The following is a 56,006-nucleotide window of genomic DNA, read 5'->3' as shown; positions in this document are numbered from 1 at the left end:
GCAGGAGCGGCGTCTGTCCGAGTTGGCAGGCGCTCTGGAGGGTCAGTCGGGGGTGGTACTGGCAGCGCTGGACGATCTGCCGGGCTTGCAAGCCCTCCTGCCCGAATCCACCCTGCCTGAGCTGACCGGGTTTGCCCCCGGCGAATTGAGCCGCGTGCGGGCGCTGGCCGACCGGGCCTGGCAACTGAATGAAGCCGACGACTTGGGCGCATTGCTGGCCGCCCTGGACCGCGAACCCGGCGATCCGGTCACGCCCAAAGCCGAACTGGACGCTGCCGCCGCCAGCATTCACCTCGCCGTGGGCGACCTTGCCACCGCCCGCGCCCTGCTGGAACGCGCTGCACACGGTCTGACCGACTTGCCCCGCAGCCTGCCCGGTCTGACGCTGGCCCGTCTGGGACAAGTGCGCGACGCGCAGGGAGACCGCGACCTTGCGCTGCGAACTTACCGCGCTGTGCTGGCCCTGACCCACGCTCCCGCCATCGCCCGCGAAACAGCGGAAGCGGGCCTCAAGGTGCCGTTTGGACTGGAGAACACGGCCTAGCTTTCAGCGCACCCGCTCGACCCACCGCGCCCGCACATCCAACCGCTTGGCGTGCAGCAGATGGGGCTGGCCCTCCAGCACTACACCCAGGCGGTCAGCCAGCGTATTTTCGGTGATCTGGGCTTCGGCGCGGCGCAGGGGCCAGGGCGTGTGGTGGATGTGCCCCCGGTAGACGCGGCCCTGCTGGTCGGCGCTGTACAGGGCCAACCGATTGGTCAACCAGTCTTCCAGCGTGCCGGGGGCAGCCTGAAACTCTGCTCCTGTGGACCGGTAGGCGGCGGCGAATCGGCCTGCCGGGGCGTCGGCCTGCGTGCGGAGGCTGGCATACCGCGTGATTCCGTGTTCATGCTGCATCCACATCCGGGCCAGGTTGTAGGGCAGATAAAAGAAGGTGCGGGCCAGCACCACAGGCAGAGGTTCAGGAATATCCAGACTGTAGAACCACACGCCCGGTACGCCGTCCACCGTGACATACGTTCTCAGGTTCAGCTCCGGAAAGGCGCTCAGGCGCGGCACGTCGGGCAGGGTGCGGGGCGCGACACCGCTCATGCGGAAAGGCACGACGCCCAGGTAGGCTTGCCCGCCGCGTGTATCTACCTCCACACCTGCTGGCAGGGTGCGGGCAATGGCCTCAGCGTTCACGGGCCAGTGCATGAAACACAGGTCGTGCCACTGCATTCGCAAAACCCAGGGACCGCGTGCGGGAGGCAGGGGAGAGGAAACGGGCGCAGTCATGGACGCAGTCAAGCACAGACCCGGCCATCAACATTGTCTCAGGGCATGCCCAATAGAGGCTCAACGTCGTGTTAATTCCTCCTGTGTGTTTTCACGCCAAGCCGTATGGGTACGCCCCGTACTCTCGGCATATGGCCTGTGGGCCGGGTGTGTTAATGCGCCCCATTGCCTGCATTCGCCCTCACACCTCAGGAGGAACTACCATGACGATGACCAACGAAACCGTGCTGGACAAACTGCAATACCTGCTGGGCACCCTGCGCGACGGTGAAAAAGGCTTTGCCGACGCCGCCGAACATGCCACCGAAGCCAGCCTGAAGACATTGTTTTCGGAGCGCAGCACCCAACGCGCCCAGCTTGCCAACGAAGTGGAAGCCCACATCACCCGCCTGGGCGACAAGCCCCGCGAGGGCGGCAGCGTGGGTGCAGCCCTGCACCGTACCTGGCTGAACGTGCGCGACGCCGTGACCGGACGCGGTGACTATCAGGTGGTGGCAGAGTGCGAGCGCGGCGAAGACGTGGCCGTGGAAAACTATCAGGATGTGCTGAAAGAAGCCGACCTGCCCGCCGACATCCGTTCTTTCGTGGAAACGCAGTTTGCTCAGGTGAAGGCCAGCCATGACCAGATCCGCGATATGAAGCACAGCATGGAAGCCAGCAAGTAAAGTCCAGTCAATCTGGGGCAGGGGCCGCTAGAGGTTCCCTGTCCTTTTTGATGTGGGCTGCTCGGTAAGTCGCGGCCTTCCCCTCAGCAGCTCTTTCTTGCTGCGGTGTCAGGATGTTTCTGTTCTGCATCTTTACAGGTATGCCTCTGTCCCTCACCTGAGACAGAGCGCTGTTGTCGGCACGATTTCAAAAGCGGTGGGCGGCCCTTTGTTGCTCTGGCCGCCCACTGCTGCTGATGTTGAGAAGACTTATCCGCGTTTACGGCGGCGCAGACGGTCCATCGCGGCTTCCAAGCTGAGGCGCATCCGCTCCAGTGCCTGTGCCAGATCACCGATTTCGTCGTTGCGGTCGGCCTGTACAGGACGGGTCAGGTCGCCCATGCTGATGGCATCGGCCACAGAGACGAGGCGCTCGATGGGCTGCACCACGCGGCGGGCGGCACGTACAGCCAGTACACCGGCCAGTGCCAACGCCAGCAGCGACACGCCCAGCACCAGCAGCAGCGTGTTGCGGAGGTTGATGGCGGCCTGTGCGTTGGGCACCCCTACCGCGATTCGGTACAGCAGGCTGTCGTTCTTGGCGGTGGCGGAGGTGGTGGTGCGCTGGCCGTTCTCGCCCTCGATCACGCCCAGGCGGCTGACCACGTAGGGTGTGCGGTCGCTGCGCTGGTTGGCGGGGTCTTCGGCCTGACGGCGAAGCTCCTGCGCCTGGGCAGAGTCACCTGCGCCCACGTCCTCAAGCTGCTGCAACTGGGTGCGGTAGCTGTCGGCGGCGCTGCCCGACGTCTGGAAGGTGCCCGTGATGGGGTTGTCCACCAACCACTTCGCCACGCTGCTTTGCAGGGTTCCGTCCAGGCGGGGGTCACGGCCACGGAAGTAGGTCGTGCCGTCGGGCAACTCCACGCGCACAAAACCTACGGCAGAGCGGGCCAGAAGAGCGTCGAGCTGCGCGTTTACTGTTTCCTGGTCGCGGGTGTCGAGGCTGGTTCCCACGGCCACGGCCACGGCCTGTGCGTTCTGGGCCACCAGTTGGCGCTGCAATCCGGGCAGGGTCAGGCTCAGCAGGGTCAGCGTGACGGCGGTAGACAGGGCCAGCGGAGCCAGCGCCCCGAAGGTCAACTGCTGGGCCAGACTGCGGCGCCGTCCCAGGTTGCTGCGGCTTTCTTCGTTCACGGCGGTCAGGAACATGGCCGAGGGCGTTTCGGCGGGGGCAGCCTCCTCGCGGGGCTTGGCATCCGTGATCGTCAGTGCGCCCGTGAAGTCAGACCACACGTCGGTAGAGGCATTGGCCTGCGCCGCAGGATCAGACAGATTGGCGGCAGAGACTTCGGGCAGGCTGTCCAGCCCGTTCATCGTGGGCGCTGTTCCGAGCGGAGCGCCGCCCTGAGGCGCAAAAGGATCGGGGAAAACGGTGGTGTCGGGGAACGCCGCACCAGCGGGAAAGAGGCTGTCCAGGTCGTTGCTGCCCCGTCCAGACAGGTTGCCGGGCTGCGGCGCGGCGAGGTCGGCCCAGTTGTCGTCTTCGGCCAGGGCGGCGCGGCCCACCACTCCACTGGCAGGCTGACGGCCACCAGCGTCGCTGCGGGCGCTGCTGGCGATCAACTCGGCCAGCGTTTCGCCCTGACGGGTCGGTGCCAGAGGCACGTCGTCAGTTTGGCCGTTGCTCCAGCCCGCCATGGCAGGCGTGGGGGTGGGAACAGCCTGAAAGGGGTCGCTGAACATGCCCGTTTCTTCCCGTACCTCTTCCATTGCCACCTGTGCCCCCACATCCTGAAACACCCGCATCAGCAGGTCGGCGCGGGCGCGGCCAGTGGGTTTCATCAGTCGGCCAGAACGGCGGGCCGAGAGGCGCTGGGCCTGATCACCCGACAGGCCGAAGCGTTCCATGAGTTGTTTTTCCAGATTGGGGCGAACCTCATCTGGTACGGGCTGGCGAATGATGACGGTGTACTTCATGGCATGACCTTCCGGTGGGGGCTGCCCAAGCCTAGACCGCTGGGCAGAAGAGGGGCGCGGACGGAAGAGGGATCAGAGAGGCGGTGGTGTGCGGTGAGGTGCGCCGCGAGCAGTGAAAGTCGTGGGCCGTCTCTGGAACGGCGCAGGCGCGTCATGCGATGCCCCGCGCCCGCAGTTGCCGGACGAAGGCCTGCACGCGGCTTTCGCCCAACTGGGTCGCCAGGTGGCCCAGCAGTTGGCTGAGGGTCACGTTCTGCTCCCCGAGGTCTTCAAAAGCGTCGTCGACCATGAATTCACCCATCGGCCCGACGACGACCATCAGGCACTGCTGAATTTCCTTGAGGGCCTGTTCGGTCACGGGTTGTTCGCGCTGCGCTGCGCGGCCCGACCAGCGCCCGGCCTGACTTACGGCATCCAACACTTCCGGCAGACTCACGCGGGCCAGCCGAGCGACCTCCATCGCGTCGCGCTCGCCGTTGACCTGATGCATCACGCGCCACACGTTAAAAGGCAGCGGCGTGGAATCTTGCAGGTCGCTCGGCCATCTCAGGGGGCCAGTGGAATTGGGTTGTCCAGTGGGGGCGGTCATGCGGTCACCTCCAGTCCAGCAGTGGCCCAGATGGGCTGTTCACGCAGAGAAGCGATGGGCAGATCGTTTAGGCGCACGCCCAACCGGGTCAGGGTGGCGCGGTAGGCCGCCAGCAGCGCGGGCCGCAGCTCACTCACGCCCACCTCCTGATCGGCCTGGAGTACCCCGCCCAGCACGCGTACTTCCTGTGCGAAGGGATCCAGGCAGGGGTGTTCGGCAGCCAGCCCGATGCTGACCTGCCGCCAGACTTCATCGAGGGGGAAGGCGCGGTGGGTCACGGCGATCAGTTCCATCCAGAAGGCCAGCAGGGTCGGGCGGTCGTCGATGACTGGCGGCGAGAGCGTGACGCAGGCCGCGCCCTGTTTGGGAAGGGTGCCGCCCAGCATCCGGCCCGTTTCCCAGTAGCTGCACGCTGTTCCGGAAACCAGCACCCCAAAAAACCGCTCGCGCTCCAGCGTGACCTGAACGTCGGGCCACGCGCCGCGCAGTGGAGCAGGCTTGGCCTGACGGCAGCTCCATACGATCTCGGCCACCACAGGTTCCAGTTCTTGCAGGCTGATGATCGCCTGAGGCAGACCGCGCATCATGGTGGCCCAACTGACCTCACCGCCCGCCGTGAACCCGCCGCGCATCTGGCCGCGAACCCACAGGAACCGTGCCCACCGCTGGCCCTGCATGGCATCGAATACCCCAGTAAATCCCTGTGCCTGACGTGTGGCGAGGTCTACCGTAACTTCTGTCCAGGGGTAATGATCGGTGGATAGATGAGAGTACACCGCAAGGTCTTGCGGTACGGAGAGCAGAGGCAGAGTGGTCAACATGGGCAGTGTACCTACGATTAAGATGAGTGGAAGTTAAATTTTCGCTGTACGCACGGAGCGGGCGTTGCAAAGTACCGGGCCGAGGTTCCTGGCAGTCCCTCTGAGAAAACTAAGTGGGGAGTGTGCAGAAAATGAACACCACCATCTCACCGCGAAACCTCTTACGGCCCGCTTACACACGTCGAAAATCTCACGTCCGGCCCGCCGGGTTCGGCTGGGTTGGACATGAGACTGGAAGAACAGAGATCTTAATTTGTCGGCTGGCTGAGGCGAGAGCGCAGGATTGCCGATGCAGGAGAGGAGAACCATAGATTCGGGCCAGAGCGGGCCGGATGGACTGAGGCGGACTGAGCAATATGAACGCACACCCGCTGGAATTGCCGGGTGTGCGTCTCTTGGGCAGACTCAGTTTCTTGTTCTACCTGGTTCCACTTTGCTCGCGGGGATCAGCCCAGCTCGGTCAGGAGTTCCTGAACACGGGCCTTCAGGTCGCCGCGCTGCTGAGGCTGACCCAGTTGGTGCAGGCCGCCGTGATAGGCGTCGGGGTCGCCAAACAGACGCGACAGCAGCTCGAATTCGCGCTGACTGCGGAGGCTGGCGTCGTCGCGGAACATATTCACGTACTGATCCTGAAAAGCCCAGTCGCTGAGGCGGCCTTCCACGAAGTCGTGCATCAGGCGGCGGTAGGGTTCCACATTGTCGTCGGTGGACACAGCCCCTTCTCCGGCACGCACGGGCACCTGCGCCGTGAACACAGGCTCCAGCGCCTCTGGGGTGATGTCCCAGTTGTTGACTTCAAACTGCGGCTGGCCTTCCTTGAACAAAATCAGTTGGGGACTGTGGTGCTGAATGCCCGTCAGGTCAGTGACGTGGTTGCTGGCCGGACGCCAATCCACGACCCGGATAAAGCCCACAGGCAGTTCGTGGCGCTGCAAAAACTGCTCCAGTACGCCAAAGCCCTGCATGGTCTTGTGGCAGGTGCCCGCCTTGAATACGGCGGCCAGGGGGTGCTCTTTCAGAAATTGATCAACGTCTTCGGGCGTGGTCAGGGGCACCAAAACTTGCTGTTGGGCCTCGGTCTGAGCGTTGGGGGTTGTCATGTGGGTATCTTACCTCTGATGCTTTAGAAAATGAAGTGAGACTGGACACAAGGAGCGGGAAGTGGTCAGGAGTGAGGAGTCAGTGGGAAGGTCAAAAGATTCACACCTGATGCCGTTTTGGAGGCGGTTCTGTTCTTGCCGTTCCCACTCACCACTGACCACCTACCACTGACCGTTTTTCGGCATCCAGCGCCGCAGCACCAGTGGTACTCCTTCTGCTGCCACCCACACCAGCAGCGCGTACCGCAGCGCCCGCACCAGCCCGATGTCTTTGAAGCTCTGGGGCAAGGCTCCCAATCCGAAGAACACAGCAAAGACCAGCAGCAGGCCCAGCACGGCCACGATCAGGCGTCCGGCCAGGTCGCGGGGCGGGGTGAAGGTGGGGCGGGCGAACCAGAATCCGGCCAGCAGCCCCAGCCCCGTCCCGTACTCGCGGGGAGTTCCGGCGGGCAGGAAGGCCGCGACGACCAGCAGCAATGCGGGCACGCCCCAGCGCACCGCGCCGTCGTCGGGCACATGGATTCGGGCGGCCATGAGGGCAAACAGGCCGCCCACCAGCAGACCCACGATCACGTCACTGGGGTAGTGCACGTTCAGGGCGAGGCGGGAATAGGCGATCAGCACGATCAGCAGACCCGCCGCCACCCACATACCGGGCCGCCGGACTTGCAGGGCAATGCCGCCCCAGAGGGTGGCCGCCATCTGCGTGTGACCGCTGGGCAGACCGGGGCCGCCTGCGGTGGCTCTGGCTGCGGCACTGGCCGCCGTGGGGTCGTTGGTAAAGGGGCGCGGCAGATCGAAGCCAAATTTGAGCGCCGAGTTGACCAGATAACTCAGGGCGAACGCCACGCCCAGATTGCGCCCACTGCGCGGGTTGACCAACCACGTATACAACGCCAAAACCACAATAAAAACTTCATCCCGTCCCAGATTCGTGACTGCCAACCAGAATGATTCCATGCCTCACATTCTGACTGAAGGCCGCAAACGGCAAGCGTGAATTACTTTGCGCCTGCCTGAAGAGGGTGCCTGCATCTTCATCCTTCCGGCTGGCCCCGCTACACTGTACCCATGACCGCCCCCACTCCCGACGTGCTGCGCGAGGTTCGGCACAACTCTGAATATGCGCTGGAACTGCGCAACATCACCAAACGCTTTCCGCTGGTGCTTGCCAACGACAACATTTCTCTGGCCGTGAAATGGGGCAGCGTGCATGCCCTGTGCGGCGAAAACGGCGCAGGCAAAAGCACGCTGATGAAGATCGTCTACGGCGCTCAGCCGCCCACCAGCGGCGAAATCGTGGTAGACGGCCAGACGGTGAATCTGAACAGTCCCGCCGACGCCATCGCACGCGGCATCGGCATGGTGTTTCAGCACTTTATGTTGGTGGATACCCTGACCGTGACCGAAAACGTGATTCTGGGCGCAGAACCCACCATCGGCGGGCGCATCGACATTGCGAGTGCAAGGCGCAAGGTGGCCGATCTGGTCAAGCAGTTCAACTTTGACCTTGATCCGGACGCCCTGATCGGGAATCTGCCGGTGGGCAAGCAGCAGAAAGTAGAAATTCTGAAAACACTGTACCGGGGCGCACGCATCCTGATTCTGGACGAACCCACCGCCGTGCTGACCCCCAGCGAAACCGACGAACTGTTCGACTTCCTGAAAAACCAGTATGCGGCCAGCGGTAACGCCGTCATTTTCATCAGCCACAAGCTACATGAGGTGCTGCACATCTCGGACACCATCAGCGTAATCCGCGACGGCAAGATGATCGGCTCTATTCCCAGCGCTGGGGCCACCACCGAAACCCTGGCCCGCATGATGGTGGGCCGCGAGGTGAATCTGCGCGTCGACAAAACCGCCGCTCAGCCCAAGGAAGTCGCGCTGGACGTGAAAAATGTGACTGTGAAGGGCGAGTACAAGAACGCCGTAGACAACGTGTCGTTTCAGGTACGGGCGGGCGAAATCGTGGGCATCGCGGGTGTGGAGGGCAACGGCCAGAGCGAACTGGTGGAAGCCATCACGGGCCTGATTCCTACCCTCAGCGGCACGATCACCTATCTGGGCAAGCAGGCGCGGGGCGTGCGCGAGGTGGAAGCGGCGGGCCTCTCGCACATTCCTGAAGACCGCAACGAGCGCGGGCTGGTGCTGGACATGACCACCGCCGAGAACTTCATTCTGGGTGAGCACGATCAGGCCCCCTTTGCCGGGCGCTTCGGCTTCCTGAATCTGGATGTGATCGAACAGAACGCCCGCGACCTGTCGGAGAAGTACGATGTGCGCCCGCGCAGTGCCAGCCTGCAAGCGGGGCGCTACAGCGGCGGCAACGCCCAGAAAATCATCGTGGCCCGCGAGATGAGGAAAGGCCCGAAAATCCTGATCGCCAGCCAGCCCACACGCGGCGTAGACATCGGCGCAATCGAGTTTATTCACGCCCGAATCGTGGAAGCACGCGATCAGGGCTTGGCCGTACTCCTGATCAGCGCCGATCTGGGCGAAGTGATGAACCTCGCAGACCGGATTCTGGTGATGTACGAGGGCCAGATTGCCGGGGAAGTGAGTGCCGCCGACGCCACCGAAACCCAGTTGGGCCTGATGATGACGGGCAGCGGCGGGCAAACCAGCGGCGGGCAAACCAGCAGTGGCCGCAGCGGAGAAGTCAGCGTAGGCCAGACGACTGGGGAGCGGTAAGGCGGAAAATAGATCTAGCTCCGTCAAGGATCAGAGATGCCAACAGTCATGGCCCTCGATTATTCGGCTGGATGCGTCAATTTCCGCGATGTGGGTGAGTTTCTTCAATTGATTGCCGGAAAATCGATCTTGCCCCCCGGCAAATTGTTGAGGGGGGGCAAGATCGATTATGTCGATTCACTGGATGACATCGGCTCGCCAGAGACCATCATCAACTTGAGGAATGGGCCAGATCAACACAACTGGCCTGTAAAAACGCTGCACTTTCCAACCTCGAATACCCTGGAGAAGTACAACACCTCTGATGGGCAAGTTCGGCGCTGGTTAAATGCAGTTGTTGCCAGTTTTGAGGCTGACTCTCTTCAGTACCCGGTTCTGATTCACTGCACATCGGGTAAAGATAGAACAGGCATTGTCGTTGCTGCCCTGCTCAGTATTCTTGGCGTGTCAGAACAGTCTATCGTTGCTGAATATCTCTTGAGTGATGGGGAAGTCAAAGAAGAATGGATGGTGCAGGCGCTCAAAGGAATGGGTGAACCTGAAACTTACTTCAACCGAGTTGATTTGAATCAAGTCAGGCGAAATCTTGTACACCCGGTGGAATAGATTTAGATGACTTCGCGGTAGGCCACGCTCTGACTTCTGTTTTGCAATTCGCTCCGTAGATATTGCAGACGCGGGTGCTCTAGCTTGGGGTCGTGGGCCAGAATGTGCTTGGCAAGTTCGCGGGCCTGCTCGATGATTTCTACGTCGTTGGCGAGGTCGCCCAGTCGCAGGTCGGGAACGCCGCTTTGGCGGGTGCCGCGAATCTCGCCGGGGCCGCGCAGTTTCAGGTCGGCCTCGGCAATCACAAAGCCGTCGGTGCTGCCCTCGATGATGCCGAGGCGCTGGCGGGTCTTGCGGCTGTTCTCGCCCGAAATCAGCACGCAGTAACTCTGGGCACTGCCCCGGCCCACGCGCCCGCGCAACTGGTGAAGCTGGGCCAGCCCGAACCGCTCGGCGTTTTCGATGACCATCACGGTGGCGTTGGGCACGTCCACACCGACCTCGATCACGGTGGTAGACACCAGAATGTCGAATTCACGGGCGCGAAAGCGGTTCATCACATGGTCCTTCTCGGCGGCGCTCATCTTGCCGTGCAGCAGGTCTATGCGGGCTTCGGGCAAGATCACCTTCAGGTCTTCGGAAAGCTGCGTGGCGGCCAGCAGTTCCAGCGTGTCGCTTTCTTCGATCAGGGCCGTGACCACGAAGGCCTGACGCCCTTCCCGAATCTGGCGCATGGCAAAGCCGTAGGCCTGCTGGCGGTGCGTGTCCTGCAAGAGTTTGGTTTCAATCGGGGTGCGTCCGGGCGGCAGTTCATCGATAATGCTGAGTTCGAGGTCGCCGTAAGCGGTCAGCGCGAGGCTGCGCGGAATGGGCGTGGCGCTCATGACCAGCACGTCGGGGCGGCCTGCCAGCAGTTTGCGCCGCTGCTGCACGCCAAAGCGGTGCTCCTCGTCCACCACGGCCAATCCCAGATTGTCGAAGCGCACGTTTTCCTGAATGAGGGCCTGCGTGCCCACCACCACATCCACATCCCCCTCGGCAATGCGCGTCTGCATTTCCAGCTTCTGCTTGGCCGTCATGGCCCCGATCAGCAGGCCCACCCGCACATCCAACTGGTTCAGGTAGCCCGACAGGTTGGCGTAATGCTGCCGCGCCAGAATTTCGGTGGGGGCCATCAGTGCACCCTGATAGCCGTCTCGCACGGCCAGATACAGCGCACAGGCGGCCACGGCGGTTTTGCCGCTGCCCACGTCGCCCTGCACGAGACGGGCCATCTGGCGCTCGCTGCGCATATCGTCGGTGATTTCCAGCAGCACGCGGCGCTGGGCACCCGTAAACTGGAAAGGGAGTGCGCCCTCGAAGCGGTGGATGTCGTCGCCCGTGGCCTGAAACCGTTTGCCCAGCAACACGGCGTCGTCCCCTTGCAGCAGCACGCGCAATTCTAAAAACAGGTATTCGTCAAAGCGCAGGCGATTCATGCCGCGTGCCAACTGCGCCTCATCGTGCGGAAAATGCATGCCCCACAGCGCGTCCGACAGGTCGGTCAGGCCGTATTTCTGTCGCCAGTGCGCGGGCAGATAATCGTCCAGGGGCACGGCTTCCAGCGCCCGGTGTGCGGCGCGGCGCAAAAACTCCTGACTGATGCCGTCTTTGGAGTCGTATACCCCCACGATCCGGCCTGTGCTGAGGCTGCTTTTGGCGTCTTCCACCGTTTCCAGATGCTCCACGCCAATCTGAACGCTGCGCCCAAATTTCTTCACGCGGCCCGTGAGCACCAGCCGGGCACCCTCGCGCAGTTGCCGTTCCATCCACGGCTGATTGAACCAGGTGGCCTTCACGCGCCCGCCCGCCGGAGTTTCCAGCGTCACGTCCAGAATCAGCATGCCCGGTTTGGGGCTGCGGCGCGACTTGGCCACCACCGTGCCTTCCACCGTCACCTTCTGGCCTTCTTCCACCTCCGATAAATCGGGCAGGGCGCGGCGGTCTTCGTGGCGGTGCGGGTAGGCGTGCAGCACGTCGCGCAGGTTCAGGAGGCCCAACGAATTCAGCTTGCGCGTTCCGCCGGGGCCAGTATCCAGCCGCGCCAGATCCGCGTCGGGCGGCAGGCGTTCGCCGGGGGCGGCAGTGGGCACGGCGACGCGGGCCGGGGCGCGTGGAGTTCTGGGCGCTTTGGCGGCGGCATCCTGTCCGTCCAGCACGTTCAGGGCGGCATTGAGGGCGGCGGCGCGTCCGGCTTCGTCCAACTCGCCGTATCCCTTCAGAGCCTCACGCACACCCGGAAAAGGGTTGCCCAGCGGCGATGCCAGCAGCTTTTCCACGCCGCCCGCCACAATCTTGTTTTGATGCCCACTGGCCCGCTCTGCCAGCAGTGGTCGCCTGAGTTTGTCCCGCAGTTCTGCCACTGTTGCCATACGGGGTGCAGGCTAGCAGGCGGGAAAGGTGGGTATGGGTGCGCGGGCAACAAAGGAGATTCAACCAAGCAAAACCCCCAGCGGTGAGGCCGGGGGTGAGAGGGACAGAGCAATGGGGGTTCACACGCCAACTCCGAATCAGCTCACTTCAGGCTATACACCCGCACACTGTCAAAGCGGTTGGTAAAGCCGCTGCCACTCATCGAGAACAGGCCGATTTTGGCTTGCCCCAGCTTGTGTGCCCAGACGCCGCCCCGTGTCCAGTTCACGCCGTCCCGGCTGGAATAGGCGGTGTAGGTTTCGCCTGCTGTGGCCCCGCTGCTGGCCCGCCGCACGATTCTCAGCCAGGTTTCGCGGCCCGGTGCCGACAGTACAGTGTTGCCGTAGCGCGGGAACTTGTCGGCCACTGGCCCCTGCTCCTTGGCAAATTCAATCTGCCGGGTGTTCCAGATCGACACCACGCCGAGTTTCACAAAGTTGTCGTCGTCGCCGTAGATCAGCAGGCCGCCCTGAGCGTAGTTGAAACAGCAGCCCTCGTCGGGCAGGTTGCTTTGCATCTTGATTTCTACGGCGTAGTCGCCAGCGGGCGCATTTTCGGTCAGCACCGAGGCGTTGTCGCTGTCCTCGAACAGGTCGGCGGCCTGTGTGTCAAAGCGCAGTGCTCCGTTTTCCAGTCCGGCTTCTGCGGGGGCGGGTGGACGAATCCAAGTCCAGCGCGTGTCGAGGGCAGGGCCGCTAAAATCGTCGTTGTAGGCGCTGATGGTGCTGCCCAGTACGTCAGCTCTGGGAGCGGTGGGCACGTAGGCGCTCAGTTGTCCGGCCTGGGCAGCGGGTGCAGGCATCACGCCGTCAGAGGCCCACTGGCCGCCGCGTACCGTGGGCCAGCCCTCCACCCAATCCAGCGGGTCCAGCAGCACGGGCCGCTTGTTGACGCCGCCAGGAGTGAAATAGGGGTCGTTTTCGTTGATCGCGTGGTACACCGTCCAGTCCTGACCACCTGCATCGGTGAATACGGCGTTGTGGCCGGGGCCGACCCAGCGGTTGCCGTTCATGCTGATGACGGGGGTGCCGCCCACACGGGGATCAAGGAGTGAGACGCCTTCTTTATCCACAAACGGCCCAGTTGGAGAAGCCGAGCGGCCCGCGAAGATGCTGTAGCCCGTGAGGGGGCCATTGCAGCAGTTGGCTGCCGAGGCCATCAGGTAATAAAACCCGCCGTGCCGCACGACCTGAGCGCCCTCATAGCGGTTGTCCAGTGCCACTTCTTTCTGGGTGGCGGCGTCGGTTCTGAGGCCATCGGCGCTCAGTTGCCGCACCGAGATTCCCCCGAAGTAGCTGCCGTAGTACAGCCAACCCTGGCCCGCGTCATCGGTGATCACCTCGGAATCAAAGACCCAGCGGCGGTCGTTGGGATTGCCTCCGGGCGGGCCTTGCGGTTCGACCACCGGGGTTCCACTGTCGGTCCAGGGTCCAGCGGGCGAATCGCTGGTCGCCACACCGATGGCGCTGCCGCCTGCTTTGGTGTCGCTGGCGGTGTAATACAAGTGATACTTGCCGTTTACATACTCGATATCGGGTGCCCACAGGCCCGCGTCATCCTTCACCCAGGCGGGTTTGGTGGCAAAAGCGTCTCCGATATACGTCCAGTTCACCAGATCGGCAGACCGGGCCATGCTGATCAGGTGAAAGTTAAGGTTGTTGTTGGCATCCACATCGGTGGTGTTGTGCGGATCGGTGGTGCAGTACAGATACCAGTTGGAATCGCCGGGGGTGCGCGACTGGATGATGGATGGGTCAGCGCAGGATTCCACCCTGGTACCGTCAGTCTTGCTGATCGTCAGCGGATTGCTGTAGGTCAGTTTCAGGGTCTTGTCAGGAGCCTTGACGGTATCGCAGGCCGACAACAGGCCCACAAGCCCCAACATCGGCCACGCCGAACGTGAACGGAAACGAACCTGTCTGAGTTGACCTTGCCTGGGTTGTTGCATCACTAAACCTCCTGAGAATGAGGGGAGAGGCCAGAGGAACCGGGGGAAGGCTCCCGGTTGCATAGAGAACTGACTGGATACAGCGGTTTAAGTGTTTCCGTACCACACCACAGCTCTGGGTTTCCTGCCATCACGCTTTTCCACTCAGCACGGCTAGAACACTGGACCGAACTCAAGGCTGACTGAATGGAGAAGTGTACGCAGGGAACGCGCACCGAGCAGAGCGACGTGTGGTTACCCTGCTGCTCAGGAAAAGTCAATCTGGTGAAGGTTGATCCCGGTTGCAGCGGCACAGCAAAGGCATCTCGCCAGAGAACGGAGGGCGTAGGACTGACCGGACCAATCTGATCCGGCGAAACGTAAGTTAAGGACAAAAAAATCCTAACACGTAACTCGCGACATACCCAGTTTTGTTGTGACTTTATGAATGCAGGCCCTGGCAAGGTCGTCTCAGCCATGTTGCCAGACTGCTGGTAGGTGGTCTGTACCCCCGCCGCCGCCCCCGGCATGTGAGGTTTCGCCTCGCCAAAGGGCAGTTCCGGCATATCATGGCCCGCAGATGCTGAATCACCTCTCGCAACTTGTAGCTGACGTAGACGGCGCGTGGGCAGCGGCTATCGGGGGTCTGGACGGCCTGCTCGTGGAAGGACATACCGCCACGACCGCAGACCTGAACCTGCTGGTCGCCGAACACGCCGGGCTGCTCCGTACCGCCAGCGCTGCCTATAGCCAAACCCTCAACGGAGGCCAGACCCGCGAACTGTACCTGCGCGGCGAACGCCTCAGCGTTTACCTGCATCCCATCAATGCCGATTTCTTTTTGCTGCTGGCCCTCGATGGCCGCAGCAACCTGGGGCAGGCGCGGCTGTATGGCCGGGACACCGCCCGCAAACTGGAGAGCCACCTGTGAAACTTGAACCCCTGCACGCCATTCCCGGCGTCGTGGCGAGCGCCCTGGTCGGCCCGGACGGCCTGCCCATCGAAATGTACGGTGAGGCGGGCGACGCCCTCGCTGCCGAACTCGCCTCGTTGCGTACCAGCCTGGACCGCACAGGCCGCCGCCTCGGAGCCGGAGAAGTGACCCGCCTCGCCTTTACCAGCGAGCGCGTGGAAGTGGTGGCCCTCGCCAGCGGCGAATTCGTACTGGGCGCGGCCATGATCCGTGGCAGCGATACCCGCGCTGCCCAGCAGGCCCTGGCACGTCTGGCCCTTGATCTCACCGATCTGCCCAAGGTGGATGACGCATGATCGAGGCCCTGATGGAAACCCGTGGTATGCGTCACGCCCTTCTTGTCAATGCGCAGGGCGAAATCGTCACGTCTGCCGGGCCGCGCGGCCCCCACTCCGACGCCGACCTGAACCTGGTGGCGGCTGGCCGCGCCGTGATTGCCAGCCTCCAGGCCACACAGGGCAGTGCCGAATGGAACGACCTGCTTCTGGACGTGGACGGCGGCCCCGTGCTGCTGACGCCAATGGGCGACCAGATTTTATTGGCCGCCTTCGACGATGTGGCGAGCCTGGGCCGAATCCGCTTTGCCGTGCGGCGTTTGCTGGGGCAGATTTAAGTATAGGCAGAGGCCGTCAATCCCGTCTCTGAGCTGTGGGTTATGGGCGATGAAAGCCGTAGCCCACAGCTCTTCTGTACTTTGGAAGGTTGTTCGTGATCATACCTGGCTGACTAGAGAGAGGCTCGGTCTCAGCAGGAGATGGTCCGAACCCCGTGACTTTCAAATTCCCTGGTTCGGAGCCTCTCCCTGCTTCCGTTGCTATTCCCCGTCCAGCGCCTCAAAGCCCGCCAGCCCATCGAACAACCCGCGCAGGGGGAAGGCCGGGAGTCCGGTTCGCGTGCCGCCGATGCTGAAGTTTTCGCTGCCCAGCATGCCGACCTCCATTGCTTCCCGCTCTTCGGTGGTCATTCGGCCTACCAGACTTTCTGCGCCCATCTGCGTTCCGTGCGCGGCCAGGGCAGCCTTCTTGTTCTCGGCGTAGGGAGCCACGTTCATAGTCACGGCAACGGTGCCCGTGTCCACGCCGTACACCATTGGGTCAAGGTCTGGGCCCAGCCTGGAGAGCATGCTGGTGGCAGTGGCGGTGGTCAGTGCCGTGAAATACAGGCGCTGTGGCCCGCCGCCCGGAAGGTGCCCGGTGCTGAAAAAAGCCGCGCTGGTGGCCCGGTGAATCTGCAAATGATCCACATGGCCGTAACCGCCGTGCGGGTCAAAAGTTAGGATCACCTGCGGGCGAATGTCGGCAATCAGCGCCCGCAGTTTCACCTCTACGTCCAGTGGATTGACGTTCATCATGGCGATGGGGTCACTGGTGCGCGTGCGCTCGTAGCGGCCCGAGTCGTGGTAATCCAGAAAGATGGGCGGCTCGATCTCCAGCGCTTCGCAGGCGCGGCGTAACTCCTGCTCGCGCTGCACGCCCAGATCATCCACGGTCATTCCCGGCACCGTGATTTTGCCTGCTTCACCGCGTGTGGCACAGGCCAGTACCACGCGAACGCCTTTACGGGCATAGTGGGTCAGGGTGCCGCCCACGCTAAAAGCTTCATCGTCGGGGTGGGCAAACACGGCCAGAAGGGTGGGCCGGAGATTGGGTTCGGCGTTCAGTTCATTGGGAATCGGCTCGGCAGTCATGGCTGGCAGTCTAGCGGGGAAGACTGGCCTGGATCGCCAGCTAAGCTAAACGCATGAGAGCAGCCGTGCAAGCCCTTTGGACAGTGCTGGAGCAGATCATTCTGGCGCTGGTTTCTCAGCCTGTAGCGGGCAGGCAGGTTAAACCCAAGCGTGCACCTGATTTCCGCCCCGCTCCGGCCCGGCGCACTGTACAAACTCTAGTGCGGCAAGTGTGGCTGGCTCTGATCGGTCAGCCGGATGCCGCGCCGCGTCCCACAGACTCAGCTTCTGCCGCCTCCAACAGCAAGCCGCGTTCATAAAAATCCCAGATTTCATCCGGCCAGGTGACGTACAGCAGGCGGCGGTTCCGCAGGTCGGCGGCGTCCAGCGCCTGCCCCAGCGCGGCGTAAAAGCGGCTGCCCTGCTCCTGCATGGCGCGTGCCGTCCAGTAGGGTTCGGCGGCCAGCAGGGTACTGAGGCGCTGCTCTGGTGAGAGGGGTGAATCAGACATCTGCCCATCATGCCTGACGAAAGCCTGCACGCCCTCTGATACGCTGACCGTATGCCAAAGGTGTTTGCCGTCACAAGTGAAAAAGGCGGCGTGGGCAAAAGCACGCTGGCCGTACATCTGGCCGGAGCGCTGGCCGAACGTGGACTGGGCGTGGCCCTGATCGATGAAGACCCCCGCGTAGGCAGCAGCGCACGCTGGGCGGCGCGGGGCGTGAAGTTGGGGGGGCCGGGCCTGCCTTTCGCCGTGTACGAGGCCGACGACGTGAAGCCCAAGAAACTGGCCGCGCTGGATGTGGTCGTTATCGATACGGAAGGCCGTCCCAAACGCAAGGAACTTCGCCAGCTCGCAGACCGCGCCGACCTGATTCTGGTGCCCAGCGGAACCTCTGCTCTGGAGCTGGAAGCCACGCTGGAGCTGATGGATTTCCTTCAGGGCGACGCCGATGCAGCCCGCCAATCGCGTGTCGTGCTGACGCGGGTGCCGCCTGTGGGCCGTGCCGGAGAAGAGGCCCGCGAGGATTTGCGCGAGGCAGGCGTGACCGTGTGCAATACGTTGGTACGCTCCTACGCCGCCTATGTTCGGGCCGCCGAACTGGGTACGCTGGCCCGCGATGTGCGCGACCCCCGTGCCGACACCGCCTGGGAAGACATGCTGGCGTTGTCACGCGAGGTGCTATGAGAGCCGCCGAAGCTGGGACTGTCCAAACTGGAGCCGACTGATGGCCCGGTTCGACTATCTGAAAGAGGCTGGCAAGGGCAAGAAGAAGGCCGGTAAATCGCCCAAGAAGCCCAGCACCACGGTTGCCCCCGAACCCGATGGACGGCGCAAAGGCGAAACTGCCGAGCGGGTAGAGGCCGTATATGTTCGCAAGGAAACTGTGCGGGCCGTGTGGCGCGAGGTCAAACGGGGTGGCGGCGAAAGCGTGAGCGAGCTGGTCGAAGACCTGTTGCTGCGCTGGCTGCGTGAGCGGGCCTGAACATTCCGGCTTGATCCGGTGAAGAATTCACAGGCCCGGTTATTGCGCTGGCTGGGGCTGATGGTCGCGGTTGTCTTCGTCACACCGGGCATCTTCCGGCCTCTTGCCGGACACCCGCTGGAGCTGGTGAATCTCGTTTTTCATGAGACGGGACATGTGCTGCTGGCTCCGGCAGGGGCCACATTGATGCTCCTGGGCGGCAGCCTCTTCCAGGTTCTGGTACCTGCGGTGTGCATCGGCCATTTCTGGCGGCGCTGCGACCACTACGCGGCGGGGCTCCTGTGCCTCTGGCTGGCGCAATCGTGGGCAGGTGTGGCGGCGTATGTCCAGGACGCGCCCACGCGTGCCCTCGACCTGATCACGGGCGACCCCGATACCCACGATTGGTGGCAACTGTTGGGGGCATGCCTGACCCCGGGCTGCGGCCACCTGAACTGGGCCGATCCGCTGGGACGCCTGCTGATGGTCGTTGCCGTTTTGACTGCCCTTTTCGGTGTGTTGCTCGCCATCTGGAACGACCTTCAGGAGCTGTGATACCGAATTTGTGCCGCTCCAACGGCAAGATATTGCTCGCGGCCTCGTTCCCGCCTGATTGTCCAGAGGTGAATTTTGACCTGCTCAGTTGTTTCGCCTGACCAGCAGCCGAAAGCACGGCGTTTTCAATTGGAGTCCGTCCGATCTGCGCTACCCTACTTTCATGACTGTGGGCCGCTACGCACCGAGTCCGACGGGCGGCATGCACCTGGGCAATGCCCGCACCGCCCTGCTGGCCTGGCTGCATTCGCGTGCTTTGGGGGGTCGCCACATCCTGCGCTTCGAGGATCTGGATGTGGGGCGGGTACGCGGCTGGGCCTACGACGCCACCCGCCGCGATCTGGAGTGGCTGGGCCTCGACTGGGATGAAGAATATCTGCAATCTGAGCGGCTGGAGTTGTATGCCGATGCGGTGGCGCGGCTGAAGACCTATCCCTGCACCTGTACCCGCCGTGAAATCGAAGCGGCCATTCAGGACAGCGCGGGCGCTCCACACGGGCCAGAGGCGGTCTACCCCGGAACTTGCCGGGCCGGGCAACCTGACCCTTCCCGGCCCGCTGCCCTGCGCTGGAAGGTACCCGATCAGACCGTGTGCGCCGCCGATTTCTTGACCCGGCAGACGCTCTGCCAGCAGCTTTCCACCGAGGTCGGAGACATCGTGCTGCGGCGCAATGACGGCGTGTTTGCCTACCACTTGGCGGTGGTTGTAGATGATGCGGCGATGGGCGTCACCGACGTGCTGCGGGGCGTGGATCTCTGGACGGCCACACCGCGCCAGATCGCGCTTCAGCAGGCGCTGGGCTACCCTCAGCCTCGTTATCTGCATGTGCCGCTGATGACCGATTACGCCGGGGAGCGCCTCGCCAAGCGCGGGGGTGCGCCGTCGGTGATGGCCCTGCGCGAAAGGGGAGAGGATGCAGCCCAGGTGCGCTCGGTCCTCGCGCAGTCTCTGGGTAACGGCTTCTGGCCTGTGCCTCTGCCGCCCGAGGTCGCACTGGACGATCTATTGCTGCTGTGGCGGCACAAATTGGATCGGCTGCTGCTGTAGTCTACCCCCCCATCAGATACCCCCAATTTAGACCAGTTGTCTAAGTTTCCCGAACGCCCGTTAGGTTTCTGGGATTAGCATTTTGTCATGACACTCAAGCTCTCTGATCTGACGCTGCTGCTGCCGGATTATCCACAGCCTGACCCCCGTGGGCGCTTTGGCCGGTTCGGTGGCCGCTACGTGCCCGAAACGCTGATTCCGGCGCTGGATGAACTGGAAGAGGCTTACCGAAATGCCAAGCAGGACCCCAGCTTTCTGAACGAACTTGACCGCCTGCTGCGCGAATTCGTGGGCCGTCCCAGCCCGTTGTATCTGGCCCAGCGCCTTACCGATTACGCGGGTGGGGCCAAGATCTACCTCAAGCGCGAGGATTTCAATTACACGGGCGCACACAAGATCAACAACTGCCTTGCTCAGGGTCTCTTGGCTGTTCGCATGGGCAAAAAGCGCATTGTGGCCGAAACGGGTGCGGGCCAGCACGGGGTCGCCAGCGCCACCGCCGCCGCCCTGCTGGGCCTTGACTGCGTGGTGTACATGGGCGCAGAGGACATCCGCCGTCAGGAACTGAACGTGTTCCGGATGAAGCTGCTGGGCGCAGAAGTGCGTGAAGTGACCAGCGGCACCAAGACCCTCAAGGACGCCACCAACGAGGCCATCCGCGATTGGGTGACCAACGTCCGCGACACCTTTTACATCCTGGGCAGCGTGGTGGGGCCGCACCCCTACCCCGCGATGGTGCGCGATTTCCAGAGCATCATCGGTGAAGAAACCAAAGTGCAGCTTGAAGCACTGGAAGGCCGTCAGGCTCCTGACGCAATCGTGGCCTGCGTGGGCGGCGGCAGCAACGCCATCGGCATTTTTGCCCCCTACGCGTATCTGCCCGCCGATCAGCGTCCCCGTCTCATCGGCACGGAGGCCGCCGGAGAAGGCGTGCATACCGGCAAGCACGCCGCGTCGGTGGCGGGTGGGCGCGTGGGGGTGCTGCACGGCTCCCTGATGTACCTGTTGAATGACGATGAAGGCCAGATCGTGCCGCCCCATTCCATCAGTGCGGGGCTGGATTACCCCGGCATTGGCCCGGAACACTGCTTTTATTCCGAAACCGGGCTGGCCGAATACGTCCCCGTGACTGACGCGCAGGCGTTGGAAGCTCTGAGCCTGCTGACCCGTCTGGAAGGAATTTTGCCTGCTCTGGAAAGCGCCCATGCCATTTATTACGCTGTAGAACTGGCCCGCGAACTTGGCCCAGACGGAATCATCGTGGTCAACCTCAGCGGACGCGGCGACAAGGACGTTTCCGAGGTGATGCGCCTTCTGGACTTGGAAAAGAAGCTGGATTCCGATAAATCAGTCGCACAGCCACAAGATCAACATGTCGGTGATGCCCGCAAAATCGAGGTGAACGCATGAGCGCTCCAACTGCACCCACGACGCCCAAGGTGCGTGGCCCCGCCCGCATCCACGCGGCTTTTGCCGAAGCTCAGGCGCAGGGACGCGCCGCCTTCATTCCCTTCATGACCGCTGGATATCCCACCGCCGCCGAATTTCCAGCGGTGGCCGACGCTCTCCTGGAGCGGGCCGACCTGCTGGAAGTGGGTATTCCCTATTCCGACCCCCTCGGAGACGGTCCCACCATCCAGCGGGCCAGCGAGCAGGCTCTGGACGGCGGCACCAGCACCCGCCGGACCCTGCAACTGGTGGCCGATCTGCGCGTGCGGCACGACAAACCCATCGTCATCATGACCTACGTGAATCCCATCTATGCTGTCGGCCCGCGTGAATTTATGCGGCTGGCCCAGGAAGCGGGCGTAGATGGCCTGATCCTGCCTGACCTGCCACCCGATCAGGACATAGAAATTGCAGCGCTGGCAGAAGAATATGGCCTTGCCGTCACGTTCCTGATCGCGCCCACCAGCACCCCGGCCCGCGTGCGTCTGGTGGCTGAAGCCTGCACCGGATTCCTGTATGCCGTCAGCGTCACGGGTGTCACCGGAACGCGTGAGGGCGCGGCGTTGGGCGAGGTGCCCGCCATGCTGGCCCTGGCCCGCCAGTTTGCTCATGTGCCGATTGCAGTGGGCTTCGGAGTCAAGGACGCTGCCACAGCGTCACAGGTGGCCCAGCAAGCCGATGGGGTGGTGGTAGGCAGTGCCTTTATCAATGCCGTGCGGGATGGGCAGGATGTGGGGGCGCTCGCGGCGGAGATTGCCGAGGGGTGCAAGAAGCAGTGAGTGGGGCGTGGTGAGACGGATTCCGGGAATCATCTGGAATCCGTCTCTTTTCCTGCTCGCTCCACTCGGGTTAAATACCGAAAAGCACGATGTTTAATCGGAATCTGTATGAGTGGGAAAAGAGGGGAGGCGGCTAGAGCTACAGCTTTGGTTTTGGGTTTTCCACTCCCCACTCACCTTTTACCACTTACCCTGTACCCATGACCTTCCCCAGTTCGGCCCGCTCCACCTGGACTCAACACCGCCGCGTCGGTGATGCTAACGTGTATTCCCTGACCGACGGCCTGTTCCGGCTGGACGGCGGCGCGATGTTCGGGAATGTGCCCAAAGTGCTGTGGGAACGCCGCGCCCCCGCTGACCATCTGAACCGTATTCGCCTGAGAATCAATCCTTTGCTGATTCGCCTGAATGGCCGCAATATCCTGATAGAAACGGGATTCTGGGACGGTGGCGACGAGAAGTTTGAATCCATCTATGCCCTGGACCGGGATGAAACGCTGTTCCGTGGGCTGGAGTCAGTGGGATTGGCTCCCGAAGACATCCACACCGTCATCAACACGCACCTACATTTTGATCATGCGGGGCGAAATACCACGCTGCTGGGCGAGCCGACCTTTCCGAATGCCCGTTATGTGGTGCAGGCCGCCGAGCTGAAGGAAGCCACCTACACCCATGAACGCAACCGCGCCAGCTATGTGCCCGAAACCTTCCAGCCGATTCTGGACGCGGGCCTGTTTGACGTGGTAGACGGCGAGCATGAGCTGTTGCCGGGCCTCAGCGTGCTGCCGGTGCCGGGGCACAACCTGGGGCAGCAGGCGGTGGTGCTGCGGAATGGCGGCCAAACCTTGGTGTACACCGCCGATATGCTGCCCACGCTGGCGCACGCGCCCTATCCGTACATCACGGGCTATGATCTGTACCCCGTGACCACGCTGGAAAACAAGCGCAAGTATCTGCCCCAGTGGTTCGAGGAGGGCGCATTGATCTGCACGCCACACGACCCGGATGTGGCCTTTGCCCGGTTGGTGGAGGGCAAGAAGGGCGGGTTTGAATTGGTGGAGGCGGAATAGGCAAGAAAAAGGAGAACGCCCCGCCAGTACATTTGGCGGGGCGTTCAGTTGCAACCTGTTGGGATTTAATTTTTCAGGCGTAGGTATTCCAGTTCTAGTTGTGAGGATTGAAAGCCGTAGGTATAAGCTGCACCACTGGTGGGGGCAAGGCTTAGGCTGTGAACGTTGTCGCCGTAAGCATCTGAAGGTGTGATGGACTGGGCACCCGTAGTTAGATCTAAGCGGGTTAAAGCAGACGAATCGACAAACCAGGCCGTCTGGTTATTTTCAACAACGACGTTGCTATAACTGATGGTTGGATTGTTGCCAATATTTGCGGTCTGTGCTGCAGCCATAGAATTGAGGTCAAGTCTGACTAGCTTTGGCCCCGGCCCACCGATAGCTGCCCAGATTTGCCCCGGACGGTCAACGGTCAGGAAGCGCAAGCTTTCCATGCCAGTATTTGCAAAGAAGAGCGGGTTAGCGGAGGCGACGCTTTCGCCCGTCACTGTGTTGACGCGAACGAATGTACCGTCTGTGGCAACAAACACCACGAATTGACCGCTGCCGTCATTGATCACGGGAACAGAGGTATTGGCCGTTTTTACCGTGGCTACCGTCGTTGTTTGTCCGGTTGCAGGATCAAGGCGGCGCAACTCGGGGGCATTGAAGCCGTCAAACCACATGTACCATGCGCGGCCACTAGCATCAAGACCAAAGCTAGGTGTGTTGCCGGACATGTATCCGCCAGTGGCGAAGCTCTGAATGCTTGATCCGTTGAGGCGGTATAAGCCACCCGTTCCCCGCGCCCAGATGCTCCCATCAGGCCCAATTCTGACCTGATCGGCGCTGTACCCACTGCCCAGCGGGAACTGGTTGATCACTTGTTCGGCGCGAATCTGAATCAAGCTGGAGCCTGTGCTGCCCGACTGCACGCCCCAAAGGTCGCCGTTGGAAGCGAGGGCGAGCGAGGACACCATACCCAAGCCAAGGGGAGTGCGACGGGGGTTCACCTTGATGTCTACCGTCGTCCTGATGACCAGTTTGCCGGAGGTGCCGACAATGGTCACAGGGTAGATACCGGGTGTGACGTTGGCTCCGACAGTGAGGGGCAAGTTGGTCTTGCCGGACGTGCCAGTAGCTCCAGCAGAGGTAACGCCTGCGGGCGCATTTTCCAGAGTCAAGGTTACGGGAGAACTGAACCCGTTGGAAGGTGAGACCACGACAGCAAGAGAGTTTGCCTCGTTGACGTAGGCTGGGGCAGGCTGAGCCTGAGAAGAATCCAGTCCTAGGCCGAAGGTTGGCCCGATAATTGTTACCCGAAGAGGCTCCGTGCCTACCACGACGCCACCACGTTTGATGATCACATTCATCGTGCCGTCAAAACTCTGTGCATCGGCACTCACATTGAACGTCAAGTTGGTCTGCAACCGCTGAGGCTGAAGCGCAGCCGCCGCAAGACCAGTTTTACCCGCACTGCTGGCACTCAATGGAGCCAGATTCAGTGTACCAGGCGTGATTGTGATGCCGGGAACGTCGGTTTCGAGGGTGATCGCGCCGCTGATGGCTCCCGTTTGCAGCAATACCACAGGCAAGCTGGCGCTCTGGCCGGGGCGCAGGGTGGGCAACGTAGGATTGGGGAAAATGACGGTGACTTCTTCGTCGGCCTTGGCAAGGGACAACTGAACCCGTGAATCGCTGGCAACGTTGCGAACCGTAAAGGTTGTGACGCCGCCCGCCACTGTGCGCACGCTGCTCAGGGCGTTCCAGCCTGCTGCCACAGTGAAATCCAGATCGAGTTTGGTGGTGGTACTGCAACTGGCAATCCCCTTGAGGGTGGCTGCGCTGGGCGTATACACCCGTTCCACAGCAAGGCCAGTCGTGGTAGTTTCGAGGATTTCGCCCAAGAAGTCATTGGTGACACTGTAGGCCAGTGGAATGGCAAATTCAGCCTGAAAATCACTTCCAATGACCCCCGCAGGTAACTTGCAATTATCGAGGTAAGAACCCAGCACCGTCGGGACAGGAAGCGCCGTATTAAGCCCCCCTGTTGCTGAAATCTGTAGCGTTGAGGCGTCCACATACTTCCTGCTTTCAGGCAGGTAAAACGTGAGTTCGCCCGGACCAAATGTCCATCCAGGCAGGGTGCCCTTGAGCCTAGCCGCGTCCAATGCCGCTCCTGCCAAAGCCACGTAACTCAAGGTCACCGTTTTGCTCGCATCCAGCGTCACCGTTTGGGCAGCGGGCGTGTTGTAGCCGCTCACGTTGCCACCTTCTACCTTCAGCACGTCGTTGGCCGTAAGGCCCGCAAAGGTTTTGCTGGCATCCAGCGTGCCTTTGAACAGTTCTGTATTGGTGGTGGTATTGGTGACAGTGACAGGTGCGGAAGACACGCCAGCCAAGGCAACCGTCAGATCAAACGTAGGGGCTGGGGGCGTAGGGCCGGGGCAGGCCGTCAACAACACAGTCAGGCCTAACATGGCCCCCGGCAATTTCAAACCATTCAGAATCTTCATATCTGCTTTGAACTCTACCAGTCAGATGAGTAGGCCGTGTGCAAGATTGAGGTTTCTTCACCGAGATTAAGGGTGCGTCAGATTGGCGTGGGCAACTTCCCGCTGATCGTCTATCCCACCTGCCTTGCCCTGATCCCGGTGCGGCGCTACACTCAGGCCATGCCGAGCGCACTGACGATGAACGGGGCCGCCCAAGTGGGGCTTCTTCTTAGCTGGGGGCGTTGAGCGCTGGCCCTGCGTTCACCTGTTGCCCCCGGAACCCCAATCGGTCCGGGGGTCTTTCATGTTACGGGGCAGACCAAACAGCAAGGCCACACCGCAAGACCAACTGGGGGAAGACTTATGGGAATGACGATTTCGGAAAAGATTCTGGCGGCTCATAGTGGACACGAACACGTCGTACCGGGGCAACTGATCGAATGCACCACCGATTGGGTGCTGTGCCACGAGATCACCACTCCGGCGGCCCTGCGAATGCTGGAAGAGCGCGGCATGGACAGGGTGTTCGACCCGAGCAAGATTGTCGCCATTCCCGACCACAGCGTGCCCGCCATGAACATTAAGGCCGCCAAGATGTACCAGAAGCTCAAGTCCTGGGTCCACGAGAAAGGCATTCAGCACTTTTATGATGTGGGGCGCGGCGGCATTGCCCACGTGGTGCTGGAAAACACCGGACTGGTCAAGCCGGGGCAGACGCTGGTCAGCGGCGATTCTCATACCTGCAACGCGGGCGCACTGGGCATGTTCGCCACGGGCGTGGGCAGCACCGACCTTGCCGGGGCCATCTACGCGGGCCGTGTCTGGTTCAAGATTCCCGAAACCATGCTGATCCGTGTGACCGGAGACATTCAGCCCGGCGTGACCCCCAAAGACATCGTGCTGGAGGTCATCAAGCGCATCGGGGCCGACGGCGCGAATTACATGGTGATGGAATGGGTCGGAGACACCATTGACCGCCTCGATATGGAAGGCCGTTTTACGCTGACCAATATGGCGATTGAGGCGGGCGGCAAAACCGGCATCGTGGCCGTGGACGACACCACCCGCGCCTACCTCGCGGCACGCGGCATCGAACCCGGCAGCTACACCGAATACACCAGCGACCCCGACGCCAGCTACAAAGTCGTGATCGACATCGACGCCAGCAAGGTCGAACCCACCGTGGCCTATCCCCACATTCCCAGCAATGGCCGCGTGGCAGGCAGCGACAAAATCGCCGTCACACACGCGTATGTGGGCAGTTGCACCAACGGGCGCATCGGGGATTTGCGCGACGTGGCCCGCATCCTCAAGGGCCGCAAGGTGGCCGAGGGCGTGCAGATGATCGTGGTTCCAGCAACGCAGGCCATCTGGAAACAGGCCGCGCAGGAAGGGCTGATGGAAATTTTCGTGGATGCGGGCGCAAGCGTCAGCTACCCCAGTTGCGGAGCCTGCCTCGGTATGCATTCCGGCGTTCTGGGGCCAGACGACGTGTGCATCAGCTCCAGCAACCGCAACTTCGTGGGCCGCATGGGCGATCCCACCGCGCAGATTTATCTGGCGAGTCCGGCAACCGTGGCTGCCAGTGCTGTGGCCGGGTTCATTGCCGATCCCCGCGCCTACAACGCCGACGGCAGCAACGCCGCCGACTGATGGAAGTGGTCTGATGGACACGCTGATCGCGGTGGCACTGGTGCATCTGGTGGTTCTGGTCATCCCGGGGCCAGACGTTCTGCTCGTCAGTCAGACGGCGGTGGGCCGTTCGCGGCGGGCGGCCCTGTTCGCGGGTGCGGGCGTGGTCACGGGAATCGCGGCCTGGGCCTTGCTGGCGCTGCTGGGCATCGGCATTCTGTTCCAGAATTTCGCCTGGATTCACGGCGTTATCCGGGTGGCGGGCGGAGCGTATCTGCTGTACATGGCCTATACCCTCTGGCGCTCCAGTTTCGGGGCGGGTGCTGCCCACGCTCCCACTGTCACGCCGCTGGGCGACTGGAAAGCCTACCGCTCCGGCCTGCTCACCAATCTCGCCAATCCCAAGGCGGCCATCTTTTTCGGCAGTGTGTTTTCCAGCGTGATTCCTGCCCACAGTTCGGCGGGCCTGAGAATGGGCGTTTTCGCTGTTATTTTGGGGCTGAGTCTGGTGTGGTTTGCACTGGTGGCCCTGGGGATGTCCACAGCACCGCTTCAGGCGCGGTATCTTCGGGCCAGACGCACTATTGACCGTGTGGCGGGCACGCTGATGGCGGGATTTGGGACGCTGCTGCTGGCGTCAAAGGACTGATTATGGGAGACGCTAAACGCCGTAAACAACTGGGCCTGATGCCCACGGTGCACCCCTTCGAGGCCGATATGGACATCAACGGCAATGTGACCCTGAACCGGGGGCCGCAGGAAGCCGCACTGCAGGTCATGATCGTGGATGCCCTGCGTGAAACCCAACCGACGGGGCCGCTGTGGGACAGTGCCTACCGCACCTCGTTCGTGATGGCGGGCCGTCCTGATCGCCTGCTGGAAACCGCTGAAGACGTGCAGTCTATTGCTGTGCCGCCACACCGCCATTTTGTGGGCGAACTGGCGCTCGGAACCTCTATGCCCGAAGAAGCCAACAGCTATACCCACATTCCCGTCGAGGGCGGCGTGCTGCACCTGCGCCAGCAGACCCACTCTGCCGACGGCGTGCGCTGGGAATCTTTTCCGGCCAACACCGACCCCCGGCGGGCACTGGAATTCCTGATGCAGCACCCGGCAGCGGGGGGGCAGGGCAAAGTAGTCGCGACCTTCCGCATCGAGCAGGCGCAGGGCGTGGACGGACAGCAGGGCCGCGTGACCATCGATCCCGAGCCGCCCGAAGAATGGCTGGAAGTGCTGGAAGAACTGGCAACCGAGTGGCACGGTCAGACCCCCGAAGACTGGGCCGAACTGCATGCCGAGATGGTGGGCGAAGACGACCCCAACGCGCCCGTACTCAAGCGCAGCCTGTTTGAACTGCGCGAGCCTGCGCTGCTGCTTTCGCCGCTGGGCACACCTTTTGCCCAATTGGGCGGGCTGGAACTTCACATAGACCCCGCAGGTTCCGGCTACTCACCGGACGGTGAGGAATGGATCACCTATGACCCCGAAGCCGCGCCGCTGGGCGACTCGCTGCCGCCAGAGCTGAGCCAGTTTCTGGATGTAGAAACCGTGACCGTCACCGTGTTTGCCGATGGGCGCGTGGAATGGGCAGAGGGCGACGTGCCCAATGATCAGGCGGAGCGCATCCGCGCCGATCTGATGCAGGCCACAGGCGCAGGCCACACCGAACGTTGGGCTGACTGGACCGAAAATCTGTTGCTGGAAATCTTTGCCGACGAATACCCCGACCTGAATGAGATAGAAACCCTGCCTGTGCCGACTGCCGTACGCCTCGATATTCCGGTTGATGCCCTCACCGATCCCGACCCACTGGCGCAGGCATTCATAGAATCCGAACTGACCTTCGACGGTCAGACGTGGCATGACCTCTATGCCGAAGAACTGCCCGCCGAGCTGAACGCGGTTCGGCCTCTGAATTAAGGGTGTGTTGCGTGTAAACCCCCAGTCTGCTTTGCAGCCAGCCCCCCTTAAGGGGAGCGCAACAGCAGTGGTCCTCCCCTTAAGGGGGGGCGTTGTAAAGCAACGGGGGGGTTCACCTTGAGAACCTCAAACTTCCCCGTATCCCCAATCCCCCACTCCCACAAAGGAATCCCACATGCCCAAAGTTCATGTCTTCGGACGCGACCACATCAACACCGACGAGATTATTCCGGCCCGCCACCTGACCACCGACGTGGAAGCCGAACTGGCCCCCTACGCGATGGAGGATTACGACAAGACCTTCGTGACGCGGGTGCAACCCGGTGACATCATCGTCGCGGGCGCAGATTTTGGCTGTGGTTCCAGCCGCGAGCACGCGGTCTGGGCGCTGCGCGGCGCAGGCATCGGGGCCGTCATTGCCCCCAACTTTGCGCGGATTTATTACCGCAACTCCATCAACAACGGCTTTCTGGCGCTGGAGTGTGCCGGAATTGTGGAGGCCTTTGAAGACGGCGACGAGGCCGACCTCGATCTGATCGGCGGCACGATTGCCAACCTCCGCACCGGCCAGAAATTGACCTTTGTGCCGGTGGCCCAGTTTGCGCTGGACGTGCAGAAGGCGGGCGGCTGGCTGGAATACATGCGTGATCACGATCAGGCCGCGCTGGAAGCCGAGTCTCTGGAAGCAGTCAGCACCGAGGCCGGGCACGGCCACCCCGGTCAGGACGCCGAACAGGAGGCCCACCATGCCTAAAGTCGTGATCCTGCCCGGAGACGGTATCGGCCCCGAAGTCACCGCCGCTGCCGTCGAGGTGCTGCGCGAGGTGGCCCCCGACGTGACCTTTGAAGAACACGCCATCGGTGGCGGAGCCTACGACCAGTACGGCGATCCCCTGCCCCCCGTGACCCGCGACGCCCTGGCCGATGCCGACGCCGTTTTGCTGGGTACAGTGGGCGGCGCACAGAACAGCCCCTGGAACCTCCTGCCCCGCCACCTGCGCCCCGAAAGTGGCCTGCTGGCGCTGCGGAAACTGCTGGGCTGCTATGCCAACCTGCGGCCTGTGCGCGTGCAGCCGGGGCTGGAGCACCTCAGCCCCCTGAAGCCTGAACTGGCGCGGGGCGTGGATATTCTGATCGTGCGCGAACTGTTGGGCGGCGTGTACTTCGACCAGGACCGCAAGATCGAGGGCGATACCGCCTACAACACCATGCGCTACACCACCGCCGAGGTGGAACGGGTGGCAAAAGTGGCGTTCTGGGCCGCCGAACAGCGCCGGGGCCGCGTGACCAGCGTGGACAAAGCCAATGTGCTGGAAGTCAGCGAACTGTGGCGGCGCGACGTGACGGCTCTGCGTGACCGTGAGTACCGCAACATTCACCTGAATCACGAATACGTGGACAGCGTCGCCATGCTGATCGTGTCCGATCCCAGCCGCTACGACGTGATCGTGACCGAAAATCTGTTCGGTGACATCCTGTCCGATCTGGCCGCCGTAATTCCCGGTAGCCTCGGCCTGATGCCCAGCGCCAGCCTGGGTGACGGCGCGGGCCTGTTCGAGCCGATCCACGGCAGTGCTCCCGACATCGCCGGAAAAGGCATCGCCAACCCCGCCGCCGCCATCATGAGCGCTGGAATGCTGCTGCGCCACGGCCTCAAGCGCAGCGACGCCGCCAACCAGATTGACCGCGCCGTCGCGCTGGCCCTGCGCGAGCATCCCACGCCCGATCTGGGTGGCAAGGCCGATACCCGCACCTTTACCCGCGCCGTGCTGAACGCGATGGGCAGCCCCAGCGTGGGCTGAGGCACAGATCAGGCTGGGGCGAAGGCGAGAAGCTCTTCGCCCCGTTTTGGTTTACGCTCTGGTTTACTGCCTGCCTTCCAGATCGCGGATACGCCTTTCCAGTGTGTCTATGCGTTTGCGTTGGCCGCTATTGACCCTTCCAATCAGCTTGAGGGCCAGCACCACCACGCCGACGATCACAGCACCCATGAGCAGCATCACGATCAGTTCGGTGGGGCCGAAGTTGGGCATAACCGTAGATTACTTTGTTGGCGGTCAGCTATCAAGCAAAGTTGAGCAGGGAAGTGGCTCTGGCCGAAGAGTGCAGGGTGGGGAGTTGTGCTCCGCCCGTTGCCTTGCAACGCCCCCCCTTATTCGGAGAGCTGCACGGCAGAGAGGGCGTTGCGAAGCAGAGGGGGCCGACGAGCAATGTCAAAGAGCCAGTTTGTTGATCCCTGCGTGACTCAGGCACGGCCAACCCCCCAGTCGGCTTCGCCGCCAGCCCCCCTTAAAGGGGAGCGCAAAAGCCCTTGTCCTCCCCTTTAAGGGGGGGCGTTGCGTGAGCAACGGGGGGGTTGTCTTGCCCAGCCTTCAAGGTGTTGCCAACCTACACAAGAATCAATAATCCCGTATTAGAGGGGAGGACATGGGCTAAGCTCGACAGAGGCGAATAAAGGCAAACGCGCTTGCGGCCCCGCTCTGGCGGGCGCATCCTGTGGCTATGACTCAGGCTGCTTCCATCACTTTCCCCGCCCCCAAGCGCATCCCCTATCCCGGCGGCTGCGTGCTGGAACCCGGCCCCTACGCGCTGGATTATCTGCTGAAATGGCGGGCCGACGTGAGTGTAGGCGGCACGGTTCATGCCGATACACCCGTGTTTCCCCTCCTGCGCTCTCTTCTGGCCGATCCCCAGGCGCACGGCGTGACGCAGGCTGAAGCCGAGGCAGCGCGGGAGCGCTTTCTGGAAGTGGCAGGGCAGGCGCTTACCGCAGAGGGCGGTCAGGTGGCGTGGCTGGTGCGGGAATTTGGGCGGGCTTGACGCTCATTCCCGAACTGCTGCCCAGTCTGCCCGGAGAGGTGCTGCATGCCCGCGTGGCCCGCACCCTGCGCGACGCCGTGCAGCGCGGCATTTTGGTGCAGGGGGCACGCCTGCCCGGACACCGCACGTTGGCCGCGCAGTTGGGAGTCTCGCGTAATACGCTAGTCGATGCACTGGCGCAACTTCAGGCCGAAGGGTACGTGAGTGCCGGAGAACGGTCTGGAACCCGTGTGGCTGTGCCGCCCGCTTCCGCCTCTGCTCCTGTTTCCGCGCTGCCGTTGCCGCTGAGTGCGTGGGCCACCCGCGCTCTGGCAGGCCGAGTTACGGATGCAGGTGGAGTGTACGCTGTAGATTTCCGGGTAGGTCAACCTGTACCGGATCTATACCCGGCAGGCGCGTGGGCGCTGGCCCTGGCGCGGCGGGCAGGGCAGGCCAGTTCGGGTCAACTGGGCCTGCTGTCTACCACTGAGCCAGGATTGAATGAGTCAGGGCCAAACGAACTTGGCCCACTGGAAACTCGCCGCGCTCTGGCCGCCTACCTGAATGCCGAACGCGGCGCACGGGTCACGCCCGAAATGCTGATGTTGACAGGCGGTACGCAGTGGGCACTGGACGCGCTGGCCCGCGTATTTCTGGAAGAGGGCCGGGTGGCCGCCACCGAAGACCCGACCTATCCGGGAGCGCGGGCAGCACTGGCCGCCACCGGAGCCACGCTGCTGCCCGTTCCTGTCGATGAGTACGGCATGGACCCCGCCGCGTTGCCTGCGCACGCCACGCTTCTGTATGTCACTCCCGGCTGCCAGTACCCCACCACCGCTGCGCTGCCCGCTGCCCGAAGTCAGGCCGTGATCGCGTGGGCGCGGGCCTGCGGAGCCTTTATTCTGGAAGACGATTACGCCGCCGACCTGCACCACACGGCGCGGCCCCCAGCCGTGATGCAGGGCCTCGCCCCTGACCGGGTGCTGCTGCTGGGCAGCTTCAGCAAAAGCCTTGCCCCCGTGACCCGCAGCGGCTATCTGGTGGCCCCGCCCGATGTGGTGCGCGTGCTGGCCGGAACCCGTCCCCTCACAGACCGTGCCCCCGGCGTGCTGGACGCCCTCGCGCTGGCCGACATCCTGTCTTCCGGAGCGTATGCCCGCCACCTGCGCCGCGCCCGCCAGAACATCCGCCACCGCCACGACACCCTGCTGGAAGCGCTGGCAACCCACCTTCCCGGCTGGCAACCTACCCCCGCCCGCGCTGGCCTGCATGTGCATGTCACGCTTCCCCCGCATCTGACCGAGGCGGATGCCGTGGCCCTTGCCCGCCGCGCCGATGTGGCCCTGACGCCCGCTGCACCGCTGGCCGTCCTGCCGCGCCCGCCCGCCGTGCTGCTCGGCTATGCCCACCTGCACCCAGAAACGATTCGGGATGGCCTGAGGCGAACAGCCGAAGCTGGAAAGTAAAGGTAGAAAGCAGAACGTGGATCGTGGTCAGGGCTTTCGCCTTTTCCACGATCCACGTTCTGTGGTCAGCCGTTATCTTTTCCCACTTCCTACTGACCACTCACCACTGACGGCCCTCAAACAAATGCGCTGAGGCCCGTGATGGCCCGGCCCACCACCAGCGTATTGATCTCGTTCGTACCTTCATAGCTGTAAATCGCTTCGGTGTCGGCAAAGTGCTTGGCGACGCCGTGTTCCAGCAAAATCCCGTTGCCTCCAAAGGTTTCGCGGGCAAAAGCCACCGTTTCGCGGCAGCGGGCCGCCGTAAAGACCTTGGCAAGTGCGGCGTGTTCATCGTTCATCTCGCCCCGGTCTGCCATATAGGACAGGCGCAGGCACAGGGTAAACATGCTGGTCACGTTGCCCAACATATGCACGAGGTGATTCTGAATGAGCTGGAATTCACCGATGCGCTTGCCGAACTGCTTGCGGGTCTGGCTGTAGGTGAGGGCCAGTTCGTAGGCTCCCATCGCGCAGCCCACGCCCTGCCACGCCACGCCCGCACGGGTCAGGCGCAATACGTCGGCGGTGGTGCGCCAGCCCTGCACGGCTTGCAGACGGTCACGTTCCTCGATCCGGCAATCCGTGAGGGTAATGTGCCCGTTTTCCACGATCCGCAGGGCGATCTTGCCCTCGATCTTCTTGACCTCGAATCCCGGCGTTCCGGCCCGCACGATAAAACCGCGCACTTCCTGCGTGTCCACGTCGCGTGCCCAGATCACCGTAAAGTCACTGAAGGTGGAGTTGCCGATCCATTTTTTCTCGCCGTTCAGAATCCAGCCGTCTCCGTCACGCTTGCAGGTGGTTCTCATGCCCTGACTGACCTGAGAGCCGCCCTCGGGTTCGGTCAGACCAAAGGCTCCGATGGCTTCCAGATCCATCATTTTGGGCAGCCATTCGGCTTTCTGCTCGGCGCTTCCGCCCAATGCGATGCTGGCAAAGGCGAGGCCCGCATGCACGCCAAAGAAGACGGCGGTACTCACGTCCACCTTGCAGGCTTCCAGCGTCACGAGACCCTCAATGATGGTGGCATTGGGCTTGCGTGTGCCGTCCTCGTTCCAGATTCGGCGCAGCAGATCCAGCTTCCGCAGTTCTGGAATCAACTGCTTCGGGAATTCGTCGCGGCTCCAGTACTCGTTCATGATGGGTGCAACGTGCGTGTGCATAAACTCTTTGGTTTGGGCAGCCACCTCGCGCTCATCGTCTTGCAGGGTGTCCATCAGGCCATAAAAGTCGCCGTCGGCAGTGGGGAGCGCCGCTTTCTTGCCCGTGTCGCCCGACAGCATGCGCGTCAGTTGTTTCAGTTGGCCGTCGCTCATGCTCGAAGCGGTTTTCAGCAGGGCGGGCAGATCCACGCGCCCACTCAGTTTTCCCAGCGCCTGAAGGTCAATCTGGGCCAGCAAATCCATGGGGTTGGGGGCCGTCGCATCCTTGGCGGGAGAGGTCATGTCCATAGTTTGACATATTTTGTACTCGGTACAAAGTTTCAATTCCTGCGATTGGTCGGCCCGGTTATTTATTTATTCTTTAGACAGCATGGGCTGCCAAGTTGGGCTGCGCCTAGCATGGGCTGCCAAGTTGGGCTGCGCCTAGCATGGGCCATGTCACTCTCGTTGCCTCTGGTTACCGCCCGATGACCCTGCCAAAGGCAGACCGGCCTACCCGCCCCTTGCCTGCCAAACCTGCCGGATACGTGGAACTGGCGCGGTATTCCAGTCTGGGCCGCCTGTGGGCTTTGCTGGGCGGGGCGCTGAGGGAGGGCCGGACCGTCAGTGTGGTGCGCGGCGATGCTGCCGATCTGTGCCGCCGCCGGATTGCTGGATACACGCTGCCGGGGGCGGCCCTTTTTCTGGATACGGCCCGCCTGCTGAGCCAGTTGGAAGATGGCTTCGAGACTCATCCCACGTTGCTTGCCCTGTTGTCGGGCAACGCTGATCCGTTGCGGGCCGAGTTGAACGCGCACTATGAACTGCAACTGAATTTCGTGGTTGCCCTGACTGCCGCACGCGATCTGATCGCCCGCCCTGAATTCCGCTATCTGCCCACCGTACCGGGCTTCAGTACGCTGCCTGCTCAGTTGACTCTGGTTCCCCGCCGCCTGGGACGCGACGAATTGCATCTGTTGCTTCAGCGGGCCTGTGGACTGGCCTGAGGGAAACCACGCTTTTGTCACATCAGTTCCCCGATTGGGGGGGGTGTACGCTGTGAAGCATCCGTCATAACCCGTAATCAACCACCTTTACATTTCCAGGTCATTTGGACATTCTGGCTTGACGAGCGCCTTGACGTTACTTTGCTTGATGCTGAACTGTTCCACACATTTTTCTCACAGTCGTTTTGGATACCACAAAGGCCGTGAGGGTGTGTTTTTAGCTCACTGGCACTACATTTAAGTGAACGCTTGTTCCCATGAACCGTGAATGAGTTCACAGCCAAGCGGACAGTTAAAGAGCTAAGGTCTGACTCGTGGTCAGCGAAACTCCCCGTCCCGCCCGTGCGCGTAGTCCTGAGGAAAAAACTCAGCGCCGCGACGATATCCTCCGTGCCGCCGAACGCCTCTGGACGAATACGCCTTATGCCGACCTGAGCATGAATCAGGTCGCGCGGGAGGCCAAACTTGCCAAGGGCACCCTGTACCTGTATTTCGATACCAAAGAAGAGCTGTTCCTGGCACTGCTGACCGAGCACTTGCAGCAGTGGTTGGCCCACCTGACGGGGATGCTGGCAGAGCGTCAGCCCAAAACAGCCACCGACGTAGCTGATGTGATCATCGACGCTTCCAAGGGGTACGAGGCCCTGCGCCGCCTGCTGATTCTATTGGGCACTGTTCTGGAGCGTAATGTTCGCCCTGAACTGACCCTGAACTTCAAGCGCGATGTTCGCCGGATGCTTCAGGAGGTCATCGGCCAGATGCCTTTCGAGCCTGACCTGACCCTCAAGATCGTCGTGCATGTCTATGCTCTGGCCGTCGGCTGGCAGCAGATCACGGAAGAAACTCCGTCCTCGGAAACATTGCGCCGCTACCCCGAAATGTCTTTCCTGACGCTGGATTTCGACACTGAGTTCCCCATCTCGGTGCGTGCCACCATTGACCGCCTGACTGCCAAAGCGTAAGCATCTAAAGCCGTATAAGTCAGAGAAAGCAGGCTCCCCGTTCATGTGGGGAGCCTGCTTTCTTTTGTTACAACTCGGTTTGTCTACTCCTGTCTTTTCTGATGGTTAAATCACTTCTGTACGGACGATTTGACCACCAGCAAGCATTATTCCTTGACGCCGCCAGAAACCGTGCCGCCCACAAAGTAGCCCTGGAAGCCGTAAAAGAGGGCGATGATCGGCAATGCACCCAGGGTCGCGGCGGCAGAGAAGATGCCCCACTTGGTGCTGAATTGCCCCGTGGTAAAGCTGCGGAGCATCACACCCACCGTCCACTGATCCACGCCCGTCAGCAGGATGCTGGCAAGAATAAATTCGGCATAGGTGCCGATGAACTGGTTCAGGAAAATGAAGACCAGAATGCCGCCCGAGAGAGGCAGGACGACCTGCACGAAGGTCTGCCAACGGGTGGCTCCGTCCACCATGGCCGCCTCTTCCAGCGATTCGGGCAGGCTTTCGACGTACCCCTTGAAAATCCAGGTGTTGAAAGCGATTGCGCCGCCGGAGTAGGCCAGAATCAGGCCCGTAAAGGTGTTGACGAGACCCAGAATGACCATCAGGGTGTAGACGGCCACCAGCGCCAGAAAGACCGGGAACATCTGAATGAAGATGAAAAATAGCAGCATCTGGAAACGGCCTGGAAAGCGCAGGCGGGCCATCGCGTAGCCAGCAGTGGTACTCAGCACGATGGCCAGAAAGCCCGTGACGCCCGACACCAGCAGAGTGTTACGTACAGACAGCAAGAACTTGCTTTCGTTGCCCTGACCCGTAAACTGCGACGGCACCATGAACATCACCAGCAGGGCCAGTGCAGCGATGAGCGCACGCATAGCCCAGGTCCGCGCCTGCACGATGCCTTCACTTTCGCGACCAAATTTGCCCAGCAGGGCCAGAATCAGCAGGACCGTCAGGGCGGCTCCGACGATGACAGCCAGCACCAGTTGCCAGCCCGGAATGGTCACGCCTTCAAACAGTGCAGCATAATTCTCAAAGCTGAGCACCTGTAAGTTGGGAAGCAATCCTGAACGGTAGAGGATATTGGGGTCGGAAAAATTGGGGAAGGCGAACAGACTGTTGCGTGGATCGAAGGCCGCGATCAGCACGTACATCAGCGGGTAGACGGCGATCAACACGACCAGAATCAAAAACAGGTGCGTCAGTTGGTCGCCCAGCACGGCGGTGTAGCTGATTTTGCGCCCCGTGCGGGCCATGCCGATGCGCTGCCCGATCAGGCTGGTGAGGGCCAGGACCCCGCTGGCCGCCAACAGGAACAGGAGGAAGCGGACCCAGCCACGCTCCACGAAATAGATGGTGAAGCTTTTGGGTCGGCCTGTCATGTTACGCGCCAGAAAGAAGCCCAGGACCAGAAAGCCGATCACGACGGCGGCAGCCACTATCCAGGGTGCGGCGCGGCGGAGCGGCCCTGGCTCTTTGTGGACGTATCCACCGGGGGGCAGATCCTGAGGGGTCGGAAGAGCGGTCATTTGCGGGCCTCCTCAAAAACGCCAGCGGCCTTGAAGTTGACGAGGCTGATGGCGAGCGTCAGGAAAAAGATGATCAGGGCAATGGCACTCGCCAGCGAGTAATTCTGGCCCCCAGCGCTGGCAAAAGCCGTGTTGTATCCCCACGACAGGAGAATGTCGGTACTCTGAGCGGTACTTTCACGGCCTTCCTGCGCGGGGCCGCCTGCCGTAAGCAGATAAATAATGCCGAAGTTGTTGAAGTTGAACGCGAAGCCCGACAGCAAAATAGGTGTGAAGGCATTTCTGAGCAGTGGCAGGGTAATGGACTGGATTTGCTGCCAGCGAGTTGCGCCGTCAATGCTGGCGGCCTCGTACAGATCTTCGTTGATGGTGGCGAGCGCACTGATGGTGGCCGTCATCATGTAGGGGAAACCCAGCCACAGATTGACCAACAGAATGGAGACTTTGGCCCACAGCGGATCGTTCAGCCAGGGCACGGCGGCAAAGCCTAGCAGTCCCAGCGCCTTGTTCACGATCCCAAACTGCTGATTGAAGAGCGCGACCCACATCTGCACGCTGATGACGGCAGGAATGGCCCAGGGCAAGAACAGCAGCGTGCGGTAGATATTGCGCCCCTTGAGGCGCTTGTTGTACAGCAGGATGCCCAGAATCAGACCCGCCAGAGCATTGATGACCACGGTGGAAAAGGCAAAAATGACTGTCCACAGAAATACCGGCCACAGCGCACTGCTGGCCTTGGAAAAAATCTCCTGAAAGTTGGCGAGGCCCACACGCTCGATGCGGTTGATGCGGGTCACGTCGGCCAGCACGAATCCGGCAGCCACGGGCGCAGTGAGCGTCACCGCGTTGCCTGAAACGCTGTCAATCCGGGCTCTGATCGGTGCCGAGGCATCTTCATCCAGCAGCACCAGCGTATCGCCTTTACAACTGGTGACCTTGCACCGCAGGTACGCCTGTACCGAATCGGCTTCTGGGGTATCGCTCAGCGTGACCACTTTGCGGTCTGCGCTGAGGGTCGCTGCGGTTCTGACACCCGAATCCGGGTTGCCGCTGTTCTGGCCGCTGTAGTTGGTAAAAGCGTAATTGACGGTCAGGATGATCGGCAGTACCGTAAACGCAATCAGAAAGACCAGAGCCGGAAACAGGTAATACCAGTTGGCAATCCACGGTACTACCCGTCCAGTAATAGGCATCAGCACCAAGAGGGCCGCCAGGGTATACACCAGAATCATGTAGGGCGGAGCCGTGGGTATGGCGCGGGCGGTGATGCTGGACAGCAGCCAGCCGATCAGGGCTGAGCCGCCCAGGACCAGAGCCAGGACCAGAATAGCCAGAAGGACGCCGCGGGTTCCTTCTGGTGGAACCACCTTGCGTTTGGCGGGAGCAGAGAGGGTCGTGGTCATCGGTTGTCAAACCTCCTGTTGAAAAGCTCGGGATTGAATGCGCCCCATTGTGGGCGTCAAGTGAAGTGACTGCAACTCCATTGTGATACAGAAAAATCGTTGATCTGACCAGACAGACGCTGCAATCGTTTGTAGGAGGTATTTTTATTGCTGTCTGAAACAGTTGCCCGAATGACAGCGCCAGAACAAAGACTTGCGCGTCTTCTATTCCCCCAAAAATCTCTGAATATTCACTTACTCCGTTTGGTCAACAGCGATCAACACTTCTGATATGAGTTCAGATGGAACGTGGAGTCAGCACAGTGTTCAATCTGACTGACAAGGCTCTTCGGATCAGTTCCAAGCATGGGAAATAGAGCAGTTTCGAAGAGCTACTCAGGAGGAACAGGGGAGAGTACAGACAACCCGATATGGAGGTCAGGTGTTCTTATGAGCGTCCGTTTAGACCGATAAACGTGCCACCAGTGAAGTCCTTTGCAGCCCGGTCATCAAACGGAGTCCGTATAACGACTGCTCTGGGATACGGCCTTATTAACGTGGTAGCTCGGACCATGAAAAACGGACAGGCTATCTCTGCCCGTCCGTCTTTACGGAAGCAATCTCCGCTTATTTGATGTTGCTGTTGATTTCGGAAACGGCCTTGTCCAGAATCTGAGAGTAGTTCTGGTTGGGTTTCTGTACGCTCTGGGCGATGGCGGCGCTCCAGGGTCCCCAGACACTGCCCATTTCGACGATGTTGGGCATAGGCGTGCCCATGCTGATGGTCTTGCCGAAGCCGGAGACCACAGGATCGGCCTTCAGCTTGGTGCGGGCGCTGAGGCTTACGGGGATGCGGCCACCGGCCTGATTGAAGGTGACCTGCGCGGTGCTGGAAGAAATCTGCTTGGCAAATTGCGCGGCAGCGGTTTTCTGCTTGCCGTAAGCGTTGATCATGGTGCCCTGCACGCCGACGAAGGGGCTCCACTTGCCACTGGCACCGGGAGGGGTGGGGAAGGCAGCAATACCGTAGTCGATGCCTGCCTTCTTGATGTCACCGATGTCCCAGGGACCGGTGAGCAGCATGGCGAGGCGTCCGTCTACAAACGCACTCTTGGCCGCGCCGCCGTCCACGCCTTCGGGCACGAGGTTGTACTTGTAGCGCAGGTCGTTCAGGAACGCGCTGGCTTTTTCGGCTCCAGCATTGGCGAGGCCGATATCTTTGGGATTCAGGGTGCCGCCCGTGTTTTTGAACACGTAACCACCGTACGCACTGACCACGCCGTAGTTCATGTAGGCGTTGCTCAGGTCGGCCAGGAAGCCGAACTTACCGTTACCGGTGTTCTTCTGGGCTGCCGACAGGAAAGCGCTCCAGGTGGTGGGCGCGTTGGGAATCAGTTTTTTGTTGTACACCAACGCCACGCTTTCAGCGAACATGGGCAGGCCGAACAGTTTGCCCTTGTAGGTCATGGCCGTCAGCGCAGTCTTGTCGAAGTCGGTGCGGCTGGTGACGTACTTGTCCATCGGCTCGACGACGCCCGCAGCGGCCAGCTGGCCCAGGCGATCCTGCGGCAACGTGACGACCACATCAGGACCCTGACCCTTGGGCGCACTCTGAATGAACTTGTCGGGGATGTTGTCGAATGGCACGCTGACCAGTGAAACCTGGGTGCCAGTCTTCTTGGTGAAGTCGGCAGCCTGAGACTTCAGCCAGGCCAACTCGGGACCACCGAAGTGAGTCCAGACCGTCAGGGTAGCGGCGCTCGCCTGAGAGGTGATGGCGCTGCCCAACAGGGCCAGAGACAGGATGGTTAAAGCTTTTTTCATAATACTCCTTGGGTAGATCGGCGGTGAACCGCTTCCAGTAAAACCATACGGAGAAACCATTGAACAGAGCCGCCGCTTTTAGAGTGCTTTAGGAGCACCATTCATCCTGCCAGTTGCGGGACGTTTTGTACGCGAGCCGAATGCTCACGCAGCGTTGGAGGAGAATGAACGGGGATGTTCGGCCATCATTATAGGTCTCTCTGTACCGCTTGACAAGAAGATTTCCTGACCCAGAGTTAGTCTTTATTTCACGCTGTCATCAGACAAAACAGTTTTTGTTGGAGTCGATACAATTTTACGTTTCGGTAAAAATCGCGCCGCCTCTCAATGGCCAGGAGACCATTCCGGACCTGCTCTCCACTCCATTTCGCCGTATGCTGGCCGGATGATTCGTTCCCGCCGTCCCCAACCCAGCAAGGCGAGTGCTGAGAATTCCAGACCAGAGACTGATTCCGCCTCAGCCTCGGCGTCCCGTTCAGAGAAATTCCGCCCGCGCCCCGAACAGGCCAACCCCGCCCGTGAATTGGCTGTGCGGGTGCTGCTGCGCGTGCTGGCTGGAGAAGCTTACGCCGCCTCTGCGCTGGATTCGGCCCTGCAGGCGGCCAGGTTGCCCGGACGCGATTCCGGCCTCGCCACCCATATCGTGTACGGCTCGCTGCGTTATGCGCCCCTGCTTCAAAGCCTGCTGACCCCGATGCTGTCAGAAGAGACGCATCCCAAAGTGCGGGCCTTGCTGCTGGCCGGAGCCTTTGAAAAACTGATCCTGGGCACGCCCGCGCACGCTGTGGTCAGTGAATACGTGAATCTGGCGCGGGCCGCCCGCTTTGCCCCGCCTGCCCTTGTGAACGCCGTACTGCGCCGCGTGGCCCTTCCGCCCGAAACCGAGGAAACGCGCACCGCCCTTCCCGCATGGCTGATTGATGTGTACCGCGCCGCTTACGGCGACCATGCACCAGTTGTTATGGCCGATCTGCTGACCCCCCAACCCCTCTGGCTCAGCCTGTCGGAAGCGGGGGAGAGGCTGCTGGAAGAGGAAGGCAGCGAGGTTTTCCCCGGTCCCAACAGTGTGCGGCGCGTGGCGTTGGCCCGCCCGCTTCGGGAATCGGCGGCCTATGTGCAGGGCGAGGCGCAGCCCATCAACCCGGCCAGCCTTGCCTGTGTGGACGCACTGGGCGACGTATCGAGCATGCCGGTGCTGGATCTGGCGGGCGGCATGGGCATCAAGGCAGCGATGCTGGCTGCCCGTGGAGCCGATGTGACCAGCGTAGATGTGATGCCGCACAAGCACGACGCAGCCCGCACCAATCTGGAACGCCTCGGCTTACGCGCCAAGTTCATCACGCACGATCTGACCATGCCACTGGATGTACTGTCCGCGCCTCTGGTGCTGCTGGACGCCCCCTGCACCGGCAGCGGTACGCTCCGTTCCCACCCTGAAATTAAGCTGCGTCTGACCCCGCAGGCCGTGACCCAGATGGCAGCCCTGCAAGCCCGGATGCTGCCCCATGCCGCCGCTGCTGTAGAACCGGGCGGCGTGCTGGTGTACTCGGTGTGTTCGGTGATGCCGCAAGAAGGGCGTGAGGTAATTGGCGCATTTTTGGACGCCCACCCGGAATTTGTGCCTGAGCCTGTGCCCGACTTGCGCCTGCCCACCGTGCCCGCCGGAGCAGGCGTGCTGACTGTGCCCGAAGACGGTATAGACGGCTTTTTCATTGCCCGGTTGCGCCGCCTGAGCTGAGTTCCGTATTACACTGCCCGTATGTCTTCCAAGCGCAGCCTGATCACTCTTGCCCTCATGCTGTGCGTCTCTCTGCCTGCACAGGCACAGACTCCAGCCAACTGTGCGCTTGCCAACGTCGTAGATTCGGCCAGCTACGATCTGCTGACCATCGCGGTCTGGAGCGAGGCCGATCAGGACAATGCCAGCGCAAACTGGGCCGACTGCCGCGCCGCCAAACTGAACAAAGACTTGGCAACACAGCCCCAGTTGAGGGCCAGATTACAGACCCTCCGCAAGCAGTACCGCGAATTGCGGGCCATAGAGGGCGAACTGGCCGGAATTCGGGCGGGTGGCGGCACGATGTATTTTCACGCCGTGCCGCGTATGTATCCGGGCCTGGAGGAACAACTGAGCAGCCTTGGGGCGCTGGCCCGCAGTGCTCTGGGCGCACCCACAAGCCAGCAGTACGCCCGCACCATCGCGCAGGCCAGAGCCGACCACGCCAACTTCCTGAAGCTCCAGCGGGCCTATAAACCCGGCCCCGACGAAGACTATGTGCAGCTTGACCCCAAAAAGTGGGCCGCCACCCTCAACCGCTACGAAACGCTGGGCAAGGCCATCATGCTCACGCTGGGGGGGCGCAACGACGCGGCCACGGCGCTGGGCTACAGCATCCTGACCCAGTTCACCTTCTCCGCCGATTCGGGTGAATTTACGAACTGAACGGCAACCGACAGCCCGTGCACGCGCTGTAGACATGAGCGTGCACGGGCTTCCAGTTATTCAGCGGTTTTGGCAGGGAAGACCCCAACGGGCAATATTCGTCCAGAAGTAATCTAAGACCAAGCCTGTATTAGCCCTGCTTGCCTTCAGTTTCCAGCCCCAGCGCGGCGTCGAGGGCCACCTCGATCATGCCGTTGAAGGTCAACTGGCGCTCTTCGGCGGTGGTTTCTTCCTGTGTAATCAGGTGGTCGCTGATGGTCAGGATGGTCAGCGCCCGCACGCCGTGTTTGGCGGCCAGCGTGTACAGTCCGGCGGCCTCCATTTCTACGGCCAGCACGCCAAAGTCGGCCCACTGCTGAAACTGCTGGAATTCGTCCTGATAAAAGGTATCGCTGCTCATGATGTTGCCGACGTGGGTGGAGAATCCGCGTTCCTGCGCGATCTGGTAGGCCCGCAGCAGCAAGCTGAAATCCGCGATGGGCGCAAAGTTCTTGGCCCCGAAGCGGATGTTGTTGATGTTGGAATCGGTGCAGGCGGCCTGAGCCAACACCAGATCACGCACATGCACATGCGGCTGATAGCTGCCCGCCGTGCCCACCCGGATCAGGTTTTTGCAACCGTAGCCGGTGATCAGTTCGTGGACGTAGATCATGGAACTGGCAATGCCCATGCCGGTGCCCTGCACGCTGACGCGCTGGCCTTTGTAGGTTCCGGTATAGCCCAACATGCCGCGCACGGTGTTGTGCTGCACGGGGTTTTCAAAAAAAGTTTCGGCAATATGCTGGGCACGCAGCGGGTCGCCGGGAAGCAGGACGGTTTCGGCAATTTGGCCGGGTTGGGCGTTCAGGTGAAGACTCATCGGGCCTAGCCTACCAAGTTTGGCGGGCGTACCTTCAAAGTACTTAGCCGTCTACCCATTCCTGCGCCAGCCAGTGCGCGTACGGCAATTCTCGGCTCAGGATGCCGCGCTGCACCTGTGCCACGTCGTAGGCGACCCGGTGAAAGGTGGGATGCCAGCCCGACGCCGTGCGCTCCAGAATGAGGTATTCGGCCCGCGCCAGATTCACGTAGCGATCTCCGCGCCGCTCGAAGGGCAGACCGACACTGCCGGGATTCAGCAGCGCCCAGCCTTCAAACTGGCGGTGCAACGGCTGATGCGTATGCCCGCCGACCCACACCGCCTGTTGTCCGAATTCGGCCCGCAGTTCGTCTAGCCGTGCCGTTGGCGTCTGGGCCGTCAATTCTTCGTTGTCTCGCTCTGGGCTGCCGTGAAAACACAGCAGGTTGGGCCATTCGGTGCGGGCGGTGTAGGTCTGTAACAGTTGCGATTCAGCGTGGCCCAGTTGTGTTCTGACCCACTTGTCTATGTCATGCAGTTGTTCTTCATCTGGAAAACCACGCGGGGCAAAGGGTTGGGGAGGTTCCAGCAGCATTCTGTCAGCATTGCCGCGTACCACAGGGCAGCCCAGCGCCGCGATCCGCACAATGCATTCGGCGGGCCACGCGCCGCCCATCGCCATATCGCCCAAACAGAGGTAAGCCTCCGCACCTTGCCGCGCCATATCGCTCAGCGCTGCTGTTAGGGCAGGCAAGTTGCCGTGAACGTCGCCAAAAACGGCTACCTTGAAGCCTTGTTGCATAAATCAGTTTAAGTGTCCACCAAAGCGGAAGTTAGCTGAATTACCTGTACGCTAACAGAAATGACCACCCCGTTTATATCGCCCAACACTTTGGCCGCTCCTGCCGAAGCCACCGTCCAGCGCGTGGGTACCATCGAATTGTTTTTCGACCTCGTGTTCGTCTTTGCCCTCACACAGTTGACCAGTTTGGTGGCGCACCCGCACGACTTCGCCGCCTATGCCAAGGCCCTGCTGGTTTTCATGACCCTGATGTGGATTTATGACGGTTATGTGTGGCTGGGGGGCAACGTCGAGTTCGGTGGAGACAGCCGCCGCCGCCTGATTTTTGTGGCGATGGCGGGCTTTTTTGTGATGGCCCTGAGTATTCCCACGGTCTTTGATGCCGGGGGATTGCCTTATGCATTGGGTCTGCTGACCGTGACCGCCATTCATGCCTTCCTGTTCAACACAGCCCAAAACAGCAGTGCGCGGGCCATCTGGCGCATTGCTCCCTACAATTTCGGCTCGGCTTTGCTGGTGCTGGCCGCCGCATTCGTGCGCCCGCCCTACGATTGGCCCCTGTGGGTGGCCGCCGTCACCACGCTGCTGGTCAGTACTTTCTTTTCACGTCGCCGTCAGTTTCAGCTCAGCCCCCGGCATTTTGTGGAGCGGCACGGCCTTTTGATCATCATTGCGCTGGGAGAAAGCATCGTGGCGGTGGGCGGCGGCGTGGGCGTGTCGGCCCTCTCTGGCCCGCTGCTGACTTACGGTGTGCTGGCCCTGATGCTATCGGCCCTGTTGTGGTGGACCTATTTTCACCGTGACGATGCCCGCGCCGAACACATCTTTTTGCACGCCGATGCCGCAGCGCGGGCGCGAATGGCTATTCTGGGCTATGGCTACGGCCACTTTGCCATGATCTGCGGCATCATCCTGATCGCGGCGGGCCTGAAAGTTGGGGTGGCCCATCCCACCGGGCATCCAGACGCCATCGGGATTTGGAATCTGACCTTTGGGATCGGGCTGTACCTGCTGGGCGACGTGATCTACCGCCGCATTCTGGGCATCGGCCCCGGCTGGGTGCGCCTGAGTCTGGCCGCCGTGCTGCTCCTGACCATTCCGTTGGGTCTGAGTTACGGAGCGCTGCCACATCTGCTGGTCTGCGTGTTGTTATTGACGTCGCTCCTGTGGGTCGAGGCGGCGCGTGATCCATCGGACGGCTGAGCTGGTGCGCCCATAGCCTCTGTCACAGCTAAACGATTGATATAGCCGCTTCCTCCAGACTGGGGAGTACTGTTGCCTGTCAGGCCGCACTTCTCGTTCCTCTGTCTCCAAAGGAGTCCCCATGACCCAGCTTTCTTCCGGTCAACTGCCTTCCCGCCAACTTGGTGCCCTCCGCGTCTCTGCCCTCGGCCTCGGCTGCATGGGCATGAGCGAGTTTTACGGCAGCACCGATGAGGCCGAAAACATCCGCACGCTAGACCGCGCTCTGGAACTGGGCGTCACTTTTTACGATACCGCCGATATGTACGGCCCCTTTACCAACGAAGAACTGTTGGGCCGCTGGCTGGCCGGAAAGCGTGAGCAGGTGGTACTGGCAACCAAATTCGGGATTCAGCGCGACCCAGCCAGCCAGACACGCGGCATCAGCGGCAAGCCGGAATATGTGCAGCAGGCCGCCGAAGCTAGCCTCAAGCGCCTGAACACCGACCATATCGACCTGTATTACCTGCATCGGGTAGACCCCACCACCCCCATCGAAGACACGGTGGGCGCGATGGCCGACCTGGTGCAGCAGGGCAAGGTGCGTTTTATCGGCCTCTCGGAAGTCAGCGCCGACACCCTGCGCCGCGCCCATGCCGTCCACCCAATTACCGCTGTACAGAGCGAATACAGCCTGTGGACGCGGGATCCCGAACAGAACGGCGTGCTGGACGTGTGCCGTGAACTGGGGATTGGCTTTGTGCCGTACAGCCCACTGGGACGCGGATTTCTGACCGGGCAGATTCAGACGCCCGACGACTTTGCCCCCGACGATTTCCGCCGCCATAGCCCCCGCTTTCAGGGCGAGCACTTCCAGAAGAATCTGGATCTGGTGCGGCATGTGGAGCGCCTGGCGGCCCAGAAAGGCTGCACGCCCTCTCAATTGGCGCTGGCGTGGGTGCTGGCACAGGGTCAAGACCTCGTGCCTATTCCCGGCACCAAGCGCGTGAAGTACCTTGAAGAGAATCTGGGAGCCGTGGACGTGCATCTCAGCGCCGATGATTTGGCCGCTATAGACGCGGTATTTCCAGTCGGTGCGGCCAGTGGTGAGCGGTACGCCGACATGGGAAGCGTCAACCGCTAGGTAAAGCAAAGATAACTGGGCAGAGAAAACAGCAATCAGCCTCATTCTTCGTGTGTTGGACGGAAGAACGAGGCTGATTTTTTGTACTTCAAATTAAACAGGAGTAACTGAGAACGCATACTCGCCCACTCAGACGCTCACCAGCCCCAGCCCGATGCCGCGTGCCACGGCTCCGGCGCGGCTCTGAACGCCCAGTTTGGAATACAGCGCCTGCACATGAAACTTGACGGTGCTCTCGGTCACGCCCAGTTCCCGCGCGGCCCGTTTGTTGCTCAGACCCTCGGCCAGCAGCACCAAGACGTCGTGTTCGCGTGGGGTAAGGGTCACGTCCGAGGGCGGGGCATCTTCGGCTTCAGCTTCGGCCTCGGCTCTCTGAAAGAGTGCGGGCGGCATCACCACCAGGCCCGCCGCCGCGCCCAGGACTCCGGCCAGCAATTCGGCGGGGGTGGCATCGGTGCTCAGGATGGCCCAGCCACCGCCCGTCAGTTCTGGCAGAAGGTTGGCCCACGCCGCCGACCCCAGGGCCACCACTCCTGCGGCTTCGGCCAGAGCGTCGGCCAGCGCCTCCGGGTCGTCCAGCCAGCCATCGTCCACGATCAGCACGTCGCTTTCTCCTGCCGGAAAGGTCAGACCTGCGGCGGCCAACAGGCTTTCTATCCCCGCCCGCAGCATGGCCGAGCGCACCGCGACCCGCACCGAGGGCAGCCGGGGGCTGGACAGGGCAGAGAAGAGGAGGGCCGTGGGCGGGGTCATGGCTGATGCTACGCGCTGGGGCAAGGGTTTAGCGTTCTCCGACCAGGACAGCTAGATCAGTTTCCTGGCCGCCGCGCAGCACGCGTACCGTCAGGGTTTCCCCGGCCCGCTCGCGCACCCGCTCCAGCAACTCTCCGGGGTGGCGCACGCTGTGGCCGTCCAGCGCCAGCAGCACGTCACCGACCAACAGTCCGGCAGTGGCGGCGGGGCTGCCTGCTTCGACCTGCACCACCGTCAAACCGACCCGGCCCCCGCCCCGACCAAAACCGTTGGGGCCACGCTGAGGGCCACCCCAACCGGGGCCGCCGCGTCCATTCCAGCCGCCGTTCCAGCCGCGCCCGTCTCGCCTGCCATCCCACATGGGGCCGCCGCGCTCGCCTCGCCCGCTTCCCTGACGTGGGCCGGGGCCTCCGCGCCCACCGCGTTCTTTGGCTGCGGGCTCTCCGGCGTTGGGTTCGCTGGCTGCTTCGGCCTGTGCCTGTTGTTTTTCTGGCTCTCCTTCAGGCCGTTCTTCTGGAAAGTGAACCGGCTGCGTGGCGAGGCCCAGATACCCGCGAGGCACGCGCCCCGCCGTGTTCAGCAGGTCAGCGACCCGCAGGGCACGGGCAGCGGGTACGGCCAGCAGGGTGCCCCGGCTCACGCCAGCATTCAAAATGCCTACCAAACCGCCGCGTGCGTCTACCAAAGCTCCGCCCGTCACGCCCCGGAAGGGAGCGGCTCCAGCGTCCAGCCAGCCGCGCATCGGCCCACGCTCGGGCGGGGCGGCGCGTTCCATCAGGCCCAGCGTGACCTGTAAGCCGTGCATGGGGCGGCCCACGGCCAGCAGCAATTCTCCTACCCGTACTCCGCCGCTGACGGTCATGGCGGGCAGATTCAGCCCTTCTACCCGCAGCAGGGCCAGATCGGTGGAGGGGTCACGGCCCGCAACTGTGGCGCTGAGTTCCCGTCCGTCTGCCGTGCGTACCTTCACTTCATCGCCGTGCAGCACATGGGCCGCTGTCAGCACCTGTCCATCGGCTACCACGGTGCCACTCACGGTTGCGGGGCCTCCGGTCAGTACCGTCACTACATATTGTCCCGCCGTTTGCGCGGCGTCCGCTAAGCTCTCCGAAATCTTACTCATGTCGTCTGTGTTCGTCATGCCCATAGAATGCGTCCAGCAGGCCAAATCCGCGCCGGGTGAATGGAGGGGGCCGCAGCCTGTCCGAACGGCTAGGGTGTGGCAGTCTGCAAAAAGTCGGCCCGCCCCAGCAGATAGCACACCACCTCCACCCATTCGCCCCGGTAGAGTTCCGGTTCTGCCCGCCCCACTTCTGCAAACCCCAGCCCCAGCATCAGCCGATGTGAACGTAGATTCGGCGCGTGAACCTGCGCGGTGACGGTGTCGAGGTCAAGGGGGCCAAACGCCTGAGACAGCAGCAAGCGGCACGCCCTGGCTGCCAGCCCGCGCCCCCACTGCGCCCGCTCGCCTATCGCCACGCCGAGTTCTGCGGTGTGCGCCTGCCTGTGGGCAAGGTCCACGTAGCCCAGCAATTGCCCATTTTCCTCCACGCCCAGCCGTAAAAAATCCGGCCCGCTGCCCGCGATGATGCGCCGCCAGTGCGCCCGCACCACACGCGGGGCAAGGTGAGGAGTCCAGTCTGCGGCAAGGCAGAATTCCGGGTCGGCAGCCCAGGGCACGGCGGCCTCTTCGTCGCCGGGTCGCAGCGGGCGCAGGGTCAGAGACATGCCCGCAGGATAGGCTGAATTCAGTGTCCACCTTCCCGCACCCCTACCGCGCATTCACGGCCTTTCTGGGTGCGTCGTTTGGCGCTGGGCCGCCGCCCCGCCGTCAGTTCCTGCCCGCTGAATTTCGTGAAACCCTGTTGGCCGGAGCGGGGGAGAGGTTGCCCCTCCACGCTGCCTCCATCTTGGAGTGGGCCTTGGCCGAGCGCGTTCACGACGCCGAATATCTGCGGCGCTGGCAGGCCGGAGAGGTCTCGCGGGCCGAAGAACGGGCGCTAGGGTTCGCCTGGTCGCCCGCCGTCGTGGAGCGCGGCCTCGCCAGCAGCGGCGCAACCCTGGCCGCCACACAGGACGCTCTGGCACTGGGCCTCGGCATCAATCTGGGCGGCGGCACGCACCACGCCTACCGCGCTCATGCCGAGGGGTTTTCCTTCCTCAACGACGTGGCAATCAGCGCCCAGTGGCTTCTGGATGAAGGCCGGGCCACACGAATTGCCATCATCGATCTGGACGTGCATCAGGGCAACGGCACAGCTTCCATTTTTGCCGCCGAATCCCGCGTCTTCACCGTCAGCGTGCACGGGGCCAACAATTACCCTTTTCAGAAGGAAGTCGGCGGGCTGGATGTGGCCCTGCCCGATGGCACGGATGACGCGGCTTATCTGGCGGCGTTGCAAGACCCGGTTTTTTCTGCGCTGCACGCCTTCGCCCCCGATTTCGTCTTCTACCTCGCTGGGGCCGACGTGCTGGAAGGCGATCAGTTGGGCCGCCTCGCTCTCACGCCCGCCGGGGTGCGTGAACGGGATAACCGGGTCTGTCATTGGGCGGCCCTGCGCGGCCTTCCGCTGGCCCTCGTGATGGCGGGCGGCTACAACAAAAGCCCCCAAACGCTGATCGCGGCGCGGTTGGGGACGTTGGAGGCGGCTTTGGAGGCAGCGGGTCTAAGGGTCTAAGGGTCTGGGGCCACTTCGCTAAACCTCAGACCCTTGAATCTCTTGAGTCTATGAAAAGCCCTTGAAGCCTCTTCCTACTTCACCACGAAGTCGATTTCCACCACTGCCGTCACGTCTTTTTCCAGCGCTGTGGTGTCGTAACTGCCCGTGTCTTCCACGCTGGTCTCAAAGCGGGGCGTGATCTGGAACACACCCACGCGGGCATTCTTCACGGCCCCGATGGAGTTTCCGGCACTCTGAGCGATGGCCTGGGCACGGCGTTGGGCGTCTTTGCTGGCTTCTTCCAGCAGTTGCACGCGTACGTCACTCAGTTTGGTGTAGAGGTACTGCACGTCGCCGCTCTCGATACTGACGCCGCCTGTGCTGGCATCCACGAAAGCGGCGGTGGCCGCGCCCACAGCGGCTTGCAGCTTGGCAATGTTGCCCGACTGCACGCGGTAGGTCTGACTGACCACGTAGCGAGTGCGCTGCACTTCGGCGTTCTCGCCGTTCACGTCCTCAATCACTGTGTAGTTCTGCGGCCCGGCGTTCACCGGCTCGCGCCTCAGTTCCGAACCCGAAAACGCTTGCGCCTTCAAGAATGCTTCGATGGCTGGTTGCGCCCCCTGAAAGGCCCGGTATGCGTTTTGCAAATTGGTGTCGTCGCTGCTGCGAACAGTAAACGTCCACCCGGCCAGATCGCTGGTGATGTTGCGTTTGGCACTGCCCGTCACGTTGATCACGTCGCTGGCATTTTTCACGTCGGCCAGACCCCGCACGACCACAAATCCAGTGGCGAAAAAGGCGACGGAAGCGATGGCGGTGGCAATAATGGCGCTGGGTAGGCGCACCGAGGGGGTCATGATTCACGGTAACATTTCCCTCAGTTGGGCGCATCATCCAAAAGAGTTGGGGCTGTGGAGAAACAGGTCGGAGCGCAGGCCGTGGCATAACGAAGGCTGTTTGGTGGGGCGCGGGAAGAGGTCTGTCAACATCGATAAAAGCCAGAAAGACGACCAGGCTCGCGTGTCTCGTACCTTCAAAGGGATCAGGCCAGTTTATTTAAACAGAGGCCAGTCTCTTTCTTTGAGGGTCACTTCGTTCCATTTGGGGTGCATTCCTTCGGTTTCTTGCAATGTGCTGAGCTTGGAAAGGGCGCACTTCTGGTAGGCCAGCAGCGGCAGTCTGCGTTCGGGGGTCTTGAGATTACGCGTGATCAGGAGACGTTGCACGCTGTAGGTACTGATCGCCGCGCCGAATTTTGGGTAGAGCAGCCGCGCAGGGCGGTAAAATCCGTTCAGCACGCCTTGAGGGATATCGAGTGGTGCGAGAGTGAATACAGCGGGGTTCAGGGTATTGATCCAATCGGCAGGCTGGCCGACCACCGCGAGAACGGCGTCCACTTGCCCCGCGTTCAATGCGGCGAGGGAGGCTGCACGGTCATTTAAGGGCACGACGGTGTAGGCGTTGTTGGCTTTGGCTTTCAAAATTTGGGCGGTTACGACACTGCCACCCCACGCGCCGACCCGTTTCCCCTTCAGGCCACTGAAAGCGGTGACGCCCTTGATCCGGCCAAAGACGTCTCTGGTGGGGCGCTTGACGATCAGGTGAATCTCGTCGAAATTGAGCGGCAGCAGCACCCGCAGGTCTTTGGCACGCGGATCCTGGTCGATCTGATCGCGGGCCTTGAGCACATCGAGCTGAACGAACGCTAGGGCCACCTTATTTTCCATCAGCAGTTGAATGTTTTCTATGCTGCCCGAGGTTTGCCGTTGCCGCAGCAGGGCCGCCGAGGTGCACACGCGCCCGAGATCACGGAACATATCCGCAGCCGTCGAGCCGTTGGGACTGGTGGCTACGTTCATGACATTCGGGGTGGATTGCGTTTGGCCGCCTGATCCGAGGGCCAACAGGATGAGGGCGAAGCTGGTCGCTTGGGCACGGTTGAATCGTGGGGTGAGGTTCATGGCGTCTCCCAAAGCGGTAAATCAAGCTGTCAATGAGGGGCTTCATGGCGTTCAGAGCCGCAGCTCTTGGCTGTCCGGCTGGTTTTAGAAGATCAGGCATTGTTCAGCGGTGTGTCAGCCGGTGGACACTTCAGGGCCGGGTCGTGTCAGCTCAACTGAATGGAGCAGCCAGCGGTGGTGTGAAAGCAGCGGGCGGGCGCGGTATACTGGGCGTATGACGCGCCGCCTAACGCCAACCTAGCGTGAGTTGAAGGCGTGAACCATCCGATCATCTCTACGTTTCAAGATTCGGGCCACTGTAACAGGCCCGCAGGAGTTGCTATGACCAGTCTTCCCACCCAGCCCGACGTGCAGGACGGGGCCGCCGTACCCGAACAGATCACTGAATCCATTGTGGCCGAACCCACCGCCATAGAGAAGGCCGCTGCTCTGGCCGACAAAACCCTGACCACCGAGATTGCCCGCCGCCGCACTTTCGCCATCATTTCTCACCCCGACGCAGGCAAGACCACGATTACCGAAAAACTGTTGCTGTACGGAGGCGCGATTCTGGAAGCGGGCAGCGTGACCGCCAAAGAAGGCCGCTCTCATACCAAGTCCGACTGGATGAGCATCGAGCAGCAGCGCGGAATTTCTATTTCCAGTTCAGCCCTGACCTTCGAGTTTTCGGGGCGGCACATCAATCTGCTGGACACCCCCGGACACCAGGATTTCAGCGAGGATACCTACCGCACCCTGACCGCCGCCGACAGCGCCCTGATGGTGCTGGACGCGGCGCGTGGAGTGCAGACGCAGACCGAAAAGCTGTTCGCGGTGTGCCGCAACCGGGGCATTCCCATCCTGACCTTTGTGAACAAGATGGACCGCCCTGCCCAGGACCCCTTTGAACTCTTGGAGCAGATCGAGAACATTCTGAAAATTACGGTGGTTCCGCTGACCTGGCCGATTGGCGACGGCCCCGACTTTAAGGGCGTGTATGACCTGCAAACCAGGCAGGTGCTGGCCTTCGAGCGCACGGCGGGCGGCAAGCAGCGTGCGCCTATGCAGACGGCGGGGTTGGACGACCCCAAACTGGTGGGTCTCGTGGGTGCGGATCTGGCCGCCAAACTGCGCCACGACGTGGAACTTATCACCGCCGCTCTCCCCGAATTCGACGCCGACGAGTTCCTGAGCGGTGAGCTGACCCCTGTGTTTTTCGGCAGTGCCATGAACAATTTCGGCATTGAGCACTTCCTGAGCAACTTCGTGGAACTCGCCCCGCCTCCCGGCCCCACCGAAACCAATCTGGGCGAGCGCGAGCCGGAAGCGCCGTTTGCCGGATTCATCTTCAAATTGCAGGCTAACATGAGCAAGCAGCACCGTGATCGCACGGCTTTCATGCGTGTCATCAGCGGGCATTTCGAGCGGGGCATGGACGTGACCCACACCCGCACCGGGCGCAAGCTGCGGCTCTCGCAGGCGCATACGCTGTTTGCCCAAGACCGCGAAAAGGTGGAAGATGCCTACCCCGGCGACATCGTGGGACTGGTCAACCCCGGTGTCTTCCAGATCGGAGACGTGATCAGCGTGAACGGCAAGGTCCTGCTGCCCAGCTTTCCGCGCTTTACGCCCGAAACCTTCGCCACCATCGGCCTGCGCGATGTGGGCAAGCGCAAAGCCTTTATGAAGGGCCTGCAACAACTGGCCGAAGAAGGCGTGGTGCAAGTGTTCTATCCCACGGACGGCGCACGCGATCCTTACCTTGGTGCAGTGGGGCCGCTCCAATTCGAGGTCTTCCAGGCCCGCCTGCTGGAAGAATACGGTGTAGACGTAGAAATGAACGTCACGTCCTATCAGCTCGTGCGCTGGCTGGCAGGCGACGCGGGTTCGGTGGCCCGCTTTGCCCGCCACGTCGAGGACGATCAGGGCCGCCCGGTGATGCTGTTCCGCTCCAAGTACGACCTCAGCTATACGCAGGAGCAGCATCCCGAAATTGAATTCCTGCCCTTGCCCAAAGACCTGACGCGGGTTTAAAGCCGCCGTCTTGATCCACGGGCCTAGTACAGCGTTCAATTAATACGAATGGTTTCGTATTGGCGTCCAAGGGTTCGTCGGGCGGCCTGAGTCGAGAACTGCCAGTTGAGCGTGATGGCCGCGCGTGAACGCGCGGCGACCCACGCCTCGACTTCGTTCCGAAGTCGTTCCAGCGAAGGAATCCGCCGCTGTAAACACTGCCGCTGAAGAACGCTGAATTCCAACTCCGCCATGTTGAGCCAAGAGGCGTGTTTCGGCGTGTAGATCCACTCGAATCGGCCCACCAATCGGTGGGCCTGGTCTGGCGGCATCCACTTATAGAAACTCCCCCCATGATGGGTATTGAGGTTGTCCTGCACCAGCGTAATCTGAACCGCCTCTGGATAGGCCTGTTCCAGCTCCTGCATAAATGCCGTGTACTCCTCGGCCGTTCGTCGGGCACATACCTTGACGAACCGTCGACCCGTTCGGGGTTCAACCGCGAGCAGCACCGCGCCGCTCCCGAACCGTTCGTATTCATAGTCCTGCTTGGCGACTCGTCCCGGTTCCATCGGAACCGGGGCCCGGGTATCGCCGATCAGGAAACAGGGCTGCTCATCGAAGCACAACACCGGCAAGCGTTCATCGTCGGGCCGGGCATACACGTCGAGGACACGCTCCATCTCGCACAAGAACTTTGCGGTCAGCTGCGCGATGCACCACTGCCTTTTGCGGTGCGGCTGGACCGCGTTTTTTTCAGAATGTAAAAGACGGTGGACGGCGCAATGCCGTCCACCACGTTCAATTCCACCGCTTTTTCAGCCAGCAGGCGAATACTCCACTGGGCATGGCCTGTCGGAGCCTCACTGCACGCGAGGGCCGTGATCGCTGCCCGATCCTGGCCCGTAAACTTCGCGGGTCGGCCGGTATGCGGGGCATCATAGAGCGCCGCGTCCAGCCCGCCGAGCACGAAGTGTTTTCGGATCGACTGCGCCATCTGCACACTGATCCCCAGGGCTTC

General features: G+C 61.9%; 54 protein-coding genes (1 of these 54 running past the window's edge). 29 read left to right on the top strand and 25 right to left on the bottom strand.

Annotated features, from left to right (window positions below; all coding sequences use genetic code 11):
* Positions 1-544: the 3' portion of a tetratricopeptide repeat protein gene (locus F561_RS0110300; protein WP_019009884.1), read on the top strand. The gene continues 422 nt to the left of window position 1, outside the view; 544 of the gene's 966 nt are visible here — the last part of the coding sequence; its start codon lies off the left edge, out of view; the stop codon is at positions 542-544.
* A gap of 3 nt (positions 545-547) precedes the next feature.
* On the opposite strand, the gene F561_RS0110295 is transcribed toward F561_RS0110300, so the two are convergent.
* A complete protein-coding gene (locus tag F561_RS0110295; RefSeq protein WP_026298789.1) occupies positions 548-1,279 on the bottom strand; it encodes a YqjF family protein in 732 nt (243 codons plus the stop codon).
* Positions 1,280-1,482: 203 nt separating this feature from the next.
* On the opposite strand from F561_RS0110295, the gene F561_RS0110290 reads away from it, so the two are divergent.
* Positions 1,483-1,944 carry a PA2169 family four-helix-bundle protein gene (locus F561_RS0110290; RefSeq protein WP_019009882.1) on the top strand — a complete coding sequence of 154 codons (462 nt, stop codon included), beginning with the start codon at positions 1,483-1,485 and terminating at the stop codon, positions 1,942-1,944.
* A 249-nt stretch (positions 1,945-2,193) separates the two neighbouring features.
* Here F561_RS0110290 and F561_RS0110285 read toward each other — a convergent pair whose 3' ends face one another.
* The 5 genes from F561_RS0110285 to F561_RS0110265 all read right to left on the bottom strand — a co-directional run bounded on the left by F561_RS0110285 (position 2,194) and on the right by F561_RS0110265 (position 7,370).
* Positions 2,194-3,900 (bottom strand): HAMP domain-containing protein, encoded by a 1,707-nt coding sequence (locus F561_RS0110285; RefSeq protein ID WP_019009881.1) that lies wholly within the window; start codon positions 3,898-3,900, stop codon positions 2,194-2,196.
* A gap of 151 nt (positions 3,901-4,051) precedes the next feature.
* Complete coding sequence (locus F561_RS0110280; protein WP_019009880.1) at positions 4,052-4,489, bottom strand: DUF8082 domain-containing protein; 438 nt, start codon at positions 4,487-4,489, stop codon at positions 4,052-4,054.
* Positions 4,486-5,310 (bottom strand): hypothetical protein, encoded by an 825-nt coding sequence (locus tag F561_RS0110275; RefSeq protein WP_019009879.1) that lies wholly within the window; start codon positions 5,308-5,310, stop codon positions 4,486-4,488. The genes F561_RS0110280 and F561_RS0110275 overlap by 4 nt, the downstream gene beginning before the upstream one ends.
* 446 nt (positions 5,311-5,756) lie before the next feature.
* Positions 5,757-6,410 carry a monothiol bacilliredoxin AbxC gene (gene abxC / locus F561_RS0110270; RefSeq protein WP_019009878.1) on the bottom strand — a complete coding sequence of 218 codons (654 nt, stop codon included), beginning with the start codon at positions 6,408-6,410 and terminating at the stop codon, positions 5,757-5,759.
* 162 nt (positions 6,411-6,572) lie between these two features.
* Positions 6,573-7,370, bottom strand: coding sequence for a phosphatase PAP2 family protein (locus F561_RS0110265; RefSeq protein ID WP_019009877.1), 798 nt, complete (start codon positions 7,368-7,370; stop codon positions 6,573-6,575).
* Positions 7,371-7,481: 111 nt separating this feature from the next.
* Between F561_RS0110265 and F561_RS0110260 the strand changes: the two genes are divergently transcribed.
* Both F561_RS0110260 and F561_RS0110255 read left to right on the top strand, forming a co-directional pair.
* Positions 7,482-9,104 carry an ABC transporter ATP-binding protein gene (locus F561_RS0110260; RefSeq protein ID WP_019009876.1) on the top strand — a complete coding sequence of 541 codons (1,623 nt, stop codon included), beginning with the start codon at positions 7,482-7,484 and terminating at the stop codon, positions 9,102-9,104.
* Between the two features lie 48 nt (positions 9,105-9,152).
* Positions 9,153-9,710: a tyrosine-protein phosphatase gene (locus F561_RS0110255; RefSeq protein ID WP_019009875.1), complete on the top strand. Its 558-nt coding sequence runs from the start codon at positions 9,153-9,155 to the stop codon at positions 9,708-9,710.
* Between the two features lie 2 nt (positions 9,711-9,712).
* Here F561_RS0110255 and recG read toward each other — a convergent pair whose 3' ends face one another.
* Together recG and F561_RS0110245 are read right to left on the bottom strand one after the other, a co-directional pair.
* A complete protein-coding gene (recG, locus tag F561_RS0110250; protein WP_019009874.1) occupies positions 9,713-12,061 on the bottom strand; it encodes an ATP-dependent DNA helicase RecG in 2,349 nt (782 codons plus the stop codon).
* A gap of 143 nt (positions 12,062-12,204) precedes the next feature.
* On the bottom strand, positions 12,205-14,049 hold the full coding sequence (locus F561_RS0110245) for a glycoside hydrolase family 43 protein (RefSeq protein WP_157451747.1): 1,845 nt from the start codon (positions 14,047-14,049) through the stop codon (positions 12,205-12,207).
* Positions 14,050-14,608: 559 nt separating this feature from the next.
* On the opposite strand from F561_RS0110245, the gene F561_RS0110240 reads away from it, so the two are divergent.
* The 3 genes from F561_RS0110240 to F561_RS0110230 are packed head-to-tail and all read left to right on the top strand — an operon-like array spanning position 14,609 to position 15,614.
* The gene (locus F561_RS0110240; protein ID WP_019009872.1) at positions 14,609-14,959 is read left to right on the top strand and encodes a roadblock/LC7 domain-containing protein; all 351 of its coding nucleotides are present in this window, start codon (positions 14,609-14,611) and stop codon (positions 14,957-14,959) included.
* On the top strand, positions 14,956-15,297 hold the full coding sequence (locus tag F561_RS0110235) for a roadblock/LC7 domain-containing protein (RefSeq protein WP_019009871.1): 342 nt from the start codon (positions 14,956-14,958) through the stop codon (positions 15,295-15,297). The genes F561_RS0110240 and F561_RS0110235 overlap by 4 nt, the downstream gene beginning before the upstream one ends.
* The gene (locus F561_RS0110230; protein WP_019009870.1) at positions 15,294-15,614 is read left to right on the top strand and encodes a roadblock/LC7 domain-containing protein; all 321 of its coding nucleotides are present in this window, start codon (positions 15,294-15,296) and stop codon (positions 15,612-15,614) included. Before F561_RS0110235 ends, F561_RS0110230 begins: the two co-directional genes overlap by 4 nt.
* A 201-nt stretch (positions 15,615-15,815) precedes the next feature.
* Here F561_RS0110230 and F561_RS0110225 read toward each other — a convergent pair whose 3' ends face one another.
* Together F561_RS0110225 and F561_RS0110220 are read right to left on the bottom strand one after the other, a co-directional pair.
* A complete protein-coding gene (locus tag F561_RS0110225; protein ID WP_019009869.1) occupies positions 15,816-16,688 on the bottom strand; it encodes a PIG-L deacetylase family protein in 873 nt (290 codons plus the stop codon).
* A 229-nt stretch (positions 16,689-16,917) separates the two neighbouring features.
* On the bottom strand, positions 16,918-17,178 hold the full coding sequence (locus F561_RS0110220) for a hypothetical protein (RefSeq protein ID WP_019009868.1): 261 nt from the start codon (positions 17,176-17,178) through the stop codon (positions 16,918-16,920).
* 51 nt (positions 17,179-17,229) lie between these two features.
* On the opposite strand from F561_RS0110220, the gene F561_RS0110215 reads away from it, so the two are divergent.
* The 7 genes from F561_RS0110215 to F561_RS0110185 all read left to right on the top strand — a co-directional run bounded on the left by F561_RS0110215 (position 17,230) and on the right by F561_RS0110185 (position 23,034).
* Entirely contained in the window at positions 17,230-17,856 is a 627-nt protein-coding gene (locus tag F561_RS0110215) for a ParA family protein (protein ID WP_019009867.1), read from the top strand.
* A gap of 40 nt (positions 17,857-17,896) precedes the next feature.
* Entirely contained in the window at positions 17,897-18,154 is a 258-nt protein-coding gene (locus tag F561_RS0110210) for a hypothetical protein (RefSeq protein WP_019009866.1), read from the top strand.
* 18 nt (positions 18,155-18,172) lie between these two features.
* Positions 18,173-18,688, top strand: a complete 516-nt coding sequence (locus tag F561_RS27185; RefSeq protein ID WP_157451745.1) for a hypothetical protein — start codon at positions 18,173-18,175, stop codon at positions 18,686-18,688.
* A gap of 163 nt (positions 18,689-18,851) precedes the next feature.
* Positions 18,852-19,736 (top strand): tRNA glutamyl-Q(34) synthetase GluQRS, encoded by an 885-nt coding sequence (gene gluQRS, locus F561_RS0110200; RefSeq protein ID WP_026298788.1) that lies wholly within the window; start codon positions 18,852-18,854, stop codon positions 19,734-19,736.
* Between the two features lie 87 nt (positions 19,737-19,823).
* Positions 19,824-21,146, top strand: a complete 1,323-nt coding sequence (gene trpB / locus F561_RS0110195) for a tryptophan synthase subunit beta (RefSeq protein ID WP_019009863.1) — start codon at positions 19,824-19,826, stop codon at positions 21,144-21,146.
* A complete protein-coding gene (gene trpA / locus F561_RS0110190) occupies positions 21,143-21,964 on the top strand; it encodes a tryptophan synthase subunit alpha (RefSeq protein WP_019009862.1) in 822 nt (273 codons plus the stop codon). The genes trpB and trpA overlap by 4 nt, the downstream gene beginning before the upstream one ends.
* 200 nt (positions 21,965-22,164) lie before the next feature.
* Positions 22,165-23,034, top strand: coding sequence for an MBL fold metallo-hydrolase (locus tag F561_RS0110185; RefSeq protein ID WP_019009861.1), 870 nt, complete (start codon positions 22,165-22,167; stop codon positions 23,032-23,034).
* 65 nt (positions 23,035-23,099) lie between these two features.
* Here F561_RS0110185 and F561_RS0110180 read toward each other — a convergent pair whose 3' ends face one another.
* The gene (locus F561_RS0110180; protein ID WP_019009860.1) at positions 23,100-25,529 is read right to left on the bottom strand and encodes an NHL repeat-containing protein; all 2,430 of its coding nucleotides are present in this window, start codon (positions 25,527-25,529) and stop codon (positions 23,100-23,102) included.
* A 342-nt stretch (positions 25,530-25,871) separates the two neighbouring features.
* On the opposite strand from F561_RS0110180, the gene F561_RS0110170 reads away from it, so the two are divergent.
* The 5 genes from F561_RS0110170 (at position 25,872) to leuB (ending at position 30,862) form a co-directional block, all read left to right on the top strand.
* Positions 25,872-27,161 carry a 3-isopropylmalate dehydratase large subunit gene (locus F561_RS0110170; protein WP_019009858.1) on the top strand — a complete coding sequence of 430 codons (1,290 nt, stop codon included), beginning with the start codon at positions 25,872-25,874 and terminating at the stop codon, positions 27,159-27,161.
* Positions 27,162-27,174: 13 nt separating this feature from the next.
* Positions 27,175-27,789, top strand: coding sequence for a LysE family transporter (locus F561_RS0110165; RefSeq protein ID WP_019009857.1), 615 nt, complete (start codon positions 27,175-27,177; stop codon positions 27,787-27,789).
* A 2-nt stretch (positions 27,790-27,791) separates the two neighbouring features.
* A complete protein-coding gene (locus tag F561_RS0110160) occupies positions 27,792-29,060 on the top strand; it encodes a hypothetical protein (protein WP_019009856.1) in 1,269 nt (422 codons plus the stop codon).
* 175 nt (positions 29,061-29,235) lie between these two features.
* Positions 29,236-29,814: a 3-isopropylmalate dehydratase small subunit gene (locus tag F561_RS0110155; RefSeq protein ID WP_019009855.1), complete on the top strand. Its 579-nt coding sequence runs from the start codon at positions 29,236-29,238 to the stop codon at positions 29,812-29,814.
* On the top strand, positions 29,807-30,862 hold the full coding sequence (leuB, locus tag F561_RS0110150) for a 3-isopropylmalate dehydrogenase (RefSeq protein WP_019009854.1): 1,056 nt from the start codon (positions 29,807-29,809) through the stop codon (positions 30,860-30,862). The genes F561_RS0110155 and leuB overlap by 8 nt, the downstream gene beginning before the upstream one ends.
* A 63-nt stretch (positions 30,863-30,925) precedes the next feature.
* Here leuB and F561_RS28800 read toward each other — a convergent pair whose 3' ends face one another.
* Positions 30,926-31,093 (bottom strand): hypothetical protein, encoded by a 168-nt coding sequence (locus F561_RS28800; RefSeq protein WP_019009853.1) that lies wholly within the window; start codon positions 31,091-31,093, stop codon positions 30,926-30,928.
* A gap of 469 nt (positions 31,094-31,562) precedes the next feature.
* Between F561_RS28800 and F561_RS0110140 the strand changes: the two genes are divergently transcribed.
* Positions 31,563-31,880 carry a hypothetical protein gene (locus F561_RS0110140; protein ID WP_019009852.1) on the top strand — a complete coding sequence of 106 codons (318 nt, stop codon included), beginning with the start codon at positions 31,563-31,565 and terminating at the stop codon, positions 31,878-31,880.
* Positions 31,877-33,325, top strand: a complete 1,449-nt coding sequence (locus F561_RS0110135) for an aminotransferase-like domain-containing protein (RefSeq protein WP_019009851.1) — start codon at positions 31,877-31,879, stop codon at positions 33,323-33,325. Before F561_RS0110140 ends, F561_RS0110135 begins: the two co-directional genes overlap by 4 nt.
* Positions 33,326-33,441: 116 nt before the next feature.
* On the opposite strand, the gene F561_RS0110130 is transcribed toward F561_RS0110135, so the two are convergent.
* On the bottom strand, positions 33,442-34,812 hold the full coding sequence (locus F561_RS0110130; RefSeq protein ID WP_019009850.1) for an acyl-CoA dehydrogenase family protein: 1,371 nt from the start codon (positions 34,810-34,812) through the stop codon (positions 33,442-33,444).
* 185 nt (positions 34,813-34,997) lie between these two features.
* Here F561_RS0110130 and F561_RS0110125 point away from each other — a divergent pair, with 185 nt between their 5' ends.
* Together F561_RS0110125 and F561_RS0110120 are read left to right on the top strand one after the other, a co-directional pair.
* Positions 34,998-35,516: a hypothetical protein gene (locus tag F561_RS0110125; RefSeq protein ID WP_019009849.1), complete on the top strand. Its 519-nt coding sequence runs from the start codon at positions 34,998-35,000 to the stop codon at positions 35,514-35,516.
* 314 nt (positions 35,517-35,830) lie between these two features.
* Entirely contained in the window at positions 35,831-36,478 is a 648-nt protein-coding gene (locus tag F561_RS0110120) for a TetR/AcrR family transcriptional regulator (RefSeq protein ID WP_019009848.1), read from the top strand.
* 146 nt (positions 36,479-36,624) lie between these two features.
* On the opposite strand, the gene F561_RS0110115 is transcribed toward F561_RS0110120, so the two are convergent.
* From F561_RS0110115 to F561_RS0110105, 3 genes are all read right to left on the bottom strand, one after another.
* On the bottom strand, positions 36,625-38,001 hold the full coding sequence (locus tag F561_RS0110115; protein WP_019009847.1) for a sugar ABC transporter permease: 1,377 nt from the start codon (positions 37,999-38,001) through the stop codon (positions 36,625-36,627).
* Positions 37,998-39,404 carry an ABC transporter permease subunit gene (locus F561_RS0110110; RefSeq protein WP_019009846.1) on the bottom strand — a complete coding sequence of 469 codons (1,407 nt, stop codon included), beginning with the start codon at positions 39,402-39,404 and terminating at the stop codon, positions 37,998-38,000. Before F561_RS0110110 ends, F561_RS0110115 begins: the two co-directional genes overlap by 4 nt.
* A gap of 606 nt (positions 39,405-40,010) precedes the next feature.
* Positions 40,011-41,207 carry a sugar ABC transporter substrate-binding protein gene (locus tag F561_RS0110105; protein ID WP_019009845.1) on the bottom strand — a complete coding sequence of 399 codons (1,197 nt, stop codon included), beginning with the start codon at positions 41,205-41,207 and terminating at the stop codon, positions 40,011-40,013.
* A gap of 385 nt (positions 41,208-41,592) precedes the next feature.
* Between F561_RS0110105 and F561_RS0110100 the strand changes: the two genes are divergently transcribed.
* Together F561_RS0110100 and F561_RS0110095 are read left to right on the top strand one after the other, a co-directional pair.
* Positions 41,593-42,945, top strand: a complete 1,353-nt coding sequence (locus F561_RS0110100) for an RsmB/NOP family class I SAM-dependent RNA methyltransferase (RefSeq protein ID WP_019009844.1) — start codon at positions 41,593-41,595, stop codon at positions 42,943-42,945.
* A gap of 21 nt (positions 42,946-42,966) precedes the next feature.
* Positions 42,967-43,650 carry a hypothetical protein gene (locus F561_RS0110095; RefSeq protein WP_019009843.1) on the top strand — a complete coding sequence of 228 codons (684 nt, stop codon included), beginning with the start codon at positions 42,967-42,969 and terminating at the stop codon, positions 43,648-43,650.
* Positions 43,651-43,780: 130 nt separating this feature from the next.
* On the opposite strand, the gene deoD is transcribed toward F561_RS0110095, so the two are convergent.
* Together deoD and F561_RS0110085 are read right to left on the bottom strand one after the other, a co-directional pair.
* On the bottom strand, positions 43,781-44,509 hold the full coding sequence (gene deoD / locus F561_RS0110090; RefSeq protein WP_019009842.1) for a purine-nucleoside phosphorylase: 729 nt from the start codon (positions 44,507-44,509) through the stop codon (positions 43,781-43,783).
* Positions 44,510-44,552: 43 nt separating this feature from the next.
* Complete coding sequence (locus tag F561_RS0110085) at positions 44,553-45,290, bottom strand: metallophosphoesterase family protein (protein WP_019009841.1); 738 nt, start codon at positions 45,288-45,290, stop codon at positions 44,553-44,555.
* A gap of 60 nt (positions 45,291-45,350) precedes the next feature.
* Between F561_RS0110085 and F561_RS0110080 the strand changes: the two genes are divergently transcribed.
* Both F561_RS0110080 and F561_RS0110075 read left to right on the top strand, forming a co-directional pair.
* Entirely contained in the window at positions 45,351-46,493 is a 1,143-nt protein-coding gene (locus F561_RS0110080; protein ID WP_019009840.1) for a low temperature requirement protein A, read from the top strand.
* A gap of 121 nt (positions 46,494-46,614) precedes the next feature.
* Positions 46,615-47,616, top strand: coding sequence for an aldo/keto reductase (locus F561_RS0110075; protein ID WP_051096880.1), 1,002 nt, complete (start codon positions 46,615-46,617; stop codon positions 47,614-47,616).
* A gap of 129 nt (positions 47,617-47,745) precedes the next feature.
* Here F561_RS0110075 and F561_RS0110070 read toward each other — a convergent pair whose 3' ends face one another.
* From F561_RS0110070 to F561_RS0110060, 3 genes are all read right to left on the bottom strand, one after another.
* Entirely contained in the window at positions 47,746-48,369 is a 624-nt protein-coding gene (locus F561_RS0110070) for a response regulator transcription factor (protein WP_019009838.1), read from the bottom strand.
* Between the two features lie 28 nt (positions 48,370-48,397).
* Complete coding sequence (locus tag F561_RS0110065) at positions 48,398-49,510, bottom strand: S1C family serine protease (protein WP_245556486.1); 1,113 nt, start codon at positions 49,508-49,510, stop codon at positions 48,398-48,400.
* Positions 49,511-49,581: 71 nt separating this feature from the next.
* Positions 49,582-50,097 carry a GNAT family N-acetyltransferase gene (locus F561_RS0110060; protein ID WP_019009836.1) on the bottom strand — a complete coding sequence of 172 codons (516 nt, stop codon included), beginning with the start codon at positions 50,095-50,097 and terminating at the stop codon, positions 49,582-49,584.
* A gap of 23 nt (positions 50,098-50,120) precedes the next feature.
* On the opposite strand from F561_RS0110060, the gene F561_RS0110055 reads away from it, so the two are divergent.
* Positions 50,121-51,047, top strand: coding sequence for a histone deacetylase family protein (locus tag F561_RS0110055; protein ID WP_019009835.1), 927 nt, complete (start codon positions 50,121-50,123; stop codon positions 51,045-51,047).
* A 74-nt stretch (positions 51,048-51,121) separates the two neighbouring features.
* Here the strand turns inward: F561_RS0110055 and F561_RS0110050 are convergent, their stop codons facing one another.
* Positions 51,122-51,889 carry an SIMPL domain-containing protein gene (locus F561_RS0110050; protein ID WP_019009834.1) on the bottom strand — a complete coding sequence of 256 codons (768 nt, stop codon included), beginning with the start codon at positions 51,887-51,889 and terminating at the stop codon, positions 51,122-51,124.
* Positions 51,890-52,084: 195 nt separating this feature from the next.
* Positions 52,085-52,993 carry a TAXI family TRAP transporter solute-binding subunit gene (locus tag F561_RS0110045; RefSeq protein ID WP_019009833.1) on the bottom strand — a complete coding sequence of 303 codons (909 nt, stop codon included), beginning with the start codon at positions 52,991-52,993 and terminating at the stop codon, positions 52,085-52,087.
* A 321-nt stretch (positions 52,994-53,314) separates the two neighbouring features.
* On the opposite strand from F561_RS0110045, the gene F561_RS0110040 reads away from it, so the two are divergent.
* Positions 53,315-55,006: a peptide chain release factor 3 gene (locus F561_RS0110040; RefSeq protein ID WP_019009832.1), complete on the top strand. Its 1,692-nt coding sequence runs from the start codon at positions 53,315-53,317 to the stop codon at positions 55,004-55,006.
* 35 nt (positions 55,007-55,041) lie between these two features.
* On the opposite strand, the gene F561_RS0110035 is transcribed toward F561_RS0110040, so the two are convergent.
* On the bottom strand, positions 55,042-55,791 hold the full coding sequence (locus tag F561_RS0110035; RefSeq protein ID WP_157451743.1) for an IS630 family transposase: 750 nt from the start codon (positions 55,789-55,791) through the stop codon (positions 55,042-55,044).
* A partial coding sequence (locus F561_RS25225; protein WP_019009830.1) for a helix-turn-helix domain-containing protein occupies positions 55,689-56,006 on the bottom strand: 318 nt, incomplete at its 5' end. The genes F561_RS0110035 and F561_RS25225, both read right to left, overlap by 103 nt.

The sequence above is a fragment of the Deinococcus aquatilis DSM 23025 genome (assembly GCF_000378445.1).
Classification (GTDB): Bacteria; Deinococcota; Deinococci; order Deinococcales; family Deinococcaceae; genus Deinococcus; species Deinococcus aquatilis.
Note: the sequence above shows the minus strand (reverse complement) of the source record. Positions and strands in the feature narration are given on the sequence as shown.

Bases quoted from the DNA above. Each gene is read 5' to 3' on its own strand.
- F561_RS0110295 (WP_026298789.1), bottom strand. From the start codon at position 1,279: ATGACTGCGCCCGTTTCCTCTCCCCTGCCTCCCGCACGCGGTCCCTGG.
- F561_RS0110290 (WP_019009882.1), top strand. From the start codon at position 1,483: ATGACGATGACCAACGAAACCGTGCTGGACAAACTGCAATACCTGCTG.
- F561_RS0110285 (WP_019009881.1), bottom strand. From the start codon at position 3,900: ATGAAGTACACCGTCATCATTCGCCAGCCCGTACCAGATGAGGTTCGC.
- F561_RS0110280 (WP_019009880.1), bottom strand. From the start codon at position 4,489: ATGACCGCCCCCACTGGACAACCCAATTCCACTGGCCCCCTGAGATGG.
- F561_RS0110275 (WP_019009879.1), bottom strand. From the start codon at position 5,310: ATGTTGACCACTCTGCCTCTGCTCTCCGTACCGCAAGACCTTGCGGTG.
- abxC (WP_019009878.1), bottom strand. From the start codon at position 6,410: ATGACAACCCCCAACGCTCAGACCGAGGCCCAACAGCAAGTTTTGGTG.
- F561_RS0110265 (WP_019009877.1), bottom strand. From the start codon at position 7,370: ATGGAATCATTCTGGTTGGCAGTCACGAATCTGGGACGGGATGAAGTT.
- F561_RS0110260 (WP_019009876.1), top strand. From the start codon at position 7,482: ATGACCGCCCCCACTCCCGACGTGCTGCGCGAGGTTCGGCACAACTCT.
- F561_RS0110255 (WP_019009875.1), top strand. From the start codon at position 9,153: ATGGCCCTCGATTATTCGGCTGGATGCGTCAATTTCCGCGATGTGGGT.
- recG (WP_019009874.1), bottom strand. From the start codon at position 12,061: ATGGCAACAGTGGCAGAACTGCGGGACAAACTCAGGCGACCACTGCTG.
- F561_RS0110245 (WP_157451747.1), bottom strand. From the start codon at position 14,049: ATGCAACAACCCAGGCAAGGTCAACTCAGACAGGTTCGTTTCCGTTCA.
- F561_RS0110240 (WP_019009872.1), top strand. From the start codon at position 14,609: ATGCTGAATCACCTCTCGCAACTTGTAGCTGACGTAGACGGCGCGTGG.
- F561_RS0110230 (WP_019009870.1), top strand. From the start codon at position 15,294: ATGATCGAGGCCCTGATGGAAACCCGTGGTATGCGTCACGCCCTTCTT.
- F561_RS0110225 (WP_019009869.1), bottom strand. From the start codon at position 16,688: ATGACTGCCGAGCCGATTCCCAATGAACTGAACGCCGAACCCAATCTC.
- F561_RS0110220 (WP_019009868.1), bottom strand. From the start codon at position 17,178: ATGTCTGATTCACCCCTCTCACCAGAGCAGCGCCTCAGTACCCTGCTG.
- F561_RS0110215 (WP_019009867.1), top strand. From the start codon at position 17,230: ATGCCAAAGGTGTTTGCCGTCACAAGTGAAAAAGGCGGCGTGGGCAAA.
- F561_RS0110210 (WP_019009866.1), top strand. From the start codon at position 17,897: ATGGCCCGGTTCGACTATCTGAAAGAGGCTGGCAAGGGCAAGAAGAAG.
- gluQRS (WP_026298788.1), top strand. From the start codon at position 18,852: ATGACTGTGGGCCGCTACGCACCGAGTCCGACGGGCGGCATGCACCTG.
- trpB (WP_019009863.1), top strand. From the start codon at position 19,824: ATGACACTCAAGCTCTCTGATCTGACGCTGCTGCTGCCGGATTATCCA.
- trpA (WP_019009862.1), top strand. From the start codon at position 21,143: ATGAGCGCTCCAACTGCACCCACGACGCCCAAGGTGCGTGGCCCCGCC.
- F561_RS0110185 (WP_019009861.1), top strand. From the start codon at position 22,165: ATGACCTTCCCCAGTTCGGCCCGCTCCACCTGGACTCAACACCGCCGC.
- F561_RS0110180 (WP_019009860.1), bottom strand. From the start codon at position 25,529: ATGAAGATTCTGAATGGTTTGAAATTGCCGGGGGCCATGTTAGGCCTG.
- F561_RS0110170 (WP_019009858.1), top strand. From the start codon at position 25,872: ATGGGAATGACGATTTCGGAAAAGATTCTGGCGGCTCATAGTGGACAC.
- F561_RS0110165 (WP_019009857.1), top strand. From the start codon at position 27,175: ATGGACACGCTGATCGCGGTGGCACTGGTGCATCTGGTGGTTCTGGTC.
- F561_RS0110160 (WP_019009856.1), top strand. From the start codon at position 27,792: ATGGGAGACGCTAAACGCCGTAAACAACTGGGCCTGATGCCCACGGTG.
- F561_RS0110155 (WP_019009855.1), top strand. From the start codon at position 29,236: ATGCCCAAAGTTCATGTCTTCGGACGCGACCACATCAACACCGACGAG.
- leuB (WP_019009854.1), top strand. From the start codon at position 29,807: ATGCCTAAAGTCGTGATCCTGCCCGGAGACGGTATCGGCCCCGAAGTC.
- F561_RS28800 (WP_019009853.1), bottom strand. From the start codon at position 31,093: ATGCCCAACTTCGGCCCCACCGAACTGATCGTGATGCTGCTCATGGGT.
- F561_RS0110140 (WP_019009852.1), top strand. From the start codon at position 31,563: ATGACTCAGGCTGCTTCCATCACTTTCCCCGCCCCCAAGCGCATCCCC.
- F561_RS0110130 (WP_019009850.1), bottom strand. From the start codon at position 34,812: ATGACCTCTCCCGCCAAGGATGCGACGGCCCCCAACCCCATGGATTTG.
- F561_RS0110125 (WP_019009849.1), top strand. From the start codon at position 34,998: ATGACCCTGCCAAAGGCAGACCGGCCTACCCGCCCCTTGCCTGCCAAA.
- F561_RS0110115 (WP_019009847.1), bottom strand. From the start codon at position 38,001: ATGACCGCTCTTCCGACCCCTCAGGATCTGCCCCCCGGTGGATACGTC.
- F561_RS0110110 (WP_019009846.1), bottom strand. From the start codon at position 39,404: ATGACCACGACCCTCTCTGCTCCCGCCAAACGCAAGGTGGTTCCACCA.
- F561_RS0110105 (WP_019009845.1), bottom strand. From the start codon at position 41,207: ATGAAAAAAGCTTTAACCATCCTGTCTCTGGCCCTGTTGGGCAGCGCC.
- F561_RS0110100 (WP_019009844.1), top strand. From the start codon at position 41,593: ATGATTCGTTCCCGCCGTCCCCAACCCAGCAAGGCGAGTGCTGAGAAT.
- F561_RS0110095 (WP_019009843.1), top strand. From the start codon at position 42,967: ATGTCTTCCAAGCGCAGCCTGATCACTCTTGCCCTCATGCTGTGCGTC.
- deoD (WP_019009842.1), bottom strand. From the start codon at position 44,509: ATGAGTCTTCACCTGAACGCCCAACCCGGCCAAATTGCCGAAACCGTC.
- F561_RS0110085 (WP_019009841.1), bottom strand. From the start codon at position 45,290: ATGCAACAAGGCTTCAAGGTAGCCGTTTTTGGCGACGTTCACGGCAAC.
- F561_RS0110080 (WP_019009840.1), top strand. From the start codon at position 45,351: ATGACCACCCCGTTTATATCGCCCAACACTTTGGCCGCTCCTGCCGAA.
- F561_RS0110075 (WP_051096880.1), top strand. From the start codon at position 46,615: ATGACCCAGCTTTCTTCCGGTCAACTGCCTTCCCGCCAACTTGGTGCC.
- F561_RS0110070 (WP_019009838.1), bottom strand. From the start codon at position 48,369: ATGACCCCGCCCACGGCCCTCCTCTTCTCTGCCCTGTCCAGCCCCCGG.
- F561_RS0110065 (WP_245556486.1), bottom strand. From the start codon at position 49,510: ATGACGAACACAGACGACATGAGTAAGATTTCGGAGAGCTTAGCGGAC.
- F561_RS0110060 (WP_019009836.1), bottom strand. From the start codon at position 50,097: ATGTCTCTGACCCTGCGCCCGCTGCGACCCGGCGACGAAGAGGCCGCC.
- F561_RS0110050 (WP_019009834.1), bottom strand. From the start codon at position 51,889: ATGACCCCCTCGGTGCGCCTACCCAGCGCCATTATTGCCACCGCCATC.
- F561_RS0110045 (WP_019009833.1), bottom strand. From the start codon at position 52,993: ATGAACCTCACCCCACGATTCAACCGTGCCCAAGCGACCAGCTTCGCC.
- F561_RS0110040 (WP_019009832.1), top strand. From the start codon at position 53,315: ATGACCAGTCTTCCCACCCAGCCCGACGTGCAGGACGGGGCCGCCGTA.